The following is a 57,671-nucleotide window of genomic DNA, read 5'->3' as shown; positions in this document are numbered from 1 at the left end:
GCAAAGGATGCTGGCATCACGACGACTGGTGACGAAAAGTCGCTGATAGGGTCGAACATTGAGGCCTTGAATACCGCGCTTGCGGCAGCTATCCAGGGGCGGCTCGATGCCGGACGTGTGGTTGACCAGATTGACAAAGGACGCGGGCCGAGCCTCAGCCCAGTCTTGGAGAGCGAGGGTCTGCGGAAGCTCAGCGACAAGCTGGCCGATTTGGCGGGCCAGTATCAACAGAAGCTTGGCATATTGAAGCCCGGGTTTCCAGAGATGCAGCAGCTTCAGTTGCAGATCAAAGAGCTGCAACGGCTTTATAACAATGGCGTTCTCGCTATAACGGATTCGCTTCGGCTGAAATATCAAGAGGCGCAGAACAAAGAGGCTGATCTTAAGGCCAAACTTGCTGAAATGGAAAAGCAGCAAGTTGTCTTTAACGACAAGAACATCAAGTATACGATCCTAAAGCGTGAGGTAGATTCGAATCGATCGCAATATGACAGCCTTATCGCCAAGCTGAACGAAGTTGGTGTCAGCTCTGAACTCAAGACGCAAAGTGCCGCGATTGTTGATTTCGCGGCGCTGCCTGATCGACCTTATTCGCCGAGAGTGAGTGTCAATCTTGCTGTCGCGCTGGCTCTTTTTATGGCTCTGACCGCCTCTATTATTTATATCATTGAGCTGTTGAACAATACTTTTACCAACCCTGAGCAGATTGAGAAGGAGCTCGGATTAGCGATGCTCGGCATCTTGCCGCTTGTTGATGACCGGGAGCTCTTAGCCAGTATCGCGGATCAGAAGTCGGGACTGTCCGAAGCCTACCGCTCGCTTCGAACGTCATTGCAGTTCTCCGGTGCCGAAGGCGCCCCGCGATCGCTACTGGTCACGAGTTCCGAGCCGTCGGAGGGCAAGTCGACCACGTCGTTCAAGCTCGGGCAGGATTTTGCAGCACTCGGTGCAAGAGTTCTCATAGTGGATGGTGATCTTCGGAAGCCGAATCTTCATCGGCTGTTTGGTCTCGACAACACAATCGGCCTGAGCAATCTCCTGACAAACACCGTCCGCAAGGAGGATCTGGGAAGCATTTTCAGGGCGACGAAATATCCTAATGTGACAGTCCTGACCTCTGGAACAATCCCCCCCAACCCTGCGGACCTGCTCTCTTCGCCGAAGATGGCACTGATCGTTACCAATCTCGGAAAGCGTTTTGACCTCGTCATAATCGATGCTCCGCCCGTCGTCGGCCTCTCAGATGCCCCCATTCTCAGCCGGCTTGCCGAGGGCACATTAATGGTCATCTCCACCAATCAGGTGACACGCAAGTCAGCGAAGACAGCGTTGAAGCGTCTGCGAGCTGCCGGCACGAACGTGGTTGGAGCCGCGATGTCGAAGTTTGCAGTGAACAAGTTTGATTACAACTACGCCTACAAATATATGAACTCCCAGTATTACGACTACGGCACGAGCACCCCGAAAATTGAGGGCAAAGTCGATGACGGAGCAGACCAGCCCGCTTATGCAAAATCTCCGGCGTTCAGGCGTTTGGTTCGTCGCATCCGGTCTAGTGTTGGCGGCTTCGTCGATCGGGCTAAGTCGGTTTCTTGAAACCGAGGCCCCAGCCGTTTCCCTTGCGCTAGATCCGTTGAACGTCAATGCCTTGATAGGCGAGATTACCAACGACCTGAACGTCTCAATCAACGCTCCTGATCTCGATGCGTTGCTTGCTAAGGCCGAAGGCGCGCTTTACTTTGATCTGGCTGATGCACGTCTCTTCAGCCTGATCGGCGAGATCAAGTACAGGCAGGGTGAAAAAGACCAGGCCCATGAATTGTTCGATCACGCTCAAAGATTATCCAAGACCGAAATCCACGCGCTCCAGAGGTCGATCGGTCACTTGATCGAGACAAACGATCTGTCGAAGGCTGTTGGCGAAATCGACATACTTCTGCGGCGGTGGCCCGATCGATTTCGGGCCGTCGCCAAGGGCCTGCCGACAATCCTATCGAACCCTGTCGGCTACCAAGCCGTGCTGGCCGCCATCAAGGCGGAAGCACCCTGGAGAACCAATCTGTTCGCAACGCTTGGCAGGACGCCCGAGGGGCTCGATTTTGCAAATCGGCTGCTGCTCGATTTGATCGGATCAAGCGCACCACCAAAACCAGGCGAATTGGCTACTGTGATTGGCGGCTATATCCGTCATAAAGAATATGAACCAGCATATCGGTTGTTTCTCTTCAGCTTATCTGATGAAGAGCGGAAGTTGGGCGGATACATTTACAACAGTACCTTTAAACCAGTACTCAGCGGCAAGCCTTTCGATTGGCAAATCCGCGATCAGTCGAGCATGGAAGTTGCGTTCGCAACGTCCCAAGATGCAGCAGAGGGCGAAGGCGGAGTGACCGTCCGGTTCTTGAATACCCCTGTCAAGAAGTCTGCCCTTCAGCAATATATTGAACTGCCTCCTGGTTCGTACAGGATTTCTCTGGCTGCATCTGCAAGAAATCTGAAGCTTCCAAAGGAATTGTTCTGGTCGATCAGGTGCGTTGGCCCAGCCGGCGAGATAGCTCGCGTGAATATCTCGGAGGGTACATACAATCGTCAAGCCCTGAGTCAGGATTTTATGGTCGGCCCCGCGGGATGTCCCATGCAACTGTTGCGGCTGGAGACGGCTGCCATTGCCGAGAGTTGGCGATTTCGCTACGTCGGTACGTTGGTAATGCACCAATTGAGCATCGAGAGACTATCATCTTGAGCGACCGATCGTCGGAATGGAATAAATATCTCCTCGGATCGGTTCTGTTCGTGTCACTGCTGATCGGCGGAGGGACCGCAAGCGGCCTCTATACGGATACGCTGATTGAGGTCGCGGCAATCATCACGGCAGCGGCTGTCTTTTCGCAGACCTCTGGCCAGAGAATCCCCCGTTCTGTTCTGTGGCTGCTGATCTGCGCTGTGGCATTGATGATTTTACAAGTCGTCCCGCTACCTGCTGCCATGTTCAACGGGCTGCGACCAGAGCTGTTGCTCGCAAATCCTTGGCTGGCGGGCGAAAGCGGAATTCGCTTCGTTAGCGTCGGAGTTGGACGAACGATCGAATGTATATTGTATCTGGTGGCGTCAGCCGCGTTTCTTTTGAGCGTATTGCGTTTGCGCGCCGAGCAGGTCCAGGCACTTCTTCCGTTCTTTTTTATAGGTGTCATCTGCAACGGTTTGGCCGGAGCGATTCAATATTCGCTCTCTGACGACATCGCCATTAATGGTTTATTGCCTTTTACGATCAATGCCGGGCTTTTTGCTAATCAGAATCATTTCTCGGCCTTGCTTTTTGTTTCTATCCCCTTCGTCGTCTATTACGGTCTGTTCCGCGGGCATCTTTTATCGGGTTCACTCGGACTGATCGCACTTTTGTTGCTTCTTTTGGCCGCCGGTTCGCGTGCCGGTGTCTTGATTGGGCTGGCGATTACAGCACTTTCCATCGTCTTTCTTTCAGCACGCTCTAGGGTTAGTGGAGTCGGCATCCTCGCGATTTTCATAGGGCTTTCTGCTTATACGATCGGTGCATGGACGAAGATCGATGCCGGCGCGATTGATCCGGCTTTCGGGCGAGGAGAATTTGCCCGTACCACCATTGAAGGAATCAAGGAGAATTTGGCCACTGGTATTGGATTTGGGAATTTCCAAAAAGCCTATCAGATATACGAAAATGAGAAGATGATTTTCAGTAGATATGTCAATCATGCTCACAATGATTATCTTGAAATAGTTTTTGAAGGAGGAATTATCTCGATTCTGTTGATGGCTTGTTATTTTATCTTGCTTTTAGTGGCGCTTGTCAGAATCCGTCATGGGTCATTTCAAAAAGCGGCATTTCTCTCGGTCTCGTTTCTTCTCATCCATTCATTGGTCGATTATCCGTTGCGGACTGAAGCGCTTGCAATGACGTTTGCATATCTAAATGCCATCATATTTCACAAAGGGTTTGCAGACCGCTTGGCCCAGAGGGGCAAATTGATCGAGATCGACCATAACGGTGACAAGTTGTTTGTTCCCGTCGCGACGTCGTATTAGCGCCTCATGGCGACGGCTGTCCGAGTCACCCCAACCATGTTCTAATGAGCATAGATTGCAATCGTACTCGCATTGTCGGCTGGTCGATTGTGAAGCGCTGTCTCGCTTTCTCTTCAGGGCAACCAGAATAGACGGACCACAGGTCGCCGCCAAGGGTGACCACCAATCCCTGGAACCGGAGAAAAGAGAAAAAAGGGCAAGTGACAATGCCTCCTGGAAGACCGCAGTAGAGTGTAGCCGAGTTGGCGCGGATCTCAGCCCCTCCACGGAGTATTTTCTTGGAACCCTAGTCCCATCAGCCCGTGAGCAGGAATTTCCGGGTTCTGGCCCCTGCGTGGAAAATTCATTCCCGAACCACTCCAGGGCAGGCCTGTCTTGCATTGTTATAAACGGTAGCGATCTGCTAGAACGCCTGCACAAAAATAAGATTGTCCAGAAGTGAAGCTTGAACCGGGCCGCTGAAAATTGCGCCTGATGCGTCGATGCAAGATCTGGACGGCACGAAAGAACGTCTAAAGTCCATGAACATCGCGCTTACGCACCTTCAGCGGCTTGAAGCTGAATCCATCCATATTTTTCGCGAGGTAGCGGCGGCCTTCGCCAAGCCGGTTATGCTCTATTCGGTCGGCAAGGATTCCTCCGTGCTGATGCATCTTGCGATGAAGGCGTTTTATCCGGCCAAGCCGCCATTTCCGTTCCTCCACGTCGACACGACCTGGAAATTCCGCGAGATGATCGCGTTTCGCGATCGGATGGCGCAAAAGCTCGGCTTCGATCTCCTGGTCCATGTCAATGAAGATGGTGTGCGCGACAACATCAATCCCTTCGACCATGGCTCGAACACCCACACCCACGTGATGAAGACCGTGGCGCTGCGGCAGGCGCTCGACAAATACGGCTTCGACGCAGCCTTCGGCGGGGCGCGGCGCGACGAGGAGAAATCGCGCGCCAAGGAGCGGATCTTCTCCTTCCGCAACGCCCAGCACGTCTGGGATCCGAAAAACCAGCGGCCGGAGATGTGGAAGATATTCAACACTCGCATCTCGACCGGTGAGTCAATCCGGGTGTTTCCGTTGTCGAACTGGACCGAACTCGATATCTGGCAGTACATTCTCCAGGAAGACATCCCGATCGTGCCGCTCTATTTCGCCAAGGAGCGGCCGGTCGTCGAACGTGACGGCATGCTCATTCTGAGGGATGACGACCGCATGGAATTGCGCCCGGGCGAAACGGTGGAAAACCGGCTGGTGCGGTTCCGCACGCTCGGCTGCTATCCGCTGACCGGCGCGATCGAATCAGACGCCGATACGCTGGAAGCCATTGTCGGCGAAATGCTCACGGCCCGCACCTCCGAACGGCAGGGCCGCCTGATCGACCGTGATGAAGCGGGCTCGATGGAAAAGAAGAAGCGCGAGGGGTACTTCTGAGTATGCGCCACATTATGGCTAACAACCTCGCCCCCACCGACGGCATTCGTGACTATCTGGCGATACAGGAACGAAAGTCGCTGCTGCGCTTCCTCACCTGCGGTTCCGTGGACGACGGCAAGTCGACGCTGATCGGGCGCCTGCTCTCGGACACCAAGCAGATTTTCGAGGACCAGCTTGCCGCGCTCGAGCGTGATTCGCGCAAGCACGGCACCACCGGCGACGACGTCGATTTCGCGCTACTGGTCGATGGCCTTGAGGCCGAGCGTGAGCAGGGCATCACCATTGATGTCGCCTACCGCTTTTTCGCCACGCCGAAACGCAAATTCATCGTTGCCGACACGCCCGGCCACGAACAGTATACGCGCAACATGGCGACGGGCGCGTCGACCGCCGATCTGGCCATTGTGTTGATCGACGCCCGGCAGGGCGTGCTGCGCCAGACAAGGCGCCACTCGATCATTGCTTCGCTTTTGGGCATTCGCCACATCGTGCTCGCCGTCAACAAATTCGATCTCGTCGGTTTCGACATGGCCGTGTACGAACGCATCATCGAAGACTATCGGCAATTTTCGCACAAGCTCGGCTTCGAGACGATCGTGCCCATCCCGATGTCTGCCCGTTACGGTGATAACGTCTCCATCCGCTCGGACAAGACAGAATGGTATTCCGGGCCGACGCTGATCGAACATCTGGAAACCGTGTCGGTCGATGAAGCCGTTGTCGAGCTGCCGTTCCGTTTTCCAGTGCAATATGTGAACCGCCCCAATCTCGATTTTCGCGGTTTTGCCGGCACGATCGCGTCAGGCTCCGTCTCACCAGGCGACGAGGTCGTTGTCGCCAAATCCGGCAAGTCCGCGCATGTCAGGCGCATCGTCTCGCATGGCGGCGATCTGAGCCAAGCGGTCGCCGGCCAGGCCATCACCCTTGTTCTCGACGATGAGGTCGAGATCTCGCGCGGCAATGTGTTGGTATCACCGTCGGCGCGGCCCCAGGTCGCCGATCAGTTCGCCGCCAACATCGTCTGGTTCGACGAGCATGCGCTGCTGCCGGGCCGCTCCTATATCCTGCGGACCGAGACCGATCAGACCAGTGCGACCGTCACCGACCTGAAATACCGCGTCAACGTCAACGACTTTGCCCATGAGGCGGCCAAGTCGCTGGAAATGAACGAGGTCGGCATTTGTAATATCTCGACGCGGGCGCCGATCGCCTTCGATACTTTCGCCGAGAACCGCACGACCGGCGCCTTCATTCTGATCGACCGCATCACCAACGCCACGGTCGGCGCCGGCATGATCTTGCATTCGCTGCGCCGCGCCGAAAACATCCACTGGCAATCGCTCGATGTCGGCAAGCACGGCCGCGCCGATCTGAAGAACCAGCGGCCCGCCGTGTTCTGGTTCACGGGGCTCTCGGGCTCGGGCAAGTCGACCATCGCCAACCTTTTCGAGAAGAAGCTGTTCGCCACCGGCCGGCATACCTACATCCTGGACGGCGACAATGTTCGCCACGGCCTCAATCGCGATCTTGGCTTCACCGACGCCGACCGCGTCGAAAACATTCGCCGCGTTGCTGAAGTGGCGCGGCTGATGGCCGATGCCGGGTTGATCGTCATTGTTTCCTTCATTTCGCCATTCAGTGCCGAGCGGCGCATGGCCAGGGAGTTGATGGCCACCGGTGAATTCATCGAGGTGTTTGTCGACACACCGTTTGAGGAATGCGCCAGACGCGATCCGAAGGGCCTCTATGCGCGGGCGTTGAATGGCGAAATCAAGAATTTCACCGGCGTCGATTCACCGTATGAAGCCCCGGAAAACCCCGAAATCCATCTCAAGACACTCGGCAAGTCTGCCGAGGAGATGGTAGAGGCCCTGGAACTCTGGCTGAACGAGCGCGACATTGCCGAAAACCAATACGATAGCGGCGGCGGCATCTGACGACGAAGCGATGCTCGGCGTGTTCGAGCGCCTCGCCTTGGCGGCAGGGCGAGAGGTGATGCGCGTCTTCGATGCCGGCTGCGCGGTCGACCAGAAATCAGACAGGTCGCCGGTGACCGAGGCCGATCGCGAGAGCGAAAAGATCATTCTCGCTGGGCTGCGCGCGGCTTTTCCCGATATCCCTTGTGTGGCTGAGGAAGAGGCATCGACCGGCATCGTGCCGCCCGACCTCGACGACGCCTTCTTCCTGGTGGATCCGCTCGACGGCACCAAGGAGTTCGTCAACCGCAGGACCGACTTCACCGTCAACATCGCGCTCGTTCGCCACGGCGTGCCGGAGCTCGGTGTCATCTTTGCGCCATGCACGGGACGCTTCTTTTCCGGCCGGCCGGGCAGGGCGGAAGCAATCGAAGTCAATGGCGACTACCAGATCGTCGGCCGTCGGCCGATTTCGGCCAGGGCCGGTGTGGCGCCACTGACCGTCGTCGCCAGCCGGTCCCACAATACGCCCGAGACCGAAGCCTATATCCGCACGGTGGGCGCTGCCGAGATCGTCTCGGTCGGCTCGTCGCTGAAATTCTGCCTTGTCGCCGGCGCCGAGGCCGACATCTATCCGCGCTTCGGCCGCACCATGGAATGGGACACCGCGGCGGGCGATGCAGTACTGCGCGCTGCGGGCGGCCTGACGCGCACTCTGGACGGCCAGCCGCTCATCTATGGCAAGCGCGACCAGAGCGACGACGAGGATTTCGCCAACCCGCATTTCATCGCCAGCGGCAAGGTGGCCGGGCCAACCTGACGCCACGCGGGCGCGTCCTCGAAATTGCTGACGGAAGCGCTCCCATAAAACCTTTATGCTCTCCTGATGGATGGTTGCCATCACGTGTTGGCGTTATTATATTCACGTCTACACACAGGAGAATTCGCTATGCCGCTCAACATTCGCAGTGAAGAGGTAAACGCGCTTGCCGAAAAGCTGGCGGCGCGCACGCGCTTGAACAAGACGGCTGCCGTGAAACTGGCCCTGCAGAACGAATTGCGTCGTGCGGAGGAGGCGATCCCTCTGTGGGAGCGGCTGAAGCCTTTGCGCGCGAAGATCGCGGCCTATCCGGACACTGGCCTCGCAGCGGACAGGACGTTTTTCGATGACCTCAGCGGTGACTACTGATGTTCGTCGATGCGTCGGCCATCATCGCAATTGTGACGGAAGAGCCCGGGGGAGAGGACCTTGCGGCGACGCTCGATGCTGCGCGCTCGCAGCGGCCGATCACATCGGTCGTGGCTGCATGGGAAGCGACAGTTGGGCTGTTTCGCAAAAAGCGGATTCCCATGGCAGAAGCTGAAGCACGGGTGCAGGAGTTCCTTGAAGCGGCTGGGGTCGAGGTTCTGGCGATTTCGAGCCGTGAGTTGACCGCCGCGCTGCAAGCCTTCGATCGCTATGGACGGCATCGCTATCCGGACGCTGAACGGAATAGTGCGCTCAATCTTGCCGACTGCTTCCATTATGCCACCGCGAAATCCTGCCAGGCGCCGATCCTGACCATAGATGCGGGATTTGCGCTTACCGATGTCACGACTGTGGGTGCCAAGACCTGAGATCCCTGACGGGAAGGGGCGGCTTCCCGCCATGCGCTGGTGCCGTGATCGGCGTAATGCTGGAGAGCATACCGGGCTAGACCGTGATCGCACGTGAGGCTCTACGCGGCGGCGATTTGCGCCGAATTCGAGCCGATGTAGTTGCGGATCGTCTCGATGATGCGGTCCTGGTCGGCCTCGCTCAGATATGGGTGCATGGGCAGGCACAGGATGCGCTTCGGCAGGCCCTCCGAAACGGCAAGGCCTGTCGGCGTGCGAGGATAGTCGCGGTAGGCGATCTGGCTGTGCAGCGGCTTCACGTAATATATGACTGACGGGATGCCTTTTTCCACGAGATGTGCCTTCAGCCCGTCGCGCTTCGGCGTTTCAATGGCATATTGCGCCCAGGCCGAACGGCCGCCGTCCAGGTTGCGCGCCGCCTTGATGATGTCGCCGAGGCCTTCGGCATACCGATTGGCGACCGCTTGCCTGGCAACCATCTCGTCTTCGAGAATGGCCAGCTTCTCGATCAGGATCGCCGCCTGCAACGTATCCAGCCGCGAATTGATCCCGACGCGGACATTGTCATATTGAGTTTCGCCCTTGCCGTGAAAAGCGAACGAGCGAAGCTGTTCGGCAAGCCCATCATCATTCGTGAACATCGCGCCGCCGTCGCCATAGCAGCCGAGCGGCTTTGCCGGGTAGAAGCTGGTCGAGCCGACCGCGCCGAACGAACCTAACATCTTGCCGTCGATCGAGCCGCCGATCGCCTGGGCGGCATCTTCGATCACCATCAGCCCTTCGCGGTTGGCGATTGCCATGATCGCCTCGTAATCAGCGGCGAGCCCGAACAGGTCGACGGGAATGATCGCCCTTGGCTTCAGCCGGCCTTCCGCCTTGATCATGGCGATGGCGGCTTCGAGGCTGGCGATGTCGATGTTGTAGGTCTGCGGATCGACATCGACGAAAACCGGCTCGGCCTTGGCCAGCGCCACCACTTCCGCCGTGGCGGCGAAGGTGAAGCTCGGCACGAACACCGCGTCACCTGGACCGATGCCAGCCGCAAACAACGGCAGCAACAGTGCGTCGGTGCCGTTGGCGCAGGCGATGACATGCTTGGTGCCGATATAGGCGGCAAGCTTGTTTTCGAATTCGGTGACCTCAGGTCCGAGAATATAGCGCCCCTCGTCGACGACGCGGTCGATGGCTGATTTCAGCCTGTCGCGGATTCGTTCGCGCTGCGCGCCAAGATCGATGAACTGCATGTCGGCCTCAAACGGTTCCAGCCAGAGAATGGCCGCTGGTAGCAGAGTTGCGCCAACCGAGAAAGCTGGGCGAACACAACCACGAATTGCTCAAATGTCGCAGCCTGTTACCTCTGATTCCGACAGGTTCCCGTCAGACGCCGGGAAATCCGGGGCTTTGCTGCGCACGACACGGCCTTTGTGTCGCTCGCGCTCAGCTGGGCGAAACATAAAGTGATTGATGTCCAGCGCGTCTTCAGCGCATCGCCGTCCAATCAGGCGATTTCATGCCGCCAGGGCGGATTGGCGCCGGCCCGCGACACGGTGACTGCCGCAGCCTTGGCGCCGAGTGCCAGCGCCTTGTGGATGGCGTCTTCCGGCAGACTGGCGATCGCCTCCTTCGACAGCAGGCCTTGCTCGTGCAGCGAGGCCAGGATGCCGGCGTTGAACGTGTCGCCTGCGCCCACCGTATCAACCACCTCGACCTTGTCCGGCACGACCGTGACCTTGTGATCCCTGGTGTAGCCGACGGCGCCTTCGCTGCCATGGGTTACGACGATCAGCGTCGGGCCGCGATCCAGCCAGTTGCGGACGACGTCCTCGTGCGAGCCGGCTTCGCCGAACCAGTTTAGGTCCTCATCCGACAGCTTCACGATGTCGGCCATGGCCATCATCGAGCGGATGCGCCTGAGATGCTTGGCCTTGTCCGGGATGAAATTCGGCCGAATGTTGGGGTCAAGCATCATGACGCGGTGGCTGTGCTCGCGCCGCATGAATTCCTCGTAGGCCGATCCGGCCGGCTCCGAGATGAGGCTGATGGCGCCGAACAGCATGGCGTCAATCTCGCTGCCGAGTTTCGGCAGATCGTCGACGGTCAGCATCCGTCCGGCTGTGTTTTCATCATAGAACGTGTAAGTCGCCTGGCCGTTGTCCAGCCGCACGAAAGCAAGCGTGGTCGGCCGGGGTGATGTATGCGCATAGGTGGAACTGACCTTGCTTGCCCCCAGCGCGTCCCTGAACTGAGCGCCGAACAGATCCGACGACAGGCCGGAAAAGAAACCGGCGGGTGCTCCCAGTCGGCCGAGCGCAATAGCGGTATTGAACACCGCGCCGCCGACATAGGGGGCAAAGCCGGGCTCGCCCTGCGTCGTGGTGCGTGGCAGCATGTCGATCAAGGCTTCGCCGCAACAGAGGATCATGATTTCCTGGTCTCCGGCGGATAGATCACACCCTTGCGGATGATGATGTTGGCGTAGAGCCGCGGCTCGCTTGTCGCGACGATCGCGTGCGCGGGCCTAACCCGCTGATAGAAGTCGGCGCCGGCAAGCGCAACCACCTTGCGGCCGGGAGCTCGCTTGGCGCAGATCGCCTCCATCTCGTGATGAACGGGATCGGCAAGCAAGGGATCACCCTTGACCGAGGCACGAAACAGCGCCTCCGGCACTGCGTCATCGACAGGCAATACGCGGAGGATGGCGTCGAGCATTGGAACAAGATGATGACCGTCGGCGCGGATGAGCCGGTGCGCCTGCTCTTTTGCCGGGTAGTTTCCGTCGACAAGGGCGATCTCATCGCTGTGGCCCATAGCACGCAGCGTCGCCAGCAGCTCCGGGCCGAGCAGGGCCGGGATTCCGATCAGCATGCTTAGACACTCCTGGAAATCGTCGTCGAACCGATGAGGAAGCGCTCGGAAAGCGGCAGGCTGGCGCCGCCCAGGGCACGTGCATGAATGCCGACAGTCCCCTCGCGCACAGCCGGAAGCTTCAGCCCCTCGCAGTCGATGTTGCCGATGGCTTCGACAACGGCATCGACGAGCCGGCGCCGCACGGTCTTCGGCATCCATCCGTCGATCACCGCTGCCTCGAAGTCGATAACCGATGACGCCGCCACAATGGCATAGGCGAGCGCCTGCGAGGCGCAGGCGATCCAGTGGTCGAGCTCGACGCCGATCTCGCCCCAATCCTCCGGTGACGTCCACAGATGCGAGGCGTCGACACCGCGTGCGTTAAGCGCCTTTTCCAGCATCGCAATCGACGCCACGTCGATCAATTGAGCCGGCTTGCCGTCCGGTCCGGGCACCGGCATCGAACCCAGCGCGCCGGCATTGCCGGTCGGCCCGCCGAAAAGGCGACCGTTCAGCACGAGGCCGCCGCCGGCGAAGGCGCCGATATAAAAATAGACGAAGTCGCGCGCCGCACCCGCCCGACCGAACACCAGTTCGGCGCCGCAAGCCGAGGTGGCGTCGTTCTGCAGGTAGACCGGAAATTCACACTGCGCCTGGATGTCGGCGCGGATGTCGCGGTGGCGCCATTCATCCATGACGTCGCGCGGCGCACCTGCCGTATCGGCCCAGTTCCACAATTCGAACGGCATAGCGATGCCAAGTCCAGCAATGCGCTTGTCCTGCGCCGGGGTGAGTTCGCCGCGCATTGTCTTCATGCCGGAGGTGACGAATTCGACCGTCTCGCGCGGTGCCGGATAGCGGTAGGAATGCTGCAGCATCGAGCGCACATTGCCTAGAAAATCGATCAGCACGAGTTCGGCGCTGCGACGGCCGATCTTCAGGCCGATGAAATAGGCGCCATCGGGATTGAGCGCCATCGGAATGGAAGGTTGGCCAATCTTGCCGCGTAGCGGCGCCTGGCGGACAAGAAGGTTGTCCTCCTCGAGCTCACGCATGATGACCGAAACCGTCTGGGCAGAAAGTCCGGTCATGCGCGCAATGTCGGACTTGGCCAAGCTGCCGTGCTGACGCACCAGCGACAGCACCAGCCGCTCATTGTGGTCCCGCATGCCGCTCTGGTTGGTGCCGCGATGAATGCGGCTTTCGGCTGCCTCGGGCGAACCGTGCCTTGTAGTGCCGGTCTCCACCCCTGTTCCTCCGTCGTTTCCCCTCAACACTTTTGGGCCAGAATGAGTGAACGACGTAACGCTGTCAATAATAAATAAGAGTGATTTAATTATTGACAGAAACTCCGGTCTGGTATTTTGTTGGGGCACGCGTCCACGCCGGGAGAAGTCGCTGGATGCTTGTGCAGATGCCGGTTGGCCGGCATCCGGAATGGTTCCACTGGGAGGAAAATCGTGACCAAGACAACACTATTGAAGTCCACCGTGTTTGCCGCGGCCGGACTGGGTCTGATGGCGTTCACCTCGGCTGCGTCCGCCGCCGATGTCGGCGCCTGCCTGATCACCAAGACCGACACCAACCCGTTCTTCGTCAAGATGAAGGAAGGTGCGACCGCGAAAGCCAAAGAACTCGGCGTCGATCTTAAGGCTTACGCCGGCAAGATCGACGGCGACAGCGAGAGCCAGGTGGCGGCGATCGAAAGCTGTATCGCCGACGGCGCCAAGGGCATCCTGATCACCGCGTCGGACACCAAGGGCATTGTCCCGGCGGTGAAGAAGGCACGTGACGCCGGTCTGCTGGTGATCGCGCTCGACACGCCGCTTGACCCGCTCGACGCCGCCGACGCGACCTTCGCGACGGACAACCTGGAGGCCGGCAAGCTGATCGGTGCTTGGGCCGCCGCGACGCTCGGCGACAAGGCGAAGGATGCCAAGATCGGCTTCCTCGACCTGACGCCCTCGCAGCCAACGGTGGACGTGTTGCGCGACCAGGGCTTCATGATGGGCTATGGCATTGATGTGAAGGACCCCAACAAGATCGGCGACGAGGACGATCCGCGCATCGTCGGCCACGATGTCACGAACGGCAATGAGGAAGGCGGCCGCAAGGCGATGGAAAACCTTCTCCAGAAGGACCCCGGCATCAACGTCATCCATACCATCAACGAGCCGGCGGCGGTCGGCGCCTACCAGGCGCTCAAGGCCGTGGGCCTCGAAGGCAATGTGCTGATCGTATCGGTCGACGGCGGCTGCCCCGGCGTGAAGTCGGTCGCTGAGGGCGTGATCGGTGCGACCTCGCAGCAATATCCGCTGCAGATGGCGGCGCTCGGCATCGAAGCGATTGCCGCGTTCGCCAAGGACGGGACGAAGCCCAAGCCGACCGAAGGCAAGGATTTCTTCGACACCGGCGTCAATCTCGTGACCGACAAGCCCGCAGCCGGTGTGAAGTCCATCGACACCAAGGAAGGCCTCGCCAAGTGCTGGGGCTGATGCCGGTCTGACAGGCAACAGACCGAGCGGCCAGGGGCTTGATCCCCGGCCGCTTCGGGTGGACGATGCGGTAGTCGCAAGCGCGAACAATTCCGGCGGCAGATCGGGAATGGTTGGACGGGCGTCGGCGCGTGGCTGAAGCCTCATGGGAGGAAACATGTCTCAGGTTCAGGAATTCGAAAAGGCTCTCGCGAACAGCGAGACAAGCGTTGCCGCTTTTGACGAGCACGGCACGTCGCTCGTCAAGCGCATCCAGCATTTCCTGCATTCCACTCCGGCTGCGGTGCCGCTGATCGTGCTGGTTCTGTCGATCGCGGTCTTCGGCGTCACCATCGGAGGACGGTTTTTTTCGTCCTATACGCTGACGCTGATTCTGCAGCAGATCGCCATCGTCGGTATTCTCGGAGCCGCGCAGACGCTGGTCATCCTGACAGCCGGCATCGACCTGTCAATCGGCGTGATCATGGTGATATCGGCCGTGATCATGGGCAATTGCGCCGTCACCTACGGTCTGCCGACCTTGCTTGCCGTGGTGATCGGGCTTGGCGCCGGCGCGGCCTGCGGGCTGCTCAACGGGCTGCTGGTCGCCTACATGAAGCTGCCGCCGTTCATCGTCACGCTCGGCACCTGGAACATCGTCATGGCCACGAACTTCATCTATTCGGCCAATGAGACGATCCGCGACGCCGACGTCGACGTCCAGGCGCCGCTGCTGCATCTGTTTGGCCTGAACTTCAGGATCGGCACAGCGGTGCTGACATTCGGCGTCATCGCCATGGTCGTGCTGGTGCTGATCCTCTGGTACGTGCTCAATCACACGGCCTGGGGCCGCCATGTCTACGCTGTCGGCGACGATCCGGAAGCGGCCAAGCTGTCGGGCATCCAGACCAAGAAGGTGCTGATCTCGGTCTATACCCTTGCCGGGCTGATCGCCGCTTTCGCTGCCTGGGTCTCCATCGGCCGCAACGGCTCGATCTCGCCGTCCGCCGCCGTCACCGACTACAATTTGCAGGCGATCACCGCGACGGTGATCGGCGGTATTTCCCTCTTCGGCGGACGCGGCTCGATTCTGGGCACATTGTTCGGCGCCATGATCGTCGGCGTCGTCTCGATGGGCCTCAACATGCTGGGCGCCGATCCGCAATGGAAAGTGCTGCTCACCGGTGTGCTGATCATCGGCGCCGTAGCGATCGACCAGTGGATCAGAAAGGTTTCGGTGTAGCCATGACCCAGGAGCCCATCCTCACCGCGCGCGGCCTCGTCAAGCGCTACGGCCGCGTTACGGCACTGAACAGCTGCGACTTCGATCTCTATCCGGGAGAAATCCTGGCCGTGATCGGCGACAACGGCGCCGGCAAGTCGACGCTGATCAAGGCGATCTCGGGCGCCGTGATTCCGGACGAGGGGATCATCGAGTTGGACGGCAAGCAGGTGCTCTTCAAGTCGCCCATCGAAGCCCGAGAAGCCGGCATCGAAACCGTCTACCAGAACCTTGCGCTGTCGCCGGCGCTTTCGATCGCCGACAACATGTTCCTCGGTCGCGAGATTCGCAAACCGGGTTTTCTGGGCGACTGGCTGCGTATGCTCGACCGCCCGGCAATGGAAAAGCGCGCCCGCGACAAGCTTACCGAACTTGGCCTGATGACCATCCAGAATATCAGCCAGGCCGTGGAAACGCTCTCGGGTGGCCAACGCCAGGGCGTGGCGGTGGCGCGCGCTGCCGCGTTCGGCTCGAAGATGGTCATCATGGACGAGCCGACGGCGGCATTAGGCGTCAAGGAGAGCCGCCGCGTGCTCGAACTAATCCTCGACGTGAAGAAGCGCGGCCTGCCGATCGTGCTGATCTCGCACAACATGCCGCATGTCTTCGAGGTGGCCGACCGCATTCACATCCATCGCCTGGGCCGTCGCCTCTGTGTCATCGATCCCAAGCAATATACGATGTCCGACGCCGTCGCCTTCATGACTGGAGCGAAGCTTCCGCCGGAGGCGGCGCTGGCGGCCTGATGCATGTCGCCCAAAAGTGCGCAGCGGTTTTGGGATGACGAGATGCATCAAAGAGAAATACATGTCGCCCAAAAGTGCGCAGCGGTTTTGGAATAACGACATGCATCAAAGAGAAATACATGCCGCCCAAAAGTGTATGGCGGTTTTGGGATGGCGATATGCACATAGTTAAGAACTAAGGCGCGTCGCATAGGCCGCCCACACGATCCCTATAAGTTTCTAAATTGCCGCAGGGTAAGCTGCCCGCGGCAATCTAACTCGATTGAACGCATAATAATATGCGTTAGCATGGGCTGGGAGGAATGGTGAAAGCCGGTATGATCATGGCAACCGCACGAGAGGCAGCATGACGCGCTCGATGACATCCGAAGCTCCCATTCTCGAAAACTCCGATCCCAAGGCTCTTGCCGACGAAGTCTTGAAGGCCCTCAAATACAGGCTCGGCAAGGGCACCAGTGTCGCGACGCAGTACGACTGGCTCACCGCCTCGATCAAGGTCGTGCGCGACCATACCGTCGATCATTGGATGCAGGCGACGCAAGAGGCCTACGCCCATCAGGAAAAGCGCGTCTATTACTTGTCACTGGAATTCCTCATCGGCCGCCTGATGCGCGACGCCTTCTCCAATCTTGGCCTGATGGACAATATGCGCGAAGCACTGCGGTCTCTCGGCGTCGACCTCGATCTCATCGCGGCGCTCGAACCAGATGCAGCGCTTGGCAATGGCGGCCTCGGCCGGCTGGCCGCCTGCTTCATGGAAAGCATGGCAACGGTCGACATCCCGGCGCATGGCTATGGCATTCGCTACGCCAACGGCATGTTCCGTCAGGAGATCCATGACGGCTGGCAGGTTGAGCTGCCCGAAACCTGGCTCGATCACGGCAACCCATGGGAGTTCGAGCGGCGCGAACGCGCCTTCGAGGTCGGTTTCGGCGGCTCGGTGGAATCGATCACATCGAAGGACGGCAGGCTTGAGCGCCACGTCTGGAAGCCGATCGAACATGTTCTGGCAGTTGCTTACGATACGCCGGTAGTTGGCTGGCGGGCCAACCGCGTCAACACGCTGCGGCTCTGGTCCGGCATGCCGATCGATCCGATCCTGCTCGACAAGTTCAACGCCGGCGACCACATCGGTGCACTCGCCGAAAGCAACAAGGCCGATGCCTTGTCGCGCGTCCTTTACCCCGCCGATTCCCACAAGGCCGGTCAGGAACTGCGGCTAAGGCAGGAGTATTTCTTTTCCACCGCATCGTTGCAGGACATCGTTCAGCGTCATCTCAGTCAGTATGGCGACTTGCAGTCGCTGCCCGACAAGGCGGCGATCCATCTGAACGACACGCATCCGGCCATCGCCGTGCCCGAACTGATGCGCCTGTTGATGGACGTCCACGGCATGGATTTCGACCAGGCCTGGAGCATCACCAAGCGCACCTTCGCCTACACCAACCACACGCTGCTTCCCGAAGCGCTCGAAAGCTGGCCGGTGCCGTTGTTCGAGCGTCTGTTGCCGCGCCATATGCAGATCGTCTACGCCATCAACGCAGAAGTGCTGCTGGAGGCGCGCGCCTCCGACCAGTTTTCTGACGAGCAGATCAGCCAGATCTCGCTGATACAGGAAAACGGCGAGCGACGGGTGCGCATGGGCAATCTGGCCTTTGTCGGCTCGCACTCGATCAACGGTGTCTCTGCCCTTCACACCGAGCTGATGAAGGAAACGGTGTTTGCCGAGCTCCACAGGCTCTACCCCGACCGCATCAACAACAAGACCAACGGCATCACGCCGCGGCGCTGGCTGATCCAGTGCAATCCCGGTCTCACCGCGCTCACCCGCGAGGCGATCGGCGACCGCTTCCTCGACGATATAGACGCGATCAAGGAGCTCGATGGTTTTGCCGACGACGCCGCCTTCCGCGACAAGTTCGCGGCAGTCAAGCGGGCGAACAAGGCCAAGCTTGCCAATCTCGTCGCTGACCGCCTCGGCATCAAGGTCGATCCCTCGGCGCTGTTCGACATCCAGATCAAGCGCATCCACGAATACAAGCGCCAGCTCCTCAACATCCTCGAAACAGTCGCGCTCTACGACCAGATCCGCTCCCATCCCGAGCGCAACTGGATGCCACGCGTCAAGTTCTTCGGCGGCAAGGCGGCGCCCAGCTATCACAACGCCAAGCTGATCATCAAACTCGCCAACGACGTCGCCAAGGTCATCAACCGCGACCCGGCCGTTCGCGGCTTGCTCAAAGTGGTGTTCGTGCCGAACTACAATGTCAGCCTGGCCGAGATCATGATGCCGGCCGCCGATCTTTCAGAGCAGATATCGACCGCCGGCATGGAAGCCTCCGGCACCGGCAACATGAAGTTCGCGCTGAACGGTGCGCTGACCATCGGCACGCTCGACGGCGCCAATGTCGAGATCAAGGAATGCGTCGGCGACGACAACATCTTCATTTTCGGCCTGACCACCGAAGAGGTCGCCGCGCGGCGCAGCAACGGCTATGATCCGCGATCGGTGATTGGAGCCTCTCCCGAACTGGCGCAGGCCGTAGCTGCCGTTTCGTCGGGCGTCTTTTCGCCTGACGATCCGGAACGCTATCGCGACCTGATGAACGGCCTCTATCAGAGCGATTGGTTCATGGTCGCCGCGGATTTCGATGCCTACGCCGCCACCCAGCGCGATGTCGACGCCGTCTGGCGCAACAGCCCGGATTGGTACGCCAAGGCAATCCGCAATGTCGCCCGCGTCGGCTGGTTCTCGTCCGACCGCACGATCCGCCAATATGCGAAAGAAATCTGGAACGTGCCGGTCTGATATGATTGCATGAGGCCACGAACAACGTGGTCCGGGTGCCGGGGAGGGTCACTGCCTGATGAGGAAGCCGCGCGCGACCGCTGCGACAAGCGGGCCGGATGGACTGGCTTCAGCCGGTGATGTCGCGGCAATTGTCGCCGGCACGCATGGTGATCCATTCGCTGTCCTCGGTGTGCACGAGGTTGACAAGAGCTTTGTCGCCCGCTGCTTCGTCCCTCATGCCGAGTTCGTCACTGCCTACACGCTGACCGGCAAGAAAGCCGGCGAACTCTCCAGGCGCGACGAAGGCGGCTTCTTCGAGGGCAGCCTGTCGCTCAGAAAGCGTCAGCCGCTGCGCTATCACGCGCGCAATGCAGGCGGTGACTGGTGGCTGATCGATCCCTATTCGTTCGGTCCGGTGCTCGGTCCGCTGGACGACTATTACATCGCCGAAGGTTCGCACCTCAGGCTGTTCGATAAGCTTGGTGCGCATCTCATCGACCACGAGGGTGCATCCGGCGTGCATTTCGCCGTCTGGGCGCCCAATGCAAGGCGCGTTTCTGTGGTCGGCGACTTCAACGAATGGGACGGCCGTAGGCATACGATGCGCGTCCGCCGCGACACCGGCATCTGGGAGTTGTTCATCCCCGATATCGGCGCCGGCCGGCCCTATAAATACGAGATCATCGGGCCCGATGGCGTGAGACTCCCGCTGAAGGCCGATCCGTTCGCCTTCAAATCCGAACTGCGCCCGGCCACCGCTTCGGTGACGGCGCTTCCGCCGGCGCATCAATGGGGTGACGAGGCGCACCGCAATTTCTGGCGCAACGCCGACCCCCGCCGCGAGGCGGTGTCGATCTATGAGGTCCACGCCGGCTCCTGGCAGCTTCACGACGACGGCAGCTTCCTGTCATGGGACGAGCTTGCCGGCCGGCTGATCCCGTACGTCGTCGACACGGGTTTCACCCACATCGAATTCATGCCGATCTCCGAACATCCCTATGACCCCTCTTGGGGTTACCAGACGACGGGCCTCTACGCGCCGTCGGCCCGGTTCGGCGATCCGGACGGTTTTGCCCGGTTCGTCGACGGCGCCCACCGCGCCGGCCTCGGCGTCATCCTCGATTGGGTGCCGGCACATTTTCCGGTGGACGCGCATGGCCTGGCCAATTTCGACGGCACCGCGCTCTATGAGCATGCCGACCCGCGCAAGGGCTTCCATCCCGACTGGAACACCGCGATCTACAATTTCGGCCGGCGCGAGGTGGTCTCGTTCCTGGTCAACAACGCGCTGTTTTGGGCCGAGAAGTACCACGTCGATGGTTTGCGGGTCGATGCCGTCGCCTCGATGCTCTACCTCGACTATTCGCGCAAGGCCGGCGAATGGATTCCCAACGAAAAGGGTGGGCGCGAAAACCTCGAGGCGGTCAGCTTCCTCCAGAGGATGAACAAAGAGGTCTACGGCCATCATCCTGGCGTGATGACGATTGCCGAGGAATCGACCTCATGGCCAAAAGTTTCGCAGCCGGTGCATGAGGGCGGGCTGGGTTTTGGCTTCAAGTGGAACATGGGGTTCATGCACGACACACTGGAGTATTTCTCCAAGGAGCCGATTTTTCGCAAGCATCACCACGGCGACATCACCTTTGGCCTGGTCTACGCCTTCAGCGAGAATTTCGTGCTGCCGCTCTCCCATGACGAGGTCGTGCACGGCAAGGGGACGCTGCTTAGCAAGATGGCCGGGGACGACTGGCAGAAATTCGCGACGCTGCGCGCCTACTACGCCTTCATGTGGGGCTACCCCGGCAAGAAGCTGTTGTTCATGGGGCAGGAATTCGCCCAGCGCCGCGAGTGGAGCGAGGCGCGCGCACTCGACTGGAACCTGCTCGATTTCCAGGCCCATCGCGGCGTCTGGCAGACGGTGCGCGATCTCAACTATCTCTACCGCTCACGCCCGGCGTTGCATGCGCGCGATTGCGAGCCGGAGGGCTTTTCCTGGCTGATCGTCGACGACAGCGCGAACTCTGTCTTTGCCTGGCTGCGCAGCGCGCCGGGCGGAAACCGAGTCGCTGTCATCTCTAATTTCACGCCGGTTCCGCGCGATAATTACCGCGTGCCGTTGCCGATGGCTGGAAGATGGCGCGAGATCATCAACACGGACGCCTTCGACTATGGCGGTTCCGGCAAGGGCAATGGCGGTGCCGTCGAGGCTCGGGCGGAAGGAGGAGGCATCTCGGCGACGATGCTGTTGCCGCCGCTGTCGACGATCATGCTCGAATTTGCTCCGGACTAAGCGATGTCTCGCAGCGCGTAACTTGGGAGGATAAAAATGGCAGAGATAAAACGGACCCAGCCGCTGGCGCGCGATGCCATGGCCTATGTGCTGGCCGGCGGCCGTGGCAGCCGCCTCAAGGAATTGACCGACCGGCGCGCCAAGCCCGCAGTCTATTTTGGCGGCAAAACACGCATCATCGATTTTGCGCTCTCCAATGCGCTCAATTCCGGTATTCGCCGCCTCGGCGTCGCCACTCAGTACAAGGCACACTCGCTGATCCGCCACCTGCAGCGCGGCTGGAACTTCCTGCGGCCCGAGCGCAACGAAAGCTTCGATATCCTGCCGGCCAGCCAGCGCGTGTCGGAAACGCAATGGTATGAGGGCACGGCCGACGCCGTGTACCAGAACATCGACATCATCGAGGCCTACGGGCCCGAATACATGGTCATCCTGGCCGGCGACCACGTCTACAAGATGGACTACGAGCTGATGCTTCGCCAGCATGTCGACGCCGGCGCCGACGTCACCGTTGGCTGCCTCGAAGTGCCGCGCATGGAGGCGACCGGCTTCGGCGTCATGCATGTCGATGCCAAGGACACCATTATCTCCTTCATCGAGAAACCGGCCGATCCGCCCGGCATTCCCGACAAACCGGATTTTGCCCTGGCTTCGATGGGCATCTACGTGTTCAAGACCAAGTTCCTGATGGAGCAATTGCGCCGCGACGCGGCCGAGCCGGGCTCAAGCCGCGACTTCGGCAAGGACATCATCCCTTATGTAGTCGAGCATGGGAAGGCGATCGCCCATCGCTTCGCCAAGTCCTGCGTGCGCTCGACCGCCGAGAACGAAGCCTACTGGCGCGATGTCGGGACGGTCGACGCCTATTGGGAAGCCAATATCGACCTGACCGACATCACGCCGGAGCTCGACCTCTACGACCGCGACTGGCCGATCTGGACCTATGCCGAGCTGAAGCCGCCGGCAAAGTTCGTGCATGACGAGGACGGGCGTCGCGGCTCGGCGGTGTCCTCGCTCGTCTCGGGCGATTGCATTGTCTCGGGCGCTTCGCTGAAGCGCAGCCTGATCTTCACCGGCGCGCGCATCAATTCCTATTCGACGCTCGAAGAAGTCGTCATGCTGCCCGACTGCCATGTCGGCCGCAACGCAAGATTGAACCGCGTGGTGATCGACCATGGCGTGAGGATACCCGAGAGGCTCGTGGTCGGCGAAGATCCCGTTCTCGACGCCAAGCGCTTCCGCGTTTCCGAAAAGGGCATCTGCCTCGTCACGCAGGCCATGATCGACAAACTGGGATTGTAATGAATGCAGGTTCTGTCGGTCACGCCCGAAATATTCCCTCTGATCAAGACTGGCGGCCTTGCCGACGTGACCGGCGCGTTACCCGTCGCGCTCGCCGGCAAGGGCGTGACGATGCGCACGCTTGTTCCCGGCTATCCCCAAGTGATGGATGCCTTCAAGAAGAAAAAACCCGTTCACCAATATCCGCTGCTGCAGGGCGGCAAGGCGTCGGTCCATGCTGTCCAGATTGCCGGGCTCGACCTGTTCGTGCTCGACGCGCCGCATCTGTTCGATCGTCCCGGCGGCCCCTATGGGAATGCCGCCGGCGCCGACTGGCCGGACAATTGGCGGCGTTTCTCGGCCTTGAGCCAGGTTGGCGGCGACATCGCCGGCGGCGCCATCTCGGGCTACCAGCCCGACATCGTCCATGCCCATGACTGGCAATCGGCGATGACGCTGGCCTATATGCGCTACGGCAAGGCGGTCGGCACGCCGTCGATGATCACCGTCCACAACCTCGCTTTCCAGGGTCAGTTCGGCGCCGGCATCTTTGGCGAGCTTGGCTTGCCGGCGACGGCAATGGCGCTCGACGGCGTCGAATATTATGGCGGCGTCGGTTTCCTCAAGGCCGGCCTGCAGGCCGCCTGGGCCATCACCACCGTCAGCCCGACCTATGCGCAGGAGATCCGCTCGCCGGAATTCGGCATGGGGCTCGATGGCCTCGTCAACATGCGATCCGTCGATCTCTATGGCATCGTCAACGGCATCGATACCGAGATATGGAACCCTGAAACCGACAAGCATCTGGTCTCCAACTACACGGCCAAGACATTGAAGCTGCGGCATCCTAACCGGACGGCGGTCGAAGATCGTTTCAATCTCGACCGCGACGACAGTCCGATCGTCTGCGTCATCAGCCGGCTCACCTGGCAGAAGGGCATGGACATGCTGGCGACAGTCGTCGACGGGATCGTTGCGAGGGGTGCGCGCCTGGCGATCCTGGGGTCGGGCGATGCCGGCCTCGAAGGCGCGCTGCTGGCCGCCGCCGCCCGCCATCGCGGTCGCATTGGCGTCGTGGTCGGTTACGACGAGGGGCTATCCCACACCATGCAGGGCGGCTGTGACGCCATCGTCATCCCGTCGCGCTTCGAGCCTTGCGGGCTGACTCAGCTCTACGGCCTGCGCTATGGCTGTGTGCCGATCGTCGCCCGCACCGGTGGCCTTGCCGACACGGTCATCGACGCCAATGAAGCGGCCGTTTCGGCAGGCGTCGCAACCGGCTTCCAGTTCGCACCCGCCGATCCAGGCGCCTTGCTGCACGCCATCCGCCGGCTGGTCGCGGCGCACGCCAACCCCACGGTCTGGACGTCGATGCAGCGGCAGGGCATGAAGGCCGATGTGTCGTGGGACAAAAGCGCAGAAAAATACCTCGAACTCTATCGCTTGCTGCTTTCGAAAAGGGTTGCCTGAAGCATGATACGCACCGTCGCCACCAAACCCTACTTAGACCAGAAGCCCGGCACTTCCGGGCTGCGCAAGAAAGTGCCCGCGTTCCAGCAGGAGCACTATGCCGAGAACTTCATCCAGTCGATCTTCGATGCACTGGACGGGTTTAAGGGCAAGACCCTGGTGATCGGCGGCGACGGCCGCTTCTACAATCGCGAGGTCATCCAGAAGGCCATCGCCATGGCGGCGGCCAATGGCTTCGGCAAAGTGATGGTCGGGCAGGGTGGGATCCTGTCTACGCCGGCCGCGTCCAACATCATTCGCAAATACAAGACCTTCGGCGGCATCATCCTGTCGGCCAGCCACAATCCGGGCGGCCCGCACGAGGATTTCGGCATCAAATACAACGCCGGCAATGGCGGCCCGGCGCCGGAAAAGCTGACCGACGCGATCTTCGCCAAAACCAAGCTAATCTCCAGTTTCAAGATCGCTGATATCGGAACCGTCGACCTCGACACGATCGGTACCGTCGAGGCGGGCGGCATGACGGTCGAGGTGATCGACCCGGTCGCCGACTATGCCGAGCTGATGGAAAGCCTGTTCGATTTCGATGCCTTGCGCGCACTGTTCAAATCGGGTTTCCGCATGCGCTTCGACGCCATGCATGCCGTGACCGGTCCCTACGCCAAGGAGATCCTGGAGAACCGGCTCGGCGCGCCGAACGGCACCGCCCGCAACTTCATTCCCCTGCCGGATTTCGGCGGCCACCATCCCGATCCCAACCTGGTCCATGCCAAACACCTCTACGACGAGATGATGGGACCGGATGCGCCGGATTTCGGCGCTGCTTCCGACGGCGACGGCGACCGTAACCTGATCATCGGCAAGGGCATTTTCGTCACCCCGTCGGATTCGGTGGCCATGCTCGCCGCCAACGCCCATCTGGCGCCGGGCTACAAGGCCGGCCTGAAAGGCATCGCGCGCTCGATGCCGACCAGCGGCGCGGCCGATCGCGTCGCCGAAAAGCTCGGCATCGGCATCTACGAAACGCCGACCGGCTGGAAATTCTTCGGCAATCTGCTCGATGCCGACATGGCAACGATCTGCGGCGAGGAAAGTGCCGGCACCGGCTCCAGCCATGTCCGCGAGAAGGACGGGCTGTGGGCCGTGCTTTTGTGGCTCAATATCCTTGCCGTGCGCGGCGAAAGCGCCAAGCAGATCGTCACCGAGCACTGGGCCGCCTATGGCCGCAATTACTACTCGCGCCACGACTATGAGGAGGTCGAGACAGACCGCGCCAACGCACTGGTCGATGAATTGCGGACGAAACTCGCATCACTGCCCGGCACCAGCGTGCGCGGCATGACGATCGCCAGCGCCGACGATTTCGCCTACCACGACCCGGTCGACGGCTCTATAGCCAAGAACCAGGGCATCAGGGTGCTGTTCGAAGGTGGATCGCGCGTCGTCTTCCGTCTTTCCGGCACCGGCACCTCGGGCGCGACGTTGCGCGTCTATATCGAGCGCTACGAGCCGGACAAGTCCAGGCACGATCTCGACACGGAGGAGGCGCTTGCCGCTCTGATTGCGGCAGCCGATGATATTGCCGGGATTCGCAGCCATACCGGCCGCGCCAAGCCGAGCGTCATCACCTGATGCCATCTAGACCATGATCCCGAACCGACGGTCCGCGTCAGCAAAAAGTGGGAGCCGGTTTTCGGAAAGGATCATGGTCAAACAGGAAGATAGAATACCGGCCGGTAATCGGCCGTATCGGCCGCGATTTGGTGGAATTGTATCGGAAGGCGGTATTCGCTTTGCCGCATGGTCGTCTGCCTCCAGCCGGCTCTGGGTCGCGATCTTCGATGAGCAGGGTACCAGGGAGATCGACCGGCTTGAACTCCAGCCGGAAGGCAAGGGCGTTCACGCGCTTTTCGTTGCCGGCCTCGCTGCCGGCACCCGGTACGGGTTTCGCGCCGATGGCGAGTATGCGCCCGAGCAAGGGCTCTGGTTCGATCCCGACAAGCTGCTGGTCGATCCATATGCCGTCGAGATCGACAGGCCTTATGTCTATGACAACAGGCTCGCCGCACGACGGGGCGAGGGCACCGATACCGCGCCGCTGCTGCCGAAGGCGATTGCCGCCACCCTGCCGCAACCGGTGCCTGCCTTGCCGCCGCTATTCCAGCCCGGTGGCCTGATCTACGAAGTGCCGGTGCGCGCCTTCACCATGCTGCATCCGGACATCCCGAAGCACCAGCGCGGGACGATTGCAGCCCTTGCCCATTCGGCCATCGTCGAGCACCTGAAAAAACTCGGGGTCGGGGCGGTCGAACTGATGCCGGTGACGGCATCGATCGATGAGCGGCATCTGCCGCCGCTCGGGCTGCGTAATGCCTGGGGCTACAACCCCGTGACCTTCATGGGGCTCGATCCGCGCCTGGCGCCCGGCGGTCTCGCGGAACTGCGGCAGACGGTCGCCACGCTGCGTGAGGCCGGCATCGGCGTCATCCTCGACCTCGTCTTCAACCACACCGGCGAAAGCGACAGGCTTGGGCCGACGCTGTCGCTGCGCGGCCTCGACAGTCGTGCCTACTACCGGCATTGGCCGGACGGCAGGTTGGCTAACGACACCGGCACCGGCAACACCGTCGCCTGTGATCATCCGGTCGTCCAGGAAATGGTCCTCGACACGCTGCGTCACTTTGTCTGCCATGCCGGCGTCGACGGTTTCCGCTTCGATCTGGCGCCCATTTTGGGTCGGGTCGATGGCCTATTCGACGCCGCGGCACCGTTGCTCATGGCTATTCGCAACGACCCGGTCCTTGGTGACAGAGTGCTGGTCACCGAGCCTTGGGATATCGGCCCGGACGGTTATCAGCTTGGTAATTTTCCGCCGCCCTTCCTCGAATGGAACGACAGATATCGCGACGATATTCGCCGCTTCTGGCGCGGCGATAGCGGCATGGTCGGCGCGCTGGCGACCCGGCTTGCCGGCTCGTCCGACGTGTTTGCCAAGCCAGGCCGGCAGACAAGCCGCAGCGTCAATTTCATCGCCGCGCATGACGGTATGACGCTGGCCGACATTGTTGCCTACGAGCACAAGCACAATGAAGCCAATGGCGAGCAGAACCGCGATGGTCACGACGACAACTTGTCCTGGAACAATGGCGTCGAGGGTAAGACCGACGACCGGAGGATCGTTACGGCCCGTTTCGATGACCAGTGTGCGCTGCTGGCGACGCTGTTTGCCTCGCGCGGCACGATCATGCTGACCGCCGGCGACGAATTCGGCCGCACCCAGGAGGGCAACAACAACGCCTATGCGCAGGACAACGAGATCACCTGGCTCGACTGGGCCGGCCGCGATCAGGCGCTGGAACAATGCACTGTTTTGCTAGCTGGGATGCGTCGTTCCGTGCCGGCGCTTTCCGACACGCCCTTCCTGACCGGACAGCCGCGGCCCGGGTCAGAAATACCGGACGTCGTCTGGCTCACTGAAACCGGCATGCCGCTCGACGAGGCAGGCTGGCACGATCCGGGGCGGTACCGCCTGGTCATGATGCTCGGCGGCGATGATTGCCGCCTTGCCGTGGTCATCAATGGCGATCGCCGGGCGTGTATGTTCACGCTGCCGGAGCGCGACGGATTTCTCTGGGTCCCAGCCATCGCCGGCGCAGCAGACATCTCACAACCGGTGCCGGGGCGAACGGTGATTTTCATGATCGAACACAAAGCCGTGCAGGCTCAGATAAAGGAGAACCGCGGTGGCAAGTGACGAGGCCGAGTGGTGGCGCGGCTGCGTCATCTACCAGATCTATCCGCGCTCTTTCCAGGACACGACAGGGGACGGCAGTGGCGATCTGCGTGGTATCACATCGAGGCTGGCGCATGTCGCATCGCTTGGCGCCGACGCCGTCTGGCTGTCGCCCTTCTTCAAGTCGCCGATGGCCGATATGGGCTACGACGTATCCGACTATACAGCCGTCGACCCGATGTTCGGCACATCAGAGGATTTCGACGCGGTGGTCGCCGTGGCGCACCGTCTCGGCCTGAAAGTCATTATCGACCAGGTCCTGTCGCATTCGTCCGACCGGCATGAATGGTTCGTCCAAAGCCGCGCGAGCCGCGATAACCCTAGGGCGGACTGGTATGTCTGGGCCGATCCGAGGCCTGACGGCACCGCCCCCAACAACTGGCTGTCGGTCTTCGGCGGTCCTGCCTGGGAGTGGGACGCGACCCGCAGGCAATATTACTTGCACAATTTCCTTGCCTCGCAGCCGGACCTCAATTTCCACAATCCGGAGGTTCAGGACTCCTTGCTGGAAACGGTGCGGTTCTGGCTGGAGCGCGGCGTCGACGGCTTTCGGCTCGACACCGTCAACTACTATGTCCATGACCGCTGGCTGCGCAGCAACCCGCCCCTGGCGTCGAGCGTCGCCGGCACCAACACCGAAACCAATCCCTACCTCTATCAGGAACATCTGTTCGACAAGACGCAGCCCGAGAACCTCGCATTCCTCAAGCGTTTTCGGGCGCTGCTCGATGAATATGAGGGCCGCGCCGCTGTCGGTGAGGTCGGCGACGAAACCCGTTCGTTGCAAACGCTCGCCGCCTACACCGGCGGCGGCGACAAGCTCGACATGTGCTACACGTTCGACCTGCTCGGTCCGCAATTCTCGGCCGCACATGTGCGTGGATGCGTCGAAGCGTTCGAGAGTGCTGTCCTCGATGGCTGGGTCTGCTGGGCGTTTTCCAACCACGATGTCGTTCGCCACGTGACGCGCTGGACAAGGCCCGGCGGCGATCCGGAAAGGATGGCGAAGTTCTCTATCGCTCTGCTGTCATGCCTGCGTGGATCGATCTGCCTCTATCAGGGCGAGGAACTCGGGTTGGAGGAAGCGGACCTAGCGTTCGAGGATCTGCGCGATCCATACGGCATCCGCTTCTGGCCCGGGTTCAAGGGCAGGGATGGATGCCGCACACCGATGGTCTGGGAGAAAGGCTCCGACAATGCCGGTTTTTCCACCGGCAGGCCGTGGCTTCCGATCCCGCAAAGCCATCGCGCCCGCGCGGTCGATATCCAGAACCGGGAGGAAAAGTCGGTTCTAGCCAGCTATCGGGCGATGCTCGCCTTGCGCAAGCAGCATGCAGCTCTGGTGCAGGGTTCGATCCGCTTTCTCGATGCCGAGGGCGATGTACTTGCCTTCATTCGCGAAGGCGGCGGCGAGAAGCTGCTTTGCGTTTTCAATTTCGCCGACGAGCCGGCCAGCTGGCCGTTGCCGCAGGATATCGATGTCGCAGTGACGATCGATCTTGGCGGCCTCGGTGCTGCCTTGCAGGAAAAAGTTCTCTCGCTGCCGGCGTTGGGCTGTTTTCTCGGGCAAGCCGGCTGACCTCTCTACTTGGTCCTCATTGAACGAGCACGGAGCGGCCGCAAGTCGCGCCCATGACCCGGACATCAGCCTCGCCGACGCGCACGCCCAGTGCCGCAAGCACGTTGTAAACCAATTCGTCGACAGGCGCCGTCACGCCGTTCAGCAGCGCCACCACTGCCGGCTTCACCGTTCCAAGCAAGGCGGTTACATCAAGCCCGAGGCCCAGCGCACTGACCGAAAGCGACAGATTGTTGACCAACGACGTGGTGAGAGATTGCGTCAGGTTTTTCGTGGAAACAGTCTTTATCGTCTTGTTTGCGATTTCGGTGCTGTTGAAGGTCAATATCGTCGGATCGTTGTTGGCGATCTCAACGGCCGCAGAACCGTTCACGCCGATCAGGTTGAGGGTGAGAAACAGAAGCTTCACGCTGACCTGCGCCATTTCGGCAGGTTGAAATGACTGTGGGTTGCTGAAATCGGCGAAGGCGGAGGGGCTGTTGTCGGCATCGCTGGCGCCAAGGTGCAGCGAGGCAAGGCCCGGACGTGCGGCAATGGTAACCTTTAAACTGTCGGGGTGCCCCGTCGGGCAGCTGATGTCGGTCAGCTTGGCTTCGGCAGAGGCCACCTCGACATGCAGCGGCAGTTTGACGGACAGGAGGCTGATGCCGCCACCGAGATTTGCATTGCCGCCGCCGACGGACGCCACCAGCTTGATCCGCGTCTGCGCCGTACGCACCACGGCGCCCTTCTCGCCGACTGTCAGCCACGGCGAGAATTGCGCAGGTTCGCCGATGGCAATGGCAAGCGTGGTGGAGAGAAGCCCCGGAATGGTGGCTCCGAGATTGAGCTCGACCTGCTTCGAGCCGTTGGCCAGTGCAGCGGCGGTGGTCAGCATGCCCATGGCGCTAGCGTCGACGGAAAGGCCGGCCGGCTTTTGTCCGAGACCCAACTGGCCAATTGATCCAAGGTCGACAAGATGATTGAGCGGGATTTTGACCGTGCTGGTGGCTCTGGACGCGATTGTCTGGAGAACGAGCTTGCTGCTGCTGCCAACCGTTGAAACGTTAGCCAGGGCCGTGGCTACCTGGCCCACAGTCGCTTTTGATGCCAGCACGTCTGAATAGCTGACGCCTGTCAGTTGCAACTGGACGGCAAGAGCGTCGACGAACGAAAGCACATTCACATCGGCTGAGATCAGGGCGTTATAGTCCATGACGCTGAGCGAGATGTTAGTGCCCAGGAGGCCGCTGAGAAGCGAGTTCAGGATGCCGCCATTGACGCTGAGAAGCCTGGACCCGACCGAGAACATCGCCTGCGGAGCAACGCTGGCGATGGCTTCGGTGCCGATCACCGGCGTCGGAATGAGTGCACTCGCAAAGTAGCGGGCAGGAATCTTCCTCAGCGTGACATGGACGGCATTGTAGGGCGTCTTGCCGGCCTCGAAGCGCTTGTCGACGCCGAGCGACGACTCTGGTGAATATCGGCCGGCGGTGACCGACACGACGGTTTTCCCGAGGGCAGGGGCGATCGTCTGCCCTGCCTTCTGGACAACGATACCCGGCATTCCGTTGTCGCCGAGCGTGGTCACCACCGCGGCCTCAATGTTGTTGATGTTGGAGGCGGCGGTGATTGCCGCAAGATCGACCAGCGACTGAGCCTCCCGGCGCTCCACATAGATCGAGCCTTCATCGATGGCGAAGGCGGCCAGCGCCAGCGCGAACGGTGCGCATAGCGCCGTCATGACGGTGAAGTTCGCCTTCAGGTCGCCAAGCATCGAGTGGGCGACCCGGCCGATCCTCCCCGGCAAAGTTTCCGACATTTCAGATGCCTCCGACCCGTATTGTCGACTCGCGTGAGATCGTGGTTCCAGGCATGGGCAGCGCCGGGAACAGTTTCCAGACCGGCAAGTTACGGGCATCGTATTGGATGGACACGACGAACTGGTTTCCGTCGGCTGTGCTGTCCTTTGCCTGATAGGTCAGCTTGGTGGAATCGACGAAGGGATATCCGCCGGCATTGGTATTGACGAAACTGGTCACCAGCGCCTGGCGCTCGCCCTCATTCAGCCCGGCTATCGCCGTGCGGGCGGCGTCCGCTGCGATTTGCTGCACGGAGTGGCTTGCACCGAAATAGATACCGTATGCAACCATTCCGAGCAAAAGTAAGATAAAAATCGGCGAAAGCAGCGCGAACTCAACCGCTGAAGTTCCGGACTGCTCTCTAAACTGGCATAATTTTAGTCTTAACCGGCGCGTTTTATGACGCTCTATAGCGATTGTCTTATTTTCTTCGCCGTTCATGTCCTTCGCCCACCGAGACATACCGAAGCTCACGAAAAATATAATCCATGGTTGTTTAAAGACGCATTAAGACATTTCGGCAAAGTGGAATCGACGACCAGTTTCTGGCCGGAAACGAAGGTTTGAAATGGGAAGCGGAGCAAGCCCATCGTTTCGACCGCTGTTCTGCCGGCGGCGAAGCGTCTGTCGCTGCGCCTTACTTAGGGTGACCTCACGAGTCTGTTGAAATAAAAAATCGCCACGTTACTGTTTGACCACCAGCTGCCGGAAAGGGAACCGGCGGCGCGCTCAAAGGGGCCATCTAATCGGTTTCGGGGCGTCAACACTCAAGAGGCGCAGCTGAACGGCCGCCTCGACAGGGAGAACTCCATGCTGAAAACTATGCTGAAGGCGACGGTGTTCGCCACAACCATGGTCTTGGCCGCCGGCACGTTCTACACGCCGGCCTTCGCCGAGGTCGTCTATAACCGCGGCAGCGCCGCCGAATCGGAGTCACTCGACCCGCACAAGACTTCGACGATCTACGAAGCCAATATTTTGCGTGACCTGTTCCAGGGGCTGACCATGCAGGACGCAAAGGCGAACCTCATCCCGGGCGCTGCCGAAAGCTGGACAGTATCGGACGACGGCACCGTCTACACCTTCAAGCTGCGCAAGGGCGCCGTCTGGTCGGATGGTGCTCCGGTCACGGCAGATGACTTCGTCTACGCTTTCCAACGGCTGGAAGATCCGGCCACCGGCGCCGAATACGCTTCGATGCTCTATCCCGTGAAAAATGCCGAGGAGGTGAACACCAAGAAGGCGAAGCCCGAGGAGATGGGCGTCAAGGCAATCGACGCAAACACACTGGAAGTGACGCTGAAGGCGCCCACGCCCTATTTTCTCGAAATGCTGACCCACCAGGCGGCCTATCCGGTCAGCAAGGCCTCCATGGACAAGCTCGGCGCCGATTGGATCAAACCGGGCAATTTGGTCTCCAACGGCGCCTTTACACTGGTGGAGTGGGTTCCCAACGACCACATCAAACTGGTCAAGAATCCGAAATTCTGGGATGCTGCAAGCGTCAAGCTCGACGTCGTCAACTACATCCCGACCGAAGATCGTTCGTCGGCGATGAAGCGCTTCGAGGCCGGCGAACTCGACAGCTACGACGATCTCCCGACCGAGCAACTCGCCGACCTCAAGGCCAAGTTTGGCGATCAGATTCGCGTCGGGCCTTACCTCGGCACCTACTATTTTGCGATCAAAACCGACAAGGCCCCGTGGGACAACGTCGAACTGCGCAATGCCATCTCCATGGCAGTCGACCGCGATTTCCTTGCCGAAAAGGTCTGGCAGAACTCAATGCTGCCCGGCTATTCGATGGTGCCTCCAGGCATTGAGGGCTATACGCCGGCAATGGCCAAATACGCGGACATGTCGCAGATCGACCGCGAGGATGAGGCCAAGAAGGTACTCGAGAAGCTTGGCTACACGCCCGAGAAACCGCTGAAGATGGAAATCCGCTACAACACGTCGGAAAACCACAAGAACACTGCGGTCGCCATCCAGGAGCAGTTGAAGCCGCTCGGCGTCGAAGTCACGCTGCTCAATACCGACACCAAGACCCACTACTCCTTCCTTGAGCAGAAGGGCGACTTTGACGTGGCGCGTGCCGGCTGGATTGCGGATTACAAGGATCCGGAAACCTTCCTCGGCATCTCCCGCAAGGCAAGCGGCAACAACTATTCGGGCTACAACAGCCCGGAATTCGAGAAGGCCATGGACGAGGCTGCCGCCGCCGGCGGCAAGCCCGAAGAGCGCATGAAGCAACTCGCCGAGGCCGAGCGCATTCTCGTCGATGAGGTCGGCAACATCCCGCTCCTCTACTACAGCTACAAGGATATCGTTTCCCCGAAGATTCATGGCTTCGAGGACAACGTTATGGACGTGCATCCGTCCCGCTTCATCTCCAAGGACTGATCTCCTTGGCCCGACTGCCGCTCCTCTACAGCGCCGCGCGTCCTTTGGGACGCGCACAGGGCGCTGTGATTTACGCCTGATCCTTTCCCAACTTCGGTTCGGGTCATGTGTTAGGGGCGGCGGTTCCGGTTTGCCATCGCATCGGCCCGAAAATCGGAATCGATTTTCGGGAAGCACGATGCGAAGATTGAAACGCTAGAGCGTACTTTGTGCGTCCAAGTGGACGCACGTCGCTCTAGGCCCGCGGGGAACCGATGCTGCGTTACGTATTCCGGCGGCTCCTGACCGCCATCCCGACGCTGTTCGTCATCGTAACCATGGCGTTCTTCCTGATACGCGTCGCGCCGGGCGGCCCGTTCAACCAGGAGCGGGGCCTGAGCCCCGAGATCAAGGCCAATCTTGAAGCGCAGTTCGGCCTCAACGACCCGCTCTGGCTGCAATATGTCCACTATCTCGGCAATCTGCTGCGCGGCAATTTCGGTCCGAGCTACAACATGCCGGATTTCACCGTCACAGAATTGTTTGCCAGGGGCCTGCCCGTTTCGATCCAGATCGGCGCCTCGGCCCTCATCCTGGCGCTGCTGCTCGGCGGCCTCCTCGGCACCATTGCCGCGCTCAACCAGAACAAGATTGCCGACTACTCAGTGATTGCGCTGGCTGCCGCCGGCAGCACCATTCCGACCTTCGTCATTGCGCCGGTGATCCAGCTTTTGTTCGGTCTGACCTGGAAGCTGCTGCCGATCGGCGGCTGGGGCGATGGCGCCCTGCTCAACAAGGTCGGGCCTGTGCTGACGCTCGCCTTGCCGCAGATCGCCATCGTCGCTCGCCTGATGCGCGGCTCGATGATCGAATCGTTGCGCTCGCACCACATTCGCACCGCACGCGCGCTCGGCCTGTCGGACTGGTCGGTGGTCGTCAAGCATGCGCTGCGCGGCGCCATTTTGCCGATCGTCTCGTTCACCGGCCCGGCGGCGGCGGCACTGCTCACCGGCTCGATCATCGTCGAGACGATCTTCGCCGTTCCCGGCATCGGCCGCTATTTCGTCGAGGCCGCACTCAATCGCGACTACACGCTGGTCATGGGCACCGTGGTGGTGATCGCGCTGTTCACCATCGTCTTCAACCTGATCGTCGACGTCATGTATGCCTTCGTCGATCCGAGGGTGCGCTATGACTGATATCGCAGCCACCGCTCCGGCCGTCGTCGGCCGCTCCCTGTGGGGCGATGCCTGGTCGCGCCTCAAGGCCAACCGCGCCGCCATGTTCAGCCTGTATTATCTTGCTTTCATCGCGATCCTCAGCGTGTTCGGACCCTCTTTGGTGCCGCATCGATACACCACCATCTACGCTGATTATGTGCGCACACCGCCGAGCTTCTCGGCCTATCCGAGGGCCGACAAGATAGAAACCGCGCTTAATGAGGCGATCAAGCGCATGCGTGTGGACATCAAGGAGTGGCGGCAGGAAGACAATCGCATCTTCGTCACCGTCACATCGCCCAAGCCGATCGATGACCGCAATGTCCGCTACCTCGACCGTTCCGATGCCTTCGACAACACGAAGATAGAGAGCAAATCGCCTGACGGCCTTGAGGCGGTGATGAGCGCTTCGATTAGGCAGCAATATTTTCTGTTCGGCACCGACAATACCGGCCGCGATCTCCTGTCGCGGACGCTGATGGCCGGGCGCATCTCACTGGCGATCGGCCTGCTCGCCGGGGTCGTCGCCGGCGTCATTGGCGTGCTCTACGGCGCTACGGCCGGCCTTGCCGGCGGCAAGGTCGATGAGGTGATGATGCGCATTGTCGATGTGCTCTATTCGCTGCCGTTCATTTTCTTCGTCATCATGCTGGTGGTGTTCTTCGGCCGGAACTTCGTGCTGATGTTCCTGGCGGTCGGCGCCGTGCTGTGGCTCGACATGGCGCGCATCGTGCGCGGCCAGGCGCTGTCGATCCGGCGACAGGAATACGTCCAGGCGGCGGAGGCGATGGGCGTCGGCCAACGCGGCATCCTGATCCGCCACGTCATTCCCAACCTGCTTGGCCCGGTGGTCATCTACATGACGCTGCTGGTGCCGCATGTCATCATCCTGGAGAGTTTCCTGTCCTTCCTCGGGCTCGGCGTCCAGGAACCGATGACCAGCTGGGGCGTGCTGATCTCGACCGGCGCCAAGAACATCGGCACCGCCAACTGGCTGCTCTTGTTCCCTGCCTTCTTCCTTGTCTCAACGCTATTCGCGCTGAATTTCGTCGGTGACGGCCTGCGCGATGCGCTCGATCCCAGGGATCGTTGAGATGGCCACTTCCGAAACCATCCTCAGCGTCAAGGACCTTCGGGTCCGCTTCCGCACGCTCGACGGCGTGGTCGAAGCCGTCAAAGGCATCAACATCCACGTCAATGCAGGCGAAACCGTTGCCGTGGTCGGCGAATCCGGTTCCGGCAAGAGCCAGACGATGATGGCGGCGATGAGCCTGCTGGCCTCGAACGGCGAGGCGACAGGCGTCGTCGACTATCGCGGCCGCAACCTTTTGACCCTAAGCAAGTCCGAGCTCAACCAAGTCCGCGGCCGCAAGATCAGCATGATCTTCCAGGAGCCGATGACCTCGCTCGATCCGCTCTATACGATCGGCAACCAGCTGATCGAACCGATCCGCCGGCATCGCGGGCTTGGCGCGGCGCAAGCACGCGAAGAGGGGCTCAAGCTCTTGCGGCTGGTCCATATTCCCGATCCTGAGCGGCGGATGAAATCCTACCCGCACGAATTGTCGGGTGGCCAGCGCCAGCGGGTCATGATCGCCATGGCGCTGGCCAACGATCCCGACATACTGATCGCGGACGAGCCGACGACGGCGCTCGACGTGACGATCCAGGCGCAGATTCTCATGCTGCTCGCCGAGCTGCAGCGCAAGCTCGGCATGGCGATCGTCTTCATCACCCACGATCTCGGTATTGTCCGGCGCTTTGCCGACCGGGTCTATGTCATGCGCTACGGCGAAGTCGTCGAAGAGGGCGAGGCGGAAGCGATCTTCGTCAACCCGCAGCATGCCTATACCAAGATGCTGCTGGCCGCCGAGCCGACCGGAACCAAGGCGCCGCCACCGCCAAATGCGCCCGTCCTGCTCGAAGGCAGGAATGTCGAAGTGACCTTCAAGATCAGCGGCGGGTTTCTTGCCGGAGAGCCGCTGATCCTGCGCGCAGTCGATCACATTTCGATCCGGCTGAAACGAAATCAGACTATCGGCATCGTTGGCGAATCGGGTTCGGGAAAGTCGACGCTCGGCCGGGCCTTGCTGCGGCTGCTGCCAAGCGACGGCCTCATCCGCTTCGGCGATCGCGATATTTCCGCCGCCGACCGCCGGGCCATGCGGCCGCTGCGGCGTGAGTTGCAGCTCGTCTTCCAGGATCCGTTCGGTTCGTTGTCGCCGCGCATGACCGTTGGCCAAGTCATCACCGAAGGACTTCTGGTGCATGAGCCGACCCTGTCGGGCAGGCAACGCGATCTGCGCGCGGTCGAGGCCCTGCTCGAGGTCGGGCTCGATCCGAACGCGCGCAATCGCTACCCGCACGAATTCTCTGGCGGCCAGCGCCAGCGCATCGCCATCGCGCGCGCGATGATCCTCAAGCCCAAGGTGGTCGTCCTCGACGAGCCGACCTCGGCGCTCGACCGCTCCGTGCAGAAACAGATCGTCGAACTGCTGCGCAAGCTGCAGGCCGACCATGAACTGTCCTACCTGTTCATCAGCCACGATCTCGCCGTCGTGCGCGCCATGGCCGACTACATTATCGTCATGAAGCAGGGCAAGATCGTCGAGGAAGGGCCGACCGAGACGATCTTCAGCAATCCGCAAGCGACCTACACGCAGACACTTATGGCCGCGGCCATCGACGTCACACGATTTCGCTTGAGCGCATAGCGCGATCGGTCAGGGCGCAGTGCATGGTGGCAGCTAAACCGCTGTGCCTTTCTCGAGAGGGATGGGTGACAGGCTATTCCGGGTAGGTGGGTTAGTGTCAAGTCTGACCACACAAACTGTGAAGGGTAGGGCACACGTGATTTAACGGCGACACGAGCGTGACTGTCTGCAATGGGGGACAAACCCCCGAATGCTTTTAACAGGCATTCCAGACAGAGCACACGTCGAAATTTTCGCGGCAGTTGCGAGCTTCACAGCCCGACACCCCGCTTCCTTCCGTGGCTCCAATCCACACCGCCGCCATCGGCGCGCATTACCCCAGAAAGATGAGTACCCAATCTCTTTTCGAGAGGCGGCGACCAAGGCACGAGCCTAAAGCCGAGCCCGTCATCGATCATAGCGAAGCGGCCCGAAGCCAGCGCAAAACGCCGCCGGTAGATGCCGGTCACATGATCACCATTTGCAGCCGTCGTGAAGGATAGACCGGTTTCGGCGGCGAGCCGTGAGCCGAGCGCCTCAATCTCGCGATCGCGAAGCGTCTCGATCAAGCTGCGCGCAAGGACGACGCGCTGTCCCTCTCGCCAGGCCAGACCCTGCCCGACAAGATGATCTCTCCGATCCTCCAGCGCCTGCCTTACCTCCCGGCCAAAGCCGCCATCGCCGAGCTCGGCTGGCTCTTGCGTGACGAGCTGTCGGTCGAGCCAGGTCGCGCCAGAGGCATGGATCTGTTCTTCAATTGAAAAATCTGAGTGGACGGCGAGCGCGACGCGGCCCCTCACATCTTCGTAACGGCGCAGCTCCACAATCGAGCCTGGGGCGGAGTCTCCGCTTGCGTCGAGATCCTGAAAGCGGACGTGGTGTGTACGTCCATCGATGCCGTCTACGATGGCATAGGTCGAACCGCGTAGTTCGTCATCCAAGCCACGTTCGAGCAGCCGACCGATGACTGGCGCCTCTATCTTCTCGGCTGCGAGAACATATCCCAATGTGCCCCTGTCGATGCCGTGCCCGGCCAGACTACGGTGCATGCGCTTGATTATATCGCCTCGTTCCCCGAGCGCCCGCATGGTCGCCTCGGCTTCTTCGGCCACCATCCACTGGCCGGGACGGATTTCGTTGGCGACGCCCAGGCTTTCGAGCCTACGCAGCCGCCCAACCTTGATTGTCAGGAATTCGTCGGGCGGACGCTTCGGGTGTGGCGCGAGATCGATGATGCCGTGACGATCCATGTCTCGGGCAAGCTGTCGGTCGAGCTGAGTCCAGCGCTCAGTCTCGACCTGCCGCTCGATGATCTGGCGAATTTCATGGTCGGTGCGAGGCCCCAACGTCTGGGTAAGGATGTCGCCCGCACGATCGCGCATGCCCTGGCGGATATAGTCGCGCGAGATGACGAGGTTCTCGCCATCGTCCGCGACACCGCGAACGAGGATATGAACATGCGGATGTTCGGTGTTCCAATGGTCGATTCCGATCCAGTCCAATTCTGTGCCGAGATCGCGCTGCACGTCTCCGATAAGGTCACGGGCGAAACTCTTGAGGTCGCCCAGCTCGACGGCGTCATCAGGTGAGACGATGAAACGGAAATGGTGCCGGTCGTCCTGGCATCGATCGGAGAAGGCATCGTGATCAGTCTCGTCCGTCTCAGGACCGAACATCTTCGCCGCGTTGCCGTCGCGCGTCACGCCCTCGCGGCGGAGATAGTTGAGATGAGCGGTGAGCGGCACCGAGCTCCTAAACTGCCGGACGACGCGCGCCTTGACGATGACACCGCGTGAGTGGCCGGTGATAAGGCGATTGGCGCTGATGCTCGCCGTCCGGCCACGTCCAAAAGTCGAGTGGCGCGGCGAGACGAGATGGCCCTTGCGTGAAACGCTCCCACCGGCACGCTGTGCAGCCGCGAGCGCCTGAAAGGTGAACGGCCGTGCGCGCTGGCTGGCGCGAGAGCGGATACGGCCAGGGCGGACACGGAGATCTTCATCCCGGTTCACGGCCACTTCCCCCGCGAGGTGCAGCTATCATCGGAAACATCCAGAAAGTGGCGATGGCGCACATCGCGCAAAATCATCGCACATCGCGAAATGGCCTCTGAAACCCTTACGCTCTCGCCATTCGACCGGAGCGCACATCGTGGCCCTTTATCCTGCCACTCCTCTTCGCCCTCAGCCGCGACCAACCCTCCCGTCGCCAATTCCGCGACGAAACACGCCGGAACGCGATTGACCGCGGCTGCGTTGATCATCGCGGTTTCCCGGAAAAACGCTGCGCGAATAGACCTCCCTTGGAGGATCTCGGCTCGAACACAGCTTCAAACGGCCAACTATCCGGCTGCGGCTCGACGGCGGTGAGGTCAGTGACAGCAGCACCCAACGGCGGTCCCATGCTGGACGAGCGGATCGCCGTGAAGATGCTTTCTGCGGCAACATCCGCAGCACCGTCGCCATGCGACGCGCCGACATTCGGGATGTCGCCGTTTTGCTCGAAAACCGATGGATCGAGTGCACTCTCCCTGTTTGTTCTTTGTCGGGCGCGCGGCGGATTGGAAACGGCACCTCTGATCAGCGGCGTGAGTTTCCTGACGTAGTCGATCGTCTCACGCGGCAGCGGGCGGCCGGTCAAAAGATACTCTTCATAACGCCCAGGGCCGGCATTGTAGGCAGCGAGAAAGCCGTTGCGACCAAAGCGGTCGAGCATCTCACGCAGGTAAGCTGCACCGGCAAGAATGTTGTCGCGCGGCTGATAGGGATCGACGCCGAGGTGGTGCTTGATTCGAAGTTCCTCCCACGTTCGGGGCATGATCTGCATCAGGCCCATCGCGCCCTTGCTCGACACCGCATGAACATCACCAACGCTTTCGACATGCATGACCGCGCGAAGCAACCGCTCGGGAACAGCAAATCGTTTCGCAGCTTCCCGGATGTGTCCCGACCAGAGATCGGAGGACAAGGCCTTGCGCTTGGAGCGCGCCGGGCGTTCATTATGCGTGGAAGGTTCTGCGCAAGCAGCGGACATTGAAACGGCAAGTATGACGCATGCACAAAGGGCTACGATGCCGTGGCGGATGACCGCGTAACGACCGCTGCCCCGATGCGTTATCAGCCTGCCACCGTGCGCGCTTTCATCAAGGGCGAGGCTTCGCTGGCCGAACCAGCTTCCCCCAAATTGTGATGTGATGGGCGCCCGGAACGACGGGCAAGCGCCCGGCCGCCCTTGACCATCGCTGCGCGCGGCAGCCGCCTGACGGGCGATCGGATTGAAGGCCTTGACCGGCGCCCACTCTATCAAAGAGATTGACGCGAAAGGCTCGTTGAGGCGCAATCGGCGCATCCGATCAGCCTCTCTCGTCGCGCTTCGACGGCCGACTCCAATGCAGGTTCCAGGCGTCCTTGTCGGCGTCGGCCTGGAAAAGATTGGCGCGGATCGGTTGCGTGAAAGACGGATCGTCAATCGATACGGAGAGATAGGCGCCGGCCTTCTCGCCGGTGCGATCCCACGCCGCGCCGATCTCCATGCCTTCGCAGAAGACGCGATGGTCGGGCGCGTTCTCTGCATCCGATTTCTCGGCAGGCAGTATGGCGAGCTTTGCATCGACTGTCAGCGTTGAGATGTTGCCGAAGAAGCCGTCTTCGTTGCGGGTGAAGGTACCGATCTGGGCCACTGCAGTGCTCCTTTCATGAGCGTTGACGAGGGTTAGTGCGAGCCTTGACGGCTTGCCGGGAACGGCACCGTTAGGATCATCCGGTGCCCGAGAGGTGCGGTCGGTTGTCCAGACCGGGACCGCGCGACCGATGACCGAAGTGAGCGGGAGCGGCCCGAAATAGCGGCCGTCAAAACTGTCGGTTGCGTCCCAGTTCACGAGGAAGACTTCGCCGTCGGCAATGACGCGACAGCCTTGCCAGACGGGCAACGGCCGGCCGCGACTGTCACGCTCACGCGCATGTCCAAAGCTCACGCCGTTGGCGATGATGGCTGTGCCTTGCCGACAGACCGTCGCACCTGCGAGTGCCAGCACGCGCTTCAGGAGCGGCACGCTCTTCGGCAAGTATCCGCGTTGGGCGAGGAAGTCCGCCAGCGGTTTGGGCGGCATGACGACGGTGAGATCGGCAACGTCGATCCTGTCGACCGGCTCGATGCGGTAGAGCCCAACCGGGACGCTCGCTGATGCGTTCCAGATGAACTGCGGTCGATGGCCAAACCATGCCGGTGCAACAACCAGGACCGCGGCGCCGAGCATTGCGGCGATGATTGCTGGGCGTATACCCATGGCTCCAGCCAGGGGCTCAGCATGCAAGCTTGGTGACGGCGTTTGGCTGGCGAGAAGCAAAACCAGGGCACGAGGTCCTGCGCACCGCGCGGCGCAATACCACCAGCCCGCACCAGAAACGGCCCAAGTTGATGGTCGGTCGAACTGATGGCGCATTGTCACCACGCTGCATGTCAGGAGACGCGATCGCGTCCGCCGGCATAGGCCGGCGCGCGAGCCGCATGCGGCTTGGCGGGCGGAACATAGGTCGCATTGTCATCGCTGGTGGAGGTGCGCGCGCCAAGGGCGATCCAGGCATGCAGGTCGTCGATGTCGTAAAGGACGCGTCCGCCGACCTTGCAGTATTTTGGACCGGTGCCGTAAGTCCGGTGCTTTTCCAGAGTGCGGGCGCAAAGCCCGACGATAGGTGCTGCCTCCTTCGTGCGCAGATATTTTTGGGGCGCGTCCGCGGGACCCTTCGACATCGCTCGATCTCCATTCGGTTCTGCTGTCGTCCTGGCCTGCCGGGACGCGCGAAATGGAGGATCGTCGAAATGAGAGTAAGCGAGGGAGGGCAAAGATCAGGGGCTGCGTTTTTGCTACCCCTGCGAAGAAGGAAGCTCAGCAGTCGGAGTTCCGACCGCGGTTATGGGGATAGAAGAGAAGATCGCGATAGCCGCCAGCGATGAAACGATCCGTGCGGCGCAGGATCGCCCGGACTTTGTGCCGAAGATGATGATCGCGCCAATCGCGCGGCGCGATCGGCTCTTGTGACAACAGCGCCTGCGCGATCTCACGATAAGTTGCACCCGTGCGACGACCATCGTGAGCGCGCAAATTCAGGATATGCCTGAGCTTCGTCTGCTGCGGCAGCGCGCCAAAGGGTGGAGCGAGCGACCGACCGTTCAGTGCCCGCCAGAACCGACGCGCCGCATCGAGCCGGGTCTCGAACGCGCTGTCGAGCGGCAGAACAACGGCGTTGATGCCAGGTGCATCTTCGCCAGTTTCGGCAACCAATGTGTGCGTTGAAATCGATGCCGGCCAAAGAACCGGAAACTCTTTGACCTGGCGCCACGTATGAAGATTGCCGAATTCGGAAAGTTGAACCGTCTGATGCGAAGAGCTGACAGGGGCAGGCATCTTCGTGGCCCGGAGCACACGCGGGGAGGCCCGCTCAGTCCAGACGATGTTCTCGGTAAGCGGGTGGTCACCGCCTGCAATTTTGAAATCGCGCACCCCAACGAGCAGCGAAGTCGGGTGGACCGACAATGTCTCTGGAATCAGGGTGCTGCGACGCAAGCTGGCTGCACTCGGCGACAAAAGCGTCGTTCCGAATCAGATACTCGGCAGCGAACTCTCCAGCTTCGTAGCCGCTCATGTGCGCGTAGGCTGCCGGACCGGTCCAATTAACCTGCAACCTTCCCAGTCCTCTCCGCATGCCCCCATCTGGTTGAGGACCTCGGATTCAACATCCATGGCGATGCAGACGTTGGGTAGGTGGAGAGTTGGCAAACCGATGTGCTGATTCAGCAAAGCGTGGCAAAAGGTCAGCGGTAATCAGTGAGGCGCACCGCCCGCCAGAAGATAACGGTAGCCGTCCGTCGTCATCCAACGGGCGCGGGCAAGATGGGACTCCCACGCCTTGAACGCCCGCTCCGGCTCCCGCCCCGGATCGATATGAAGAACGATTTTGGCCACCTCTCGCCAGTCCGCATCTTCGGCGGCCGCGTCGAGCAGGCGGATGTAGGTAATCAGCCGCTCCTCGTCATAGCCGGTCAGGGTCGGGGCATCCGGCGCAACGTCAGCAACGTCGGGATCGCGTAGTGGTTAAGCATAACATTGATCGCTTGTGCTTCTACGACGATCTTGAAGGAACCATCCTCAACATCGAGTTCTGATCATAACGAATAGGAACGATCATTCCTAGAACGATAGTTCCCTTTCTGGTCCCTACGGTCATGGACCTCAAGGAGATCATGGCGGTCAATATGCGTCGTCTGCGCCATGACCTGAATGTGACGCAGGAGGAGCTGGCCGCCCGCTCTGGACTGAGCCTGCGTTACGTCGGGTCTATCGAGCGTGCTCGGGTTTCGGCCAGCGTCAGTGTGCTTGGTAGTATAGCGGCTGCGCTGAATGTGGAGCCGTGCGAGCTGATCAGAAAATCGGCACGGTGACTTGGCGCGGGACTCTCCGGGGCTTCGCCTTGGCTTCAAAGGCGGCTGTCCTGATGCGCTCCGTGCGGGCATGCCAACCATGCGGTGCGGGAAATCGATGGTCTTCGGGCGGGTGGCTCACATCGTGGTGTCGCTGATCTGGCCGGTCCGCCGTTGGAGCCACGTTTCGGATAAACGTCTGTCGATCACGTGCGGGCGGCCATTCTCCCCGGGTGGCGGTACACGTCTTCCGGGTCCAGCACAGCGATGAGGCACAATGCTAGTCAGGCATGAGCCGATTAGTCGCTAAAAAGGAATGGCCCCGCCCGGTATGTCCGGGCGGGGTTTGCTCAGGCGGCTTAGTCCACGTTGCGGCGACCGCTGAGGCGCGACCAGATGAGGGAGTAGCTGTCGCCTTCCTCGTCATCGAAGAGGTTGGCGTAGATCGGAGCGGTGAAGCTCGGATCGTCCAGCTTTAGTCCGAGATAGTCGCGGCCCTCGTTGGAGCGCTTTGACCAGGCAGCCCCGATCTCGACCCGTCCGATAAAGATTCGATGGCTGGGGCCGTTGTCGCTGGAGCGGTTAGCCGTGGGAACGATGCGGACATTCTTGGCTTGGACCGAGAGGGTAACGATGTCGCCGATGAACTCGTCGTTGCCAGTGCTTTTGAAAGTGCCGATGGTCGCCATGATATTTCTCCTTGATCACTGTTTCCGAGCCCGCACCATTGCGGCCTCGATGGCGATCCACGGGCCGAAGGCGACCGGCGCCGCACCCGCTTGCGGGCCGAAGCGGCAGCGGAGGATGGCGCGAGAGCGACTTTGTTGTTTCGCGAGGAATGGGCGCAGCCCAGGGGAAGAAAGTCGCGTCAGCGCCGTTGCGGCATAGGCGGTCGAGGCGCAGCCGGACTTCGGCCAGATCAGCCCATTGAGAGGCCGTTTGAAGCGGTCGAGCTGGCAGAAATAGATCAACGGAGAGTGTGGCGTAACTGCCGCGGTCTCCAAGGTCTTGGCTGGGGGTCTCTCGAACGCGTTTCCTTCTCCATAGACCTGCGTGATATTCGGAACCTGCCAACCTCGCACTCGAACGCTGATGCCGATCGCAACCGTGTAGGACGGCGTGGCACGCTGCCTGATCCAAACGCTCCAATCAGGTGCCCGCCGCGATCGGTTCGAGCTGCTCGTGTATACAATGGGGTGTCCGCCAACACCGATTACGATCCAACTGAGGGGCCTGTCCGGTCGAGCCGGCGCCGCCATCACGCACGTGCCGAATGCGAACGCCGGAAACGAGAAAGGCGACCGCCAGTTCCCATACGGCACAGAGGGTTTTCACGATGCACAGGTGCCCTTGATCTTGCGGAGACCTGATAACGGCGAGCGGAGTCCACGATCCATTCGCTATCTCTGGCTCGTGGCGGCACGATCAAAAGGAGCTTCGCAGTTTTCAAGGGCGACATCTAGGATCCGGACAGGGCCTGATCATTCCAAAGTGGAACTGATTGCCGACTTCAGGTCTCGGACTATCCTGGCAAACGAGGCTCTTGTGGAGTGCTGCGGAGCGATTCTCAAAATGTCGCCGAGCTCGTCCACGCCAGTGATCCCGAGGCGAGAGATATCCTCGCATCCAATCTACCGGTATCCCGCCGCGCGACTATCGCATCGTCGTGCTGAGCTATCGGAGATATGCGGCGGTCACCCGCCGCCGAACTGCCAGACTGGGATGCCGAGCTTGCGGGCTTTGTCAGCGAGGTTGTGCTGGATACCACTTCCGGGGAACAACATCACGCCGACTGGCAAAACATTGAGCATCTGGTCATTGCGTTTAAAGGGAGCGGCACGGCCGTGTTTCGTCCAGTCTGGCGCAAAGCCGATCTGCGGCACGTTGCGATGGTCCGCCCAGCGGGAGGCGATCTTCTCGGCGCCCTTCAACGACTTGCCGTGCATCAACACCATGTCGGGATGCTTGGCGTGGACCTGGTCGAGCTTGGCCCAAATCAGGCTGTGGTCGTTGAAGTCGAGCCCGCCGGTGAAGACGATTTTCGGCCCTGGTGGTAGCAAAACCTGCGTCTCGGCTCGCTTCTTGGCGTTCAGGAAATCGCGGCTATCGATCATCGCCGCTGTCAGGTTGTGATGGTTGACCATCGATCCGGAGCGCGGTCGCCAGCTCGTGCCGGTGTGGTGTTGGTAGAGATCGGCGGCCTGGTCGCGCATCAGTTCGAAGACATTGCGGCGCTCGATCAGTGTCTGCCCCTCCGCCGTCAGGCGCTCCAGCTCGACGGATTTCACTTCGCTGCCGTCCTGTTCGCGCTGGCTGCGGCGCTGCGCCTGCTCGTTGTCGTCGAGCTCGCGTTCGACGCGGCCTGAAGCACGATGAAAGATGTTAACGGCTGACCAGAGCAAATCATCTAGGTCGGGCTCGAGCCGGCTATCGGAGAGCGTCACCACCAGCGCGTCGAAGATATCGGTGATCGCGCCGACGACGACATTGCCTTCCGGGAGTGGCCGAGGATCCGGTTCGTCCGAAAAGGGGCGGTAGCCGTAGAGCTGGAGTTCGGTGACGATATGGTCGATTGGTGATGACGCATGGGCGGGCTCGAAATCGGGATCGTAGTCAGTCATGGGATGCTCCTTCGCCGGATATGACCGCGACCGTCGCGGCCTTCTGGCGACGAAAGCCGGCGGGCGAGACGACCTGCACCCGCAGCGTAGCGCGGGCCGAAGCGGCAGCGCAGGATGGCGAAGGCCGGCTATTTTGTTTCGCGCTGCAACGCCCGAAGGGCGGCGGAAAATAGCCGGCCGCAGGCATTGTCGGTCGGAGCCGTTTGCCGGCCGATCGCCATTTCGAAGGCCCGGTCGCGTTTCTCTCCGGCGTCAACGGGGCTCGCGTGCAAGGTTGGTGCGATTTTCGCCAGCGCGATATGCAGCGCTCGACATGAAGCGGCCAACGTCGCTGGGCGCGACCTGCAGCCTGATTGCGGTCCGCAGTGCCTCGAGGCCGAGATTGCGGAGATCGTCGTTGAAGTCGCTGCGCTGTGGCGTCAGGACAATAGGGTGTATTCCGACAGTGCGCGCCCGCGTGATGAGGGCGTTGCACGACCAGTCGCCGGCCGGATCATTGTCGCGGGCGACATATAATCTGCGGAGCGTCGGCGGAAATAAGATAGCGGCTAGATGGGCTGCGGACAGTGAGGCCAGCATCGGCATGTCCGGAAGAACCGAACGGAGCGACAAGACCGTCTCGATCCCTTCGCCAACCGCCATGACTTCGTCACCTATGCCTATACGTACTGCGTTGCCGAGAAGAGCGCCCATCGCCCGTCGCGGGTTGTCGATGGGGGCCTTGTCGCGCCCACTGGGGTCGAGCCACGTCCGGTGCGCTCCGGTGATCTGGCCATTGAGATCTGTGACAGCGGCGATCATCGCCGGCCAGGTTTCGGGCGGGCTGTGGTTGTCAGGCCGATAGTAGCAGCGGGGATGGAACCGCAGGCTGTCGGTTCCCTGCAAAAGCCCAATGCCGCGCTCACGCAGATACGCTTCTGCGATTGTGCCCAAAATCGGCTTCGACCCGCCGAAGAGGCGGCGGGCTGCCTCGGGCGATCCGGTCGGCATTGGTGTCAGCCGCCGGCAGGACTGAGGCTGAGGCACGGAAGGCTGCATACTGAGGAAAGCCCGCGCCTCGTCAGCGATATCTTTGAAGGCGGCCAGGCCGCAGCTCTCGCGGATGAGGTCGAGAAGGTCGCCGTGCTCACCGGTGGCGGCGTCGGTCCATTTGCCGGCCGCGCCTTTGCCAGATTCCGGCCCCGTCAGCCGGACAAACATTGAACGGCCAGGCGTGTTGCGGGCATCGCCGACCAGCCAATAGCGGCCCTCGCGGTGTCCAGCTGAGAGATAGTAACGGCAGACGGCCTCGGCCTGGCGACTGAGACGTTGCGCAAGATCCGTTGCGGTTTTCATAGCGAACTCCCCAGACGAAAAAGGGGCCCGCCGTTGCCGGCCGGCCCTCCGGTGGACGTATTGATCCTTCGGCTATTCGGCGGCGATCGCATACGTGTCGATCTTGGCTGGTTCATTTTCGAGCTGCGGCTCGGCGGCCGCCATAACCGTTTCGCCGCCGTCTTCCGCAGTCTCCTCCAACTCGCGATCGCGGGTCGCTCGACCCGTTTTCCGGGACCGCCACGATCGTGCGGCCAAACGGGTACAGCGGCTCCAGCAACCGGCCTGAGCCTGAGGCCGTTCGCCGGGAGATGACGAGCCGGTTGAAGCGATGATTCCTTAGGTGCAGTAGCCATCTGAATGGTCTCCGCGACGGGCGGCCGAAAGCCTCTCTCTCGGCCTCCACCCCATCACGAAGCTGCGGCCCATCTCTCCCTCTGAGAGACGAGCCGCAGAACCGTGCTCAGGAAGGACGTCGAACCGGAAATCTGTGGATCCGGATCAGGCGACGAGGTCGAGCAATTTCTTCGCCCGGGCCTCGAGGCCGAGCCGAACGTCCTGATGGGTCTTATCGCGCGCCACCGCCGTGATGCCTTGGACAAAATCGAAGATGCTCTCGGGCTGGCGGCCTTCCTCGGCGAGCACTGCCTCGATGATCTTCGTGGTCTCGGCTTTGCTAAAGCCTCGCTTGCGCAGGAAATCGGTACGGTCTTCATCGGAGCGAGCGACGATCCGCGCGCGGGCCGCCTTGATGCCGTTGACAAAGGGTGCCGGGCTGGAGTCCGCGAACCGGGTAAGCGCCGGCGCGACCTCGTAAGCGAAGCGTGAGGCAGCATATTTCGAGTGCCGGATCGTGATCTCCTCGAAATCCTCAACGCCCCAGAGGTTGCGGTTCTGGCACACGGCGCGAAGATAGAAGGAAGCCATGCCGAGTGTCTTGGCGCCCACCTCCGAGTTCCAGCAGTAGAAGCCGCGGAAGAATAGATCAGGCGAGCCATCCGGCAGTCGCCCCGCCTCGATTGGGTTTAGATCGTCAACCAGGAAAAGGAAGACATCTCGGTCGCTGGCGTAGAGAGTGGTCGTGTCCTTCGTCACGTCGACATGGGGGTTGTAGAAGCCGGTTGACCAGTTCAGCACGCCCGGCACTTTCCAGCGCGTGTCGCCAGTGCCGTTGCCGGCGATCCGCTGAACGGCCGCGACCAGCTCATGGTCGTAGATCCGGCCGTAGTCCGGGCCCGTGACCGCGCGGAGCTCGACCCGCCCGTCATACGTCTCGAGCGTCTTGACCTGCTCGGGCCGGTGCGAGGCCAAGCCATATTGCAGGTTGATGCCCGCAAGCACGGCGGGCACCTGACGAAGGTAGGCAGCCGGCGCTCCGACCAGGCTCGCGAGCTGGCCAAAGCTCCAATGGGTCGGCGAGACCGGCTCGGTCGCGCCAGGGAGGATGAGGGAAAGGCGTTCGGCGTTGTCGCGGCTAGATTCAACGCGGACCGCCGCGCTCTCGACGGTTCGTGTCCGACTGCGTTCGCTGCGGCCGTTCACGGAATCGAACAGCGCCGACAAGGACAGGAATCGCTCGTCATCGGGCCGGGAAAACCATTCTGAGGATACGCGGCCGATCCGCTTGCCCCGACCGACATCGACTTTATAACCACCGTTCGCGTCGCGAGTGGCGTCCAGAACTTCAACGTTGCTCATGGCTGATCTCCATGACGGACCGCCGAGAGCCTCTCTCTCGACCTTCAATCCGTCACGGCGAAAGCCGCAGCCCTCTTACTCTCGAGACGTTGCGGGGCGGAGCGACCACTGAAGGGTGCATGAGACCTTGGCCCGAGCGGTGGGAAAGGCCCCGTTTCCACGAATTTGCCAAATGTCCACTTAGCTGAGGGTGCACGCCAAAAATCCGGGACTTGGCGCAAGAATCCCGGCAAGCGCAGCGATGCGCTTTTGGCGTGGGGAATCGCCGACTATGAAGGTTTACAGGCCGGCAAGGCCCAAGCGCACCGACGAGGCGAACCAAGAAGCGATGCTCGCAACGGGAGCTGCGAACTTTCCGATTAGCAGGTCAATGGGACATCTTTGCTGCAGGATTTCTCGGCGCCGCTTTTCGTTGCCCCCTGTTGGGCATATCTCATCCACCGAGCATCCAGAACGGCGAGACAGAGATGGAACCGTTGCGGCCAAATGCTACCATTTCACGGTTGGCTACATAAGGAATCCCGCGTATCCCCGCTACGTCATGAAGACAAATAAGCCTGCCATGTCACCAATCGCGATCTTGCCCCTACCTGTGGCCATTCTTCCTATTTCGGCGGAAGGGATGGCACCAACCCAGGCACTTTTCACCTTAACTGCATCCGGTAGCGACATACCCTTCGCCTGCGCACTCGACCAGACCCGCGGTCCGTCGGTTCTCGAGCAAAACGATTGCACAATAGGCGATTGCCTGAGGGCTCCGCATTGAAAATCCCAGAGCAATTCGACAATGCCACACCTCTGCGCATCGAGACTGCTGCGCAAATTGCCTTTCCCGACGGCTCGATGGGCGCAGCAGGTTTGCGCAAGGAACGGGATGCCGGCCGACTTGAAACGGAGTTAATCGCCGGAAAGGAGTACGTCACCTTGGCGGCGATTGCGAGAATGAGGGAATTATGCCGAGGACGTCGAAAGGGCCACGCCTCGTCTGGCGGGACGAAAGCCGCAAAAAGGACGGTACGCTCCGAAACAGGGCCGGGTGGTTCGTCCGCGACGGGTCAGCCTTCGTCAGCGCTGGCGGCGGCGAGAAAAGCCGCCCGGGAATTGAAAACGAACAAGCGCTCGCGGCCTACATTGCCGACAAGTACCAGCCAGCACGCGAGCGCGGACGCGGTTCGGATGATGTCCTGATCGCCGATGTGATCAATGTCTACCTGACCGAGGTTGCGCCGAAGCATGCCGCGCCAGAAGAGACTGCGGCTCGGCTGGAGAAGATCCTCGATTTCTTCGGCGAAAAGACGCTCGCCGGCATCGACCGCAAGCTCTGCCGCGACTACGTCGCGTCCAGACCAACAGAAGCCGCTGCGCGCCGCCAACTCGAGGATTTTCGCGCGGCCATAAGATACTACCGGCAGGAAGGTTATACGACTGCCGCACCAACGATTCCCCTGCCTGAGAAGCCTGTGGGGCGCGAACGCTGGCTGACGCGCAGTGAAGCGGCTGCCCTTATCTGGGCCGCGTGGAGCATGAAGCAGACATGGAAAGGCCAGGAGAGTGGCCGGCGCACCGGACGCCATCTTGCCCGCTTCATGCTGGTCGCGCTCTACACGGGGACGCGCTCGGCCGCGGTCTGCGGTGCCGCCATTCGACCGACCGAAGGGCGTGGTTATATGGATCTCGACCGTGGCCTTTTTTATCGCCGTGCTGACGGCGCCAAAAGGACCAAAAAGCGCCAGCCGCCCGTGCGCCTGCCGGACCGCCTGCTCACGCATTTGCGTCGCTGGGCCCGCACCGATCTCGATATCAAGACCAAAGGGCGAGGCAGGAGCGCGAACATCGGCCGCAAGGTATCGCAGGATTTTGTCGTCGAGTGGAACGGAAGGCCGGTCGGATCGATTAAGAAGGGCTTCAGAACGGCGCGCCAAACCGCTGGCCTCGGCGCCGATGTCACTCCGCACACTTTCCGCCACACCGCTGCGACCTGGCTGATGCAGGCTGGTGCCGATGTGTGGCAGGCGGCGGGCTTTCTGGGCATGACCGTGGATGTTTTGATTGACACTTATGGTCACCATCATCCCGATTTCCAGGCAGACGCGGCCGAGAAGATTGCGAGGAAATACGTTGCGACCATGGGGCCGAAAACCGTCTTCAGGATGGGCGACAACAAAGCGCCAAACCCGCGCCATCACCCTACAGTTTCCCCACAGAACAGCCGGAAAGAAACTGGAACATTGGCAAGCGAGCGTGACGGAAGAGTCCGGGAATCTGCAACTTTGCTGGCAGTCCCCATCGTTCGGGACGATGGGGTCGTAGGTTCAAATCCTGCCACTCCGACGAAATCTTCATTTCCATCACCGTGGCGCTGAGTGCGGCAGCGGCAATATGGCAATCCAATCGTCGCAATTGGTAAGACGCAGCGAAATCCACCCGGCGCAGATCGCGTCGGTTTGAGCCACGGTACCTGCAGCACTGCTAGTTGCCCCTACACTTCGCCCAGTGTGCTTCCTGTTGCTGTTTATCTACACGAACGAAATGAGAAATTGATGACGATCGCCTCAGGCCGAGACAAGCCAGGCACAGGAAACCCACGGGCGCCTGCGAGCAGTTGCGTGGGATTCCAAAAGAACAGCCTTAGCCCGGCCAGCTCCGTGGCGCTGATCGGGCGCCGATCGGCCTGGCTATGAGCGGGTGATCGGCAACGACCGCAACGCCCATCGCCGCAAGTGTTGGACTAACAGGGCAGGGTGGGGAACCGGTGACGGAAAACATCGAGACGAACAGCGAGCGCATAGCCGAGGAGCTTGTGCAGGAGGCCGCCCAGAAGGTCCCGCGCGGCGGCACAGTCTCCGTCAAGGCCGTTATAGCAGCGGTTCGCCAGGATGGGCCTCATCTCGAGATGACTGACAATGCGCTGATCGAGCTTATCGTGACAGCGGTTCCAGCGTTCGGACGCGCGGTAGCCTTCGACCTCCACGAAGAATAATGCCGCAATAAACATATCGCCTTTACGGAACCCTTCGGCAATCAAATAGTTGGGTTCCAAAGGTGACTGTTATGGCATTGCAGGATAATCACCTTGCCTTTCGACAATTGATCAGTTCGGAAGACTATCGTCGGAAGCTGCGAGAACTACTAAGATTGGATGGCGAACAAACGTCGTCACCGAGGCTCGTCGAGTTAGTGGTGGAGCTTCAGGAAGAGATTGAGCGGCGAAAGCGACTAGCCAGCGACAATCGCGAGCGGCCTAAGCGCGCCTGCTAAGGGAGGAGCCCGCCGCCGGTCGAGAGGGAGTGGCGACGGACCCCACGGCGGCTGTATTCCACGGAGGATCGACCGCCGCATTCTACAACCCACGCGGGCCTACATTGTTCCCTTATCGGCGGCCTCTTGCCGCCTTAGGGTTCTCTCTATGGAAACCATCTGGTTCGTCCCTCCGGTGTTCGTGAAGACCGAATTGGTCGGCGTCACCTATGCTTGCAACAATGTCCGAGGTGCGTCCGAGCAGCTCCTGAAGTGGCCCAATAGGGGGCCCAAGTGGCAACGTGCGTCGGCCCTCTGCCTGTCCGCTTTGGAAGGCGCGGAGTTCGACCCTCGCTGTTCGAACCGCTCGCGCGGTGATAAGCGGTTGAGCATCTGAGTCCTACTTGAAAGTACCGCAATTGGTCACCGCGTTCGCCATATCTGTAGGTCTCGCACTGGTAACGGTTCTGATGCACTATGAAGTGCTAAATGTCGCCGGAACGATGAGGCGTCGTTTTTCACTTCCGATGCGGGTTGATCTGCTGCTCTTGGTCATTGCAACAATCATTGCTCACGTGGTGGGGATCTGTCTTTTCGCGCTCGCCTACGCCTGGATGCACCACCATCCAGACCTTGGAGGTCTCGCAGGCTTGTTTTCCGGAAGCGCAGCGGATTTCTTCTATTTCTCGGTTACCTGTTACACGACGATCGGCTTTGGCGAAGTCTATGCCACTGGGCCGATGCGAATCGTTGCTGCCTTGGAGGGTCTCAACGGACTCGTCCTGATCGCTTGGTCAGCATCGTTCGCATACGCATTGACTTCGGATCTGTGGAAGCGGAAGCAAGACTGACGCGCGTTGCAGAGGTCGTGTCCTTCGTCATAGCTGTTCGCGCCGAAAGGTGCGGCGGGCTTTTCCGTTCGGGCGCCTCGACAACCGATCGATGTGCTCCCAATGTTGGGCTTGGCAGCGTACGCCATCGCTAGTTGGTATCTTAGCGCCTAGTGCGAGTCTCTTCTGCGAACCACCCGCCATTCGTCGATGTGGCGGGTGGTCGCTTATCAGCACAGGAAGGGGCTTAGCTGCGCAGATCTCAAAGTCGGTCGGCTCCTAGCCAACCATGATTCCTATCGCCAGGAACGTGGCCGATACCGCGAACACCGGAGCGAGTAACCAGCGAGCTTGGTGGACACTGTTCTCCATGATCTCCTCCTGTGAGCACATGGCGAGCAACGAGTGGCCGGCGTCGCGGTTCCCGGGCTGCACCCGGTCCTGGTCCTTTGTGAATCAGTAACCAGACGTAGGTCCCACCTTTCAGGGACCGAAGCCTAGTCGCGGAACGTATGAGACCGTCTGAGGTTTGGTGAGCCTGGCGCGAAGACGATGCCGTTCAGCGCAACGGAACCCACACAAAGGGAAGTGCTGCAATGTCCCTCTCTCAAAGGCTTTCCTCGGTTGGTCTGACCTTCCAATGCCCGGAGTGCAAGTTCACCTTCATCAAGAAAGGCAGCTGGTTACGGGGCGTTTCCCGTTACAGGTGCGACGGATGCGGACGCGAGACTCGGATTACTTATCCCGACAAGATTGCGATCTTCCATAAGCACGCGCACTTGGCCACGCGCCCGCCGGAGGCTGCGAAATCACGTTCCGTTCACTCTGGCCAATATAAGCCCGCTGCCTAGAATCGAATAAGTGCGTAAAATTGTAAGTATCGGCACCGGCCGGCTAGAGTTCATTTCGCCGATGGAGCCCAAGCTGGTCGCCAAGCCGCCAGAAGGCGGGGACTGGATTCACGAGATCAAGCTCGACGGCTATCGCGTCCAGATCATCATCAACAGCCCAGCGGATATCCGCGTCTTCACCAAAACCGGTGCGGACTGGACAAGCAAATTTACCGGGCTGGTCGAAGCTGCGAGAGAGCTTGATGTCGAGAATGCGATCATCGACGGCGAAGCTGTCGTTCCCAATGAAGCCGGTCTGCCCGATTTCGCTGCGCTCCAGAAAGCCGTCCACAACGATCCCTACGCGATGATGATGGGCGCGTTCGATATTCTGCATCTGGAGAATTCGAACTGATGGGAGTTGAGCGTGAGCCAGGGAAGGCGGCGTTCGCTTTGCTGGCTGAGCCGGGCACCGGAAAGTATATTGGCACCGCCTTCATCACCTTGGGCCGCGACAAAAAGGAGCGTCTGTTGAAGCGAGTTCGAGAGCACGCCGGTCCGCCGCCAGAGGCCATGAAGAAACGGCCGGCGACACAATGGGTCAACCCTGGTGTCAAGCTGCGCGTCAAGCATCTTCGCGGCGATCACAGCCACATACGCCATGCCTCGCTGCTGGGTTTTGGTGACGAGGATCAGGACCACTGAAGGGCGGCCGCTGGTTAAGATCGGCTTGAGAGCGTATGATGTGAAATCGCCAGCCACGCATCAATGGGCGCTGACGCTTGGGAGCTATCGCACTCCTGCCCCAACGCTAGGCATTTGTGTTATGGCTGAAGAAGCAGGACGGGCCCGTCTGTCGGACGACTTTGTCGTGCGCTTGCGCGGGAGTCCGGTGCCACTGAGCAGCAAATTCGCGACATCGCATCCCTGATCGGGAACGATCGTTCCTCGATCCTGAGAGAAGCGCGCCTGCTGACTCGTGGTCAGGGCTGAGGCGTTAAGGCGCTAAGCCTCTCGACTGTCCTATTGATCACTTCGGTGGGTGGCAACAAAACCATCCGGCCCGCGTTTTTGCGGGTCAGGAGGTTGGAGATGGCCGACGACAGAGAGAAAATGTTTGAGCGGATCAGAGCCAAAGCGAAGGGCGGGCCGACGCTCACCGACACGGTGAAGGCCATTCGCAAACGGCCTCTGACGAATAACGAGGCGACTGGCTTCAAGGGGAAACGCCACGACGGCCAGGTGAAGGACGAACGCGAGCATTTCCAGATATGCCCCGTCTGCGGGCAGGAAATGGACATGCGCGACCTTGGCGAGGCGCTTCACCACGCGACGCCAGGCCACAAGCGTTTGAAGTATCCCGACTAGATCGGCGAGCCGAAGCTGCGGACGCGTCGTTTCGGGATTTCTGGGATGGGGACTAATCGGTGCGTAGCTCAGCACGAAAATCTAGTGATGTCCTAAGTCGGCGACCTGCAATCGCCTTGGCGCTGGCCGTGCCGGAAGCTGCGCGTGCCACAAACCGCCACGATGGCAGCGGCAGCGGCGAGCCAGATCGCGAGCGTAATCCATTGCTGTTGGATCTTGTCGGGTCCGTCGTAGACACGAGCAAGGAAACGCGCGCCATTCTGATGCGAGACGTGCATTAGAATGGCCAGCAGAACGCTGCCTCCGGTGTTCTGCCAAAGCCAGGTGAAAACGAACGCAGCGATTACAACGAGCAAGGCCGCGAAGACGCTGTATTCGCCGAGCACCGCGAGCGGCAGATGCCAGAGCGACCAGATGATGCCGACGATGAGGCTTGCGCTAACTGCGGCATGCCGCTGCAACAGTTCCGGCAAGGCGAACCCGCGCCAGCCAGGTTCCTCCCCCAAGGGTCCGCTGAAGATGGCCAGGACGGCAACCGTGACGGCGATCTGCCCAGCGGGCGGGACCACCGCCCAGTTGGCGGGTCCGGAGCCGAGTGCCGGGTTGAGCCAGTTCGCCACGAGTTGGACGGCGATCGGGAACCCGATGGCGACCAGATACCAGATCGGGGCAACGCGCCAGTGGACTATTGACCGCAGCAGCGCCCGCACACGCGGCCAGCCTCCGACAATTGCGCCGACGATTATCGCCGCTACGAACGGCCCGAAGGTGAACAGTGCGGCCGTTTCCCCACCGGCGAGATAGAAATGGATGAACGCGATCCACGTAATCGCGAGAGCGAGCGCGAAGAAGCTCGCCACCGGATTTCGGACTATAAGCTTTGTCACCATCGCCTTTGCGCTCTCTCAGACGGCAGAGCTAATCACGGAATGATGTCGCGGTCGACGGTGAGGCGGTAGTTCGGCGCCGCGCTGCTGCTGCGGTCGGTTCCATAAACTGCACACGGTCAAAGAGTTTTGATTCTAGAATTCCCGGCCAGCGCGCATCATGGCGCGGGCGATCGCGAGCTGAGCCTCGACCTTGGCGTTTTCCTTTTGCGTCATGTTGTCGGCAGCGATCAACCGCTTCAAAGACCGCATGATCTCCCCGCGCGTCCAGCCTGCCTCCAGCATGCAATCGACGATCGCCTGGAAGCCTGGCTCCATGGCCTCCTGGCAATCAATCTCGCGGTCGGGGTATTCGCCCTGTCGTCTTGGCGGTCTGATCATGCAGGTCTTCCTCATAGAAATCGCTCGCCGTCTTCGCGGTGCTCGAAACAGAACCAGTGCGATGGCTGCCGCGGCTTGGCGGAACCCCATCCGGCATTCTTGCCGCAGCCGGGATGCTCGCACTTATGGTGCTGAATGCCGGGACGGGTGACGGGCTTCATGTAGGAAGGCGGATAATCTCGTCGCTCATCGGCATGTTCTCACTTCATTATTGGTGGAAAAGATTCCACAGCCGGTCTTGACGATCAAGGAAAATGTTCCTTTTCTGTTCTCATGGCGCACGATCCTATCGACACGCTGGGGAAGGCGACCCGGCACAACATGCTCGTCAAGGCAGAATGCAGCTGCGGCAACGTTCGCTACTGCCGCTCCGCCGATCT

At 60.8% G+C, this 57,671-nt stretch carries 51 protein-coding genes (1 of these 51 running past the window's edge); 29 read left to right on the top strand and 22 right to left on the bottom strand.

The window, feature by feature from the left end; all coding sequences use genetic code 11:
- From AC0L25_RS20110 to AC0L25_RS20075, 8 genes are all read left to right on the top strand, one after another.
- Positions 1-1,596, top strand: partial view of a GumC family protein gene (locus AC0L25_RS20110; protein ID WP_473597123.1) — the 3' portion only. The gene continues 783 nt to the left of window position 1, outside the view; 1,596 of the gene's 2,379 nt are visible here — the last part of the coding sequence; its start codon lies off the left edge, out of view; the stop codon is at positions 1,594-1,596.
- Positions 1,484-2,743 (top strand): tetratricopeptide repeat protein, encoded by a 1,260-nt coding sequence (locus tag AC0L25_RS20105; protein WP_473597122.1) that lies wholly within the window; start codon positions 1,484-1,486, stop codon positions 2,741-2,743. Before AC0L25_RS20110 ends, AC0L25_RS20105 begins: the two co-directional genes overlap by 113 nt.
- Positions 2,744-2,793: 50 nt before the next feature.
- A complete protein-coding gene (locus AC0L25_RS20100) occupies positions 2,794-4,059 on the top strand; it encodes an O-antigen ligase family protein (RefSeq protein ID WP_473597121.1) in 1,266 nt (421 codons plus the stop codon).
- A 521-nt stretch (positions 4,060-4,580) separates the two neighbouring features.
- Entirely contained in the window at positions 4,581-5,486 is a 906-nt protein-coding gene (cysD, locus tag AC0L25_RS20095; protein ID WP_473597120.1) for a sulfate adenylyltransferase subunit CysD, read from the top strand.
- A 2-nt stretch (positions 5,487-5,488) separates the two neighbouring features.
- Entirely contained in the window at positions 5,489-7,426 is a 1,938-nt protein-coding gene (gene cysN, locus AC0L25_RS20090) for a sulfate adenylyltransferase subunit CysN (RefSeq protein ID WP_473597119.1), read from the top strand.
- A gap of 10 nt (positions 7,427-7,436) precedes the next feature.
- The gene (cysQ, locus tag AC0L25_RS20085; RefSeq protein ID WP_473597134.1) at positions 7,437-8,225 is read left to right on the top strand and encodes a 3'(2'),5'-bisphosphate nucleotidase CysQ; all 789 of its coding nucleotides are present in this window, start codon (positions 7,437-7,439) and stop codon (positions 8,223-8,225) included.
- A gap of 129 nt (positions 8,226-8,354) precedes the next feature.
- Entirely contained in the window at positions 8,355-8,594 is a 240-nt protein-coding gene (locus AC0L25_RS20080; protein ID WP_473597118.1) for a type II toxin-antitoxin system VapB family antitoxin, read from the top strand.
- Entirely contained in the window at positions 8,594-9,022 is a 429-nt protein-coding gene (locus tag AC0L25_RS20075; protein ID WP_473597117.1) for a type II toxin-antitoxin system VapC family toxin, read from the top strand. The genes AC0L25_RS20080 and AC0L25_RS20075 overlap by 1 nt, the downstream gene beginning before the upstream one ends.
- A 101-nt stretch (positions 9,023-9,123) precedes the next feature.
- On the opposite strand, the gene AC0L25_RS20070 is transcribed toward AC0L25_RS20075, so the two are convergent.
- From AC0L25_RS20070 to AC0L25_RS20055, 4 genes are all read right to left on the bottom strand, one after another.
- A complete protein-coding gene (locus AC0L25_RS20070) occupies positions 9,124-10,266 on the bottom strand; it encodes a DegT/DnrJ/EryC1/StrS family aminotransferase (protein ID WP_473597116.1) in 1,143 nt (380 codons plus the stop codon).
- Between the two features lie 254 nt (positions 10,267-10,520).
- Positions 10,521-11,444, bottom strand: a complete 924-nt coding sequence (locus AC0L25_RS20065) for a carbohydrate kinase family protein (protein WP_473597115.1) — start codon at positions 11,442-11,444, stop codon at positions 10,521-10,523.
- On the bottom strand, positions 11,441-11,887 hold the full coding sequence (locus AC0L25_RS20060; protein ID WP_473597114.1) for an RbsD/FucU family protein: 447 nt from the start codon (positions 11,885-11,887) through the stop codon (positions 11,441-11,443). Before AC0L25_RS20060 ends, AC0L25_RS20065 begins: the two co-directional genes overlap by 4 nt.
- 2 nt (positions 11,888-11,889) lie before the next feature.
- Positions 11,890-13,116, bottom strand: coding sequence for an ROK family transcriptional regulator (locus tag AC0L25_RS20055; protein ID WP_473597113.1), 1,227 nt, complete (start codon positions 13,114-13,116; stop codon positions 11,890-11,892).
- A 270-nt stretch (positions 13,117-13,386) separates the two neighbouring features.
- Here AC0L25_RS20055 and AC0L25_RS20050 point away from each other — a divergent pair, with 270 nt between their 5' ends.
- The 10 genes from AC0L25_RS20050 (at position 13,387) to bglA (ending at position 29,575) form a co-directional block, all read left to right on the top strand.
- Positions 13,387-14,364 carry a substrate-binding domain-containing protein gene (locus AC0L25_RS20050; RefSeq protein WP_473597133.1) on the top strand — a complete coding sequence of 326 codons (978 nt, stop codon included), beginning with the start codon at positions 13,387-13,389 and terminating at the stop codon, positions 14,362-14,364.
- A gap of 157 nt (positions 14,365-14,521) precedes the next feature.
- The gene (locus AC0L25_RS20045) at positions 14,522-15,586 is read left to right on the top strand and encodes an ABC transporter permease (protein ID WP_352959484.1); all 1,065 of its coding nucleotides are present in this window, start codon (positions 14,522-14,524) and stop codon (positions 15,584-15,586) included.
- Positions 15,587-15,588: 2 nt separating this feature from the next.
- Positions 15,589-16,371, top strand: coding sequence for an ATP-binding cassette domain-containing protein (locus AC0L25_RS20040; protein ID WP_029355791.1), 783 nt, complete (start codon positions 15,589-15,591; stop codon positions 16,369-16,371).
- A 346-nt stretch (positions 16,372-16,717) separates the two neighbouring features.
- Entirely contained in the window at positions 16,718-19,180 is a 2,463-nt protein-coding gene (locus AC0L25_RS20035; protein WP_473597112.1) for a glycogen/starch/alpha-glucan phosphorylase, read from the top strand.
- 58 nt (positions 19,181-19,238) lie between these two features.
- Positions 19,239-21,452 carry a 1,4-alpha-glucan branching protein GlgB gene (gene glgB, locus AC0L25_RS20030; RefSeq protein ID WP_473597111.1) on the top strand — a complete coding sequence of 738 codons (2,214 nt, stop codon included), beginning with the start codon at positions 19,239-19,241 and terminating at the stop codon, positions 21,450-21,452.
- Positions 21,453-21,488: 36 nt separating this feature from the next.
- Positions 21,489-22,754 carry a glucose-1-phosphate adenylyltransferase gene (glgC, locus tag AC0L25_RS20025; protein ID WP_473597110.1) on the top strand — a complete coding sequence of 422 codons (1,266 nt, stop codon included), beginning with the start codon at positions 21,489-21,491 and terminating at the stop codon, positions 22,752-22,754.
- Between the two features lie 3 nt (positions 22,755-22,757).
- Positions 22,758-24,203 (top strand): glycogen synthase GlgA, encoded by a 1,446-nt coding sequence (gene glgA, locus AC0L25_RS20020; protein WP_473597109.1) that lies wholly within the window; start codon positions 22,758-22,760, stop codon positions 24,201-24,203.
- Between the two features lie 3 nt (positions 24,204-24,206).
- Positions 24,207-25,835 carry an alpha-D-glucose phosphate-specific phosphoglucomutase gene (locus AC0L25_RS20015; protein ID WP_473597108.1) on the top strand — a complete coding sequence of 543 codons (1,629 nt, stop codon included), beginning with the start codon at positions 24,207-24,209 and terminating at the stop codon, positions 25,833-25,835.
- Positions 25,836-25,908: 73 nt separating this feature from the next.
- Positions 25,909-27,957 (top strand): glycogen debranching protein GlgX, encoded by a 2,049-nt coding sequence (glgX, locus tag AC0L25_RS20010; protein WP_473597107.1) that lies wholly within the window; start codon positions 25,909-25,911, stop codon positions 27,955-27,957.
- A complete protein-coding gene (bglA, locus tag AC0L25_RS20005) occupies positions 27,947-29,575 on the top strand; it encodes a beta-galactosidase BglA (RefSeq protein ID WP_473597106.1) in 1,629 nt (542 codons plus the stop codon). The genes glgX and bglA overlap by 11 nt, the downstream gene beginning before the upstream one ends.
- A gap of 16 nt (positions 29,576-29,591) precedes the next feature.
- On the opposite strand, the gene AC0L25_RS20000 is transcribed toward bglA, so the two are convergent.
- Positions 29,592-31,376: a pilus assembly protein TadG-related protein gene (locus AC0L25_RS20000; protein WP_473597105.1), complete on the bottom strand. Its 1,785-nt coding sequence runs from the start codon at positions 31,374-31,376 to the stop codon at positions 29,592-29,594.
- Position 31,377: 1 nt separating this feature from the next.
- Positions 31,378-31,857: a TadE/TadG family type IV pilus assembly protein gene (locus AC0L25_RS19995; protein WP_473597104.1), complete on the bottom strand. Its 480-nt coding sequence runs from the start codon at positions 31,855-31,857 to the stop codon at positions 31,378-31,380.
- A 369-nt stretch (positions 31,858-32,226) separates the two neighbouring features.
- Here AC0L25_RS19995 and AC0L25_RS19990 point away from each other — a divergent pair, with 369 nt between their 5' ends.
- From AC0L25_RS19990 to AC0L25_RS19975, 4 genes are all read left to right on the top strand, one after another.
- Positions 32,227-33,819 carry a peptide ABC transporter substrate-binding protein gene (locus AC0L25_RS19990; protein WP_473597103.1) on the top strand — a complete coding sequence of 531 codons (1,593 nt, stop codon included), beginning with the start codon at positions 32,227-32,229 and terminating at the stop codon, positions 33,817-33,819.
- Between the two features lie 254 nt (positions 33,820-34,073).
- Positions 34,074-34,997 carry an ABC transporter permease subunit gene (locus tag AC0L25_RS19985; protein WP_473597102.1) on the top strand — a complete coding sequence of 308 codons (924 nt, stop codon included), beginning with the start codon at positions 34,074-34,076 and terminating at the stop codon, positions 34,995-34,997.
- A complete protein-coding gene (locus AC0L25_RS19980; protein WP_473597101.1) occupies positions 34,990-36,111 on the top strand; it encodes an ABC transporter permease in 1,122 nt (373 codons plus the stop codon). The genes AC0L25_RS19985 and AC0L25_RS19980 overlap by 8 nt, the downstream gene beginning before the upstream one ends.
- 1 nt (position 36,112) lies before the next feature.
- Positions 36,113-37,732 (top strand): ABC transporter ATP-binding protein, encoded by a 1,620-nt coding sequence (locus AC0L25_RS19975; protein ID WP_473597100.1) that lies wholly within the window; start codon positions 36,113-36,115, stop codon positions 37,730-37,732.
- Between the two features lie 251 nt (positions 37,733-37,983).
- Here the strand turns inward: AC0L25_RS19975 and AC0L25_RS19970 are convergent, their stop codons facing one another.
- From AC0L25_RS19970 to AC0L25_RS19935, 8 genes are all read right to left on the bottom strand, one after another.
- Positions 37,984-39,720 (bottom strand): relaxase/mobilization nuclease domain-containing protein, encoded by a 1,737-nt coding sequence (locus tag AC0L25_RS19970; RefSeq protein ID WP_473597099.1) that lies wholly within the window; start codon positions 39,718-39,720, stop codon positions 37,984-37,986.
- A complete protein-coding gene (locus tag AC0L25_RS19965; protein ID WP_473597098.1) occupies positions 39,717-39,971 on the bottom strand; it encodes a hypothetical protein in 255 nt (84 codons plus the stop codon). The genes AC0L25_RS19970 and AC0L25_RS19965 overlap by 4 nt, the downstream gene beginning before the upstream one ends.
- Entirely contained in the window at positions 39,968-40,675 is a 708-nt protein-coding gene (locus AC0L25_RS19960) for a lytic transglycosylase domain-containing protein (protein ID WP_473597097.1), read from the bottom strand. Before AC0L25_RS19960 ends, AC0L25_RS19965 begins: the two co-directional genes overlap by 4 nt.
- A 385-nt stretch (positions 40,676-41,060) precedes the next feature.
- Complete coding sequence (locus AC0L25_RS19955; protein WP_473597096.1) at positions 41,061-41,993, bottom strand: DUF736 family protein; 933 nt, start codon at positions 41,991-41,993, stop codon at positions 41,061-41,063.
- Between the two features lie 173 nt (positions 41,994-42,166).
- Positions 42,167-42,457, bottom strand: coding sequence for a helix-turn-helix transcriptional regulator (locus AC0L25_RS19950; protein ID WP_473597095.1), 291 nt, complete (start codon positions 42,455-42,457; stop codon positions 42,167-42,169).
- 136 nt (positions 42,458-42,593) lie between these two features.
- Positions 42,594-43,271 carry a DUF2285 domain-containing protein gene (locus tag AC0L25_RS19945; protein WP_473597094.1) on the bottom strand — a complete coding sequence of 226 codons (678 nt, stop codon included), beginning with the start codon at positions 43,269-43,271 and terminating at the stop codon, positions 42,594-42,596.
- A complete protein-coding gene (locus AC0L25_RS19940; RefSeq protein WP_473597093.1) occupies positions 43,180-43,410 on the bottom strand; it encodes a transcriptional regulator domain-containing protein in 231 nt (76 codons plus the stop codon). Before AC0L25_RS19940 ends, AC0L25_RS19945 begins: the two co-directional genes overlap by 92 nt.
- Positions 43,411-43,529: 119 nt before the next feature.
- Positions 43,530-43,751: a hypothetical protein gene (locus AC0L25_RS19935; RefSeq protein WP_473597132.1), complete on the bottom strand. Its 222-nt coding sequence runs from the start codon at positions 43,749-43,751 to the stop codon at positions 43,530-43,532.
- A gap of 179 nt (positions 43,752-43,930) precedes the next feature.
- On the opposite strand from AC0L25_RS19935, the gene AC0L25_RS19930 reads away from it, so the two are divergent.
- Complete coding sequence (locus AC0L25_RS19930; protein ID WP_473597092.1) at positions 43,931-44,146, top strand: helix-turn-helix domain-containing protein; 216 nt, start codon at positions 43,931-43,933, stop codon at positions 44,144-44,146.
- A gap of 338 nt (positions 44,147-44,484) precedes the next feature.
- Here AC0L25_RS19930 and AC0L25_RS19925 read toward each other — a convergent pair whose 3' ends face one another.
- Positions 44,485-44,814, bottom strand: coding sequence for a DUF736 domain-containing protein (locus tag AC0L25_RS19925; RefSeq protein ID WP_473597091.1), 330 nt, complete (start codon positions 44,812-44,814; stop codon positions 44,485-44,487).
- Positions 44,815-45,819: 1,005 nt separating this feature from the next.
- Positions 45,820-46,746, bottom strand: a complete 927-nt coding sequence (locus tag AC0L25_RS19920; RefSeq protein WP_473597090.1) for a DUF2493 domain-containing protein — start codon at positions 46,744-46,746, stop codon at positions 45,820-45,822.
- A 20-nt stretch (positions 46,747-46,766) separates the two neighbouring features.
- Here AC0L25_RS19920 and AC0L25_RS19915 point away from each other — a divergent pair, with 20 nt between their 5' ends.
- On the top strand, positions 46,767-46,919 hold the full coding sequence (locus AC0L25_RS19915) for a hypothetical protein (RefSeq protein WP_473597089.1): 153 nt from the start codon (positions 46,767-46,769) through the stop codon (positions 46,917-46,919).
- A 79-nt stretch (positions 46,920-46,998) separates the two neighbouring features.
- Here AC0L25_RS19915 and AC0L25_RS19910 read toward each other — a convergent pair whose 3' ends face one another.
- Positions 46,999-48,081, bottom strand: coding sequence for a DUF7146 domain-containing protein (locus AC0L25_RS19910; protein ID WP_473597088.1), 1,083 nt, complete (start codon positions 48,079-48,081; stop codon positions 46,999-47,001).
- 480 nt (positions 48,082-48,561) lie between these two features.
- Positions 48,562-49,758, bottom strand: a complete 1,197-nt coding sequence (locus AC0L25_RS19905) for a DUF932 domain-containing protein (protein ID WP_473597087.1) — start codon at positions 49,756-49,758, stop codon at positions 48,562-48,564.
- A 1,196-nt stretch (positions 49,759-50,954) separates the two neighbouring features.
- Here AC0L25_RS19905 and AC0L25_RS19900 point away from each other — a divergent pair.
- On the top strand, positions 50,955-52,121 hold the full coding sequence (locus AC0L25_RS19900) for a tyrosine-type recombinase/integrase (RefSeq protein ID WP_473597086.1): 1,167 nt from the start codon (positions 50,955-50,957) through the stop codon (positions 52,119-52,121).
- A 365-nt stretch (positions 52,122-52,486) separates the two neighbouring features.
- On the opposite strand, the gene AC0L25_RS19895 is transcribed toward AC0L25_RS19900, so the two are convergent.
- Positions 52,487-52,798 carry a hypothetical protein gene (locus AC0L25_RS19895; protein ID WP_473597085.1) on the bottom strand — a complete coding sequence of 104 codons (312 nt, stop codon included), beginning with the start codon at positions 52,796-52,798 and terminating at the stop codon, positions 52,487-52,489.
- 601 nt (positions 52,799-53,399) lie between these two features.
- On the opposite strand from AC0L25_RS19895, the gene AC0L25_RS19890 reads away from it, so the two are divergent.
- The 4 genes from AC0L25_RS19890 to AC0L25_RS19875 all read left to right on the top strand — a co-directional run bounded on the left by AC0L25_RS19890 (position 53,400) and on the right by AC0L25_RS19875 (position 56,023).
- Positions 53,400-53,846: an ion channel gene (locus AC0L25_RS19890; protein ID WP_473597084.1), complete on the top strand. Its 447-nt coding sequence runs from the start codon at positions 53,400-53,402 to the stop codon at positions 53,844-53,846.
- Between the two features lie 840 nt (positions 53,847-54,686).
- Positions 54,687-55,070 carry an ATP-dependent DNA ligase gene (locus tag AC0L25_RS19885; protein ID WP_473597083.1) on the top strand — a complete coding sequence of 128 codons (384 nt, stop codon included), beginning with the start codon at positions 54,687-54,689 and terminating at the stop codon, positions 55,068-55,070.
- Positions 55,070-55,360, top strand: a complete 291-nt coding sequence (locus AC0L25_RS19880; RefSeq protein ID WP_473597082.1) for a hypothetical protein — start codon at positions 55,070-55,072, stop codon at positions 55,358-55,360. Before AC0L25_RS19885 ends, AC0L25_RS19880 begins: the two co-directional genes overlap by 1 nt.
- Positions 55,361-55,747: 387 nt before the next feature.
- Positions 55,748-56,023: a hypothetical protein gene (locus tag AC0L25_RS19875; protein ID WP_473597081.1), complete on the top strand. Its 276-nt coding sequence runs from the start codon at positions 55,748-55,750 to the stop codon at positions 56,021-56,023.
- Positions 56,024-56,115: 92 nt separating this feature from the next.
- Here AC0L25_RS19875 and AC0L25_RS19870 read toward each other — a convergent pair whose 3' ends face one another.
- The 3 genes from AC0L25_RS19870 to AC0L25_RS19860 form a co-directional block, all read right to left on the bottom strand.
- Positions 56,116-56,913: a CPBP family glutamic-type intramembrane protease gene (locus tag AC0L25_RS19870; RefSeq protein WP_473597080.1), complete on the bottom strand. Its 798-nt coding sequence runs from the start codon at positions 56,911-56,913 to the stop codon at positions 56,116-56,118.
- A gap of 132 nt (positions 56,914-57,045) precedes the next feature.
- The gene (locus AC0L25_RS19865) at positions 57,046-57,291 is read right to left on the bottom strand and encodes a hypothetical protein (RefSeq protein WP_473597079.1); all 246 of its coding nucleotides are present in this window, start codon (positions 57,289-57,291) and stop codon (positions 57,046-57,048) included.
- Positions 57,292-57,477: 186 nt separating this feature from the next.
- Positions 57,478-57,671: hypothetical protein (locus AC0L25_RS19860; protein ID WP_473597077.1), on the bottom strand; the 194-nt coding region annotated here is incomplete at its 5' end.

Source organism: Mesorhizobium sp. WSM4813, from assembly GCF_055811555.1.
This window is presented reverse-complemented; position numbering and strand designations above follow the sequence as displayed.

Bases quoted from the DNA above. Each gene is read 5' to 3' on its own strand.
- AC0L25_RS20015 (WP_473597108.1), top strand. From the start codon at position 24,207: ATGATACGCACCGTCGCCACCAAACCCTACTTAGACCAGAAGCCCGGC.
- AC0L25_RS19880 (WP_473597082.1), top strand. From the start codon at position 55,070: ATGGGAGTTGAGCGTGAGCCAGGGAAGGCGGCGTTCGCTTTGCTGGCT.
- AC0L25_RS19930 (WP_473597092.1), top strand. From the start codon at position 43,931: ATGGACCTCAAGGAGATCATGGCGGTCAATATGCGTCGTCTGCGCCAT.
- cysN (WP_473597119.1), top strand. From the start codon at position 5,489: ATGCGCCACATTATGGCTAACAACCTCGCCCCCACCGACGGCATTCGT.
- AC0L25_RS20050 (WP_473597133.1), top strand. From the start codon at position 13,387: ATGGCGTTCACCTCGGCTGCGTCCGCCGCCGATGTCGGCGCCTGCCTG.
- AC0L25_RS19865 (WP_473597079.1), bottom strand. From the start codon at position 57,291: ATGATCAGACCGCCAAGACGACAGGGCGAATACCCCGACCGCGAGATT.
- AC0L25_RS20060 (WP_473597114.1), bottom strand. From the start codon at position 11,887: ATGCTGATCGGAATCCCGGCCCTGCTCGGCCCGGAGCTGCTGGCGACG.
- AC0L25_RS20040 (WP_029355791.1), top strand. From the start codon at position 15,589: ATGACCCAGGAGCCCATCCTCACCGCGCGCGGCCTCGTCAAGCGCTAC.
- AC0L25_RS19950 (WP_473597095.1), bottom strand. From the start codon at position 42,457: ATGTCGAAGGGTCCCGCGGACGCGCCCCAAAAATATCTGCGCACGAAG.
- AC0L25_RS19875 (WP_473597081.1), top strand. From the start codon at position 55,748: ATGGCCGACGACAGAGAGAAAATGTTTGAGCGGATCAGAGCCAAAGCG.
- AC0L25_RS19925 (WP_473597091.1), bottom strand. From the start codon at position 44,814: ATGGCGACCATCGGCACTTTCAAAAGCACTGGCAACGACGAGTTCATC.
- AC0L25_RS19920 (WP_473597090.1), bottom strand. From the start codon at position 46,746: ATGACTGACTACGATCCCGATTTCGAGCCCGCCCATGCGTCATCACCA.
- cysD (WP_473597120.1), top strand. From the start codon at position 4,581: ATGAACATCGCGCTTACGCACCTTCAGCGGCTTGAAGCTGAATCCATC.
- AC0L25_RS20075 (WP_473597117.1), top strand. From the start codon at position 8,594: ATGTTCGTCGATGCGTCGGCCATCATCGCAATTGTGACGGAAGAGCCC.
- AC0L25_RS19915 (WP_473597089.1), top strand. From the start codon at position 46,767: ATGACCGCGACCGTCGCGGCCTTCTGGCGACGAAAGCCGGCGGGCGAG.
- AC0L25_RS19990 (WP_473597103.1), top strand. From the start codon at position 32,227: ATGCTGAAAACTATGCTGAAGGCGACGGTGTTCGCCACAACCATGGTC.
- glgX (WP_473597107.1), top strand. From the start codon at position 25,909: ATGGTCAAACAGGAAGATAGAATACCGGCCGGTAATCGGCCGTATCGG.
- AC0L25_RS19965 (WP_473597098.1), bottom strand. From the start codon at position 39,971: ATGATCAACGCAGCCGCGGTCAATCGCGTTCCGGCGTGTTTCGTCGCG.
- AC0L25_RS20070 (WP_473597116.1), bottom strand. From the start codon at position 10,266: ATGCAGTTCATCGATCTTGGCGCGCAGCGCGAACGAATCCGCGACAGG.
- AC0L25_RS19905 (WP_473597087.1), bottom strand. From the start codon at position 49,758: ATGAGCAACGTTGAAGTTCTGGACGCCACTCGCGACGCGAACGGTGGT.
- glgA (WP_473597109.1), top strand. From the start codon at position 22,758: ATGCAGGTTCTGTCGGTCACGCCCGAAATATTCCCTCTGATCAAGACT.
- AC0L25_RS19955 (WP_473597096.1), bottom strand. From the start codon at position 41,993: ATGGGTATACGCCCAGCAATCATCGCCGCAATGCTCGGCGCCGCGGTC.
- glgC (WP_473597110.1), top strand. From the start codon at position 21,489: ATGGCAGAGATAAAACGGACCCAGCCGCTGGCGCGCGATGCCATGGCC.
- AC0L25_RS20045 (WP_352959484.1), top strand. From the start codon at position 14,522: ATGTCTCAGGTTCAGGAATTCGAAAAGGCTCTCGCGAACAGCGAGACA.
- cysQ (WP_473597134.1), top strand. From the start codon at position 7,437: ATGCTCGGCGTGTTCGAGCGCCTCGCCTTGGCGGCAGGGCGAGAGGTG.
- AC0L25_RS19870 (WP_473597080.1), bottom strand. From the start codon at position 56,913: ATGGTGACAAAGCTTATAGTCCGAAATCCGGTGGCGAGCTTCTTCGCG.
- AC0L25_RS20065 (WP_473597115.1), bottom strand. From the start codon at position 11,444: ATGATCCTCTGTTGCGGCGAAGCCTTGATCGACATGCTGCCACGCACC.
- glgB (WP_473597111.1), top strand. From the start codon at position 19,239: ATGAGGAAGCCGCGCGCGACCGCTGCGACAAGCGGGCCGGATGGACTG.
- AC0L25_RS20035 (WP_473597112.1), top strand. From the start codon at position 16,718: ATGACGCGCTCGATGACATCCGAAGCTCCCATTCTCGAAAACTCCGAT.
- AC0L25_RS20105 (WP_473597122.1), top strand. From the start codon at position 1,484: ATGACGGAGCAGACCAGCCCGCTTATGCAAAATCTCCGGCGTTCAGGC.
- AC0L25_RS19940 (WP_473597093.1), bottom strand. From the start codon at position 43,410: ATGCGGAGAGGACTGGGAAGGTTGCAGGTTAATTGGACCGGTCCGGCA.
- AC0L25_RS19980 (WP_473597101.1), top strand. From the start codon at position 34,990: ATGACTGATATCGCAGCCACCGCTCCGGCCGTCGTCGGCCGCTCCCTG.
- AC0L25_RS19975 (WP_473597100.1), top strand. From the start codon at position 36,113: ATGGCCACTTCCGAAACCATCCTCAGCGTCAAGGACCTTCGGGTCCGC.
- AC0L25_RS19910 (WP_473597088.1), bottom strand. From the start codon at position 48,081: ATGAAAACCGCAACGGATCTTGCGCAACGTCTCAGTCGCCAGGCCGAG.
- AC0L25_RS20080 (WP_473597118.1), top strand. From the start codon at position 8,355: ATGCCGCTCAACATTCGCAGTGAAGAGGTAAACGCGCTTGCCGAAAAG.
- AC0L25_RS20000 (WP_473597105.1), bottom strand. From the start codon at position 31,376: ATGTCGGAAACTTTGCCGGGGAGGATCGGCCGGGTCGCCCACTCGATG.
- AC0L25_RS19995 (WP_473597104.1), bottom strand. From the start codon at position 31,857: ATGAACGGCGAAGAAAATAAGACAATCGCTATAGAGCGTCATAAAACG.
- AC0L25_RS19985 (WP_473597102.1), top strand. From the start codon at position 34,074: ATGCTGCGTTACGTATTCCGGCGGCTCCTGACCGCCATCCCGACGCTG.